Annotated in this window: 50 protein-coding genes (1 of these 50 running past the window's edge); 20 read left to right on the top strand and 30 right to left on the bottom strand. The window is 69.0% G+C overall.

What is annotated here, in order from left to right; genetic code table 11:
- Together ASC93_RS16125 and ASC93_RS16120 are read left to right on the top strand one after the other, a co-directional pair.
- Positions 1-83: the final stretch of a rhamnogalacturonan acetylesterase gene (locus tag ASC93_RS16125; protein ID WP_082548093.1), read on the top strand. It extends 2,017 nt beyond the left edge of the window; 83 of the gene's 2,100 nt are visible here — the last part of the coding sequence; its start codon lies off the left edge, out of view; its stop codon occupies positions 81-83.
- A gap of 16 nt (positions 84-99) precedes the next feature.
- Complete coding sequence (locus ASC93_RS16120; RefSeq protein ID WP_056444141.1) at positions 100-729, top strand: NF038129 family PEP-CTERM protein; 630 nt, start codon at positions 100-102, stop codon at positions 727-729.
- On the opposite strand, the gene ASC93_RS32845 is transcribed toward ASC93_RS16120, so the two are convergent.
- The 8 genes from ASC93_RS32845 to ASC93_RS16080 all read right to left on the bottom strand — a co-directional run bounded on the left by ASC93_RS32845 (position 723) and on the right by ASC93_RS16080 (position 11,344).
- A complete protein-coding gene (locus ASC93_RS32845) occupies positions 723-2,012 on the bottom strand; it encodes a glycoside hydrolase family 2 TIM barrel-domain containing protein (protein ID WP_368854538.1) in 1,290 nt (429 codons plus the stop codon). The two genes, ASC93_RS16120 and ASC93_RS32845, sit on opposite strands and share 7 nt — an antisense overlap.
- Before the next feature lie 48 nt (positions 2,013-2,060).
- On the bottom strand, positions 2,061-2,701 hold a 641-nt coding region (locus ASC93_RS32840), incomplete at its 3' end, for a sugar-binding domain-containing protein (protein ID WP_368854537.1).
- A 118-nt stretch (positions 2,702-2,819) separates the two neighbouring features.
- The gene (locus tag ASC93_RS16105; protein ID WP_056444132.1) at positions 2,820-4,604 is read right to left on the bottom strand and encodes an IlvD/Edd family dehydratase; all 1,785 of its coding nucleotides are present in this window, start codon (positions 4,602-4,604) and stop codon (positions 2,820-2,822) included.
- Between the two features lie 6 nt (positions 4,605-4,610).
- Positions 4,611-5,492: an SMP-30/gluconolactonase/LRE family protein gene (locus ASC93_RS16100; RefSeq protein WP_056444129.1), complete on the bottom strand. Its 882-nt coding sequence runs from the start codon at positions 5,490-5,492 to the stop codon at positions 4,611-4,613.
- Positions 5,489-6,277, bottom strand: coding sequence for an SDR family NAD(P)-dependent oxidoreductase (locus ASC93_RS16095; RefSeq protein ID WP_056444125.1), 789 nt, complete (start codon positions 6,275-6,277; stop codon positions 5,489-5,491). Before ASC93_RS16095 ends, ASC93_RS16100 begins: the two co-directional genes overlap by 4 nt.
- Positions 6,278-6,298: 21 nt before the next feature.
- Positions 6,299-7,483, bottom strand: a complete 1,185-nt coding sequence (locus ASC93_RS16090) for a fumarylacetoacetate hydrolase family protein (protein WP_056444122.1) — start codon at positions 7,481-7,483, stop codon at positions 6,299-6,301.
- A gap of 16 nt (positions 7,484-7,499) precedes the next feature.
- Positions 7,500-9,890, bottom strand: a complete 2,391-nt coding sequence (locus ASC93_RS16085; protein ID WP_056444119.1) for a glycoside hydrolase family 3 N-terminal domain-containing protein — start codon at positions 9,888-9,890, stop codon at positions 7,500-7,502.
- A 341-nt stretch (positions 9,891-10,231) separates the two neighbouring features.
- Positions 10,232-11,344 (bottom strand): LacI family DNA-binding transcriptional regulator, encoded by a 1,113-nt coding sequence (locus tag ASC93_RS16080; protein WP_056444116.1) that lies wholly within the window; start codon positions 11,342-11,344, stop codon positions 10,232-10,234.
- Between the two features lie 181 nt (positions 11,345-11,525).
- On the opposite strand from ASC93_RS16080, the gene ASC93_RS16075 reads away from it, so the two are divergent.
- The 4 genes from ASC93_RS16075 (at position 11,526) to ASC93_RS16060 (ending at position 17,718) form a co-directional block, all read left to right on the top strand.
- A complete protein-coding gene (locus ASC93_RS16075; protein WP_056444113.1) occupies positions 11,526-13,739 on the top strand; it encodes an alpha-glucuronidase family glycosyl hydrolase in 2,214 nt (737 codons plus the stop codon).
- A 52-nt stretch (positions 13,740-13,791) separates the two neighbouring features.
- On the top strand, positions 13,792-14,925 hold the full coding sequence (locus ASC93_RS16070) for an endo-1,4-beta-xylanase (protein WP_056444111.1): 1,134 nt from the start codon (positions 13,792-13,794) through the stop codon (positions 14,923-14,925).
- Between the two features lie 106 nt (positions 14,926-15,031).
- A complete protein-coding gene (locus ASC93_RS16065) occupies positions 15,032-16,393 on the top strand; it encodes a glycoside hydrolase family 27 protein (protein WP_056444108.1) in 1,362 nt (453 codons plus the stop codon).
- A gap of 134 nt (positions 16,394-16,527) precedes the next feature.
- On the top strand, positions 16,528-17,718 hold the full coding sequence (locus ASC93_RS16060) for a GGDEF domain-containing protein (protein ID WP_082548092.1): 1,191 nt from the start codon (positions 16,528-16,530) through the stop codon (positions 17,716-17,718).
- On the opposite strand, the gene ASC93_RS16055 is transcribed toward ASC93_RS16060, so the two are convergent.
- The 3 genes from ASC93_RS16055 to ASC93_RS16045 all read right to left on the bottom strand — a co-directional run bounded on the left by ASC93_RS16055 (position 17,705) and on the right by ASC93_RS16045 (position 20,342).
- Positions 17,705-18,430 (bottom strand): glycosyl hydrolase, encoded by a 726-nt coding sequence (locus ASC93_RS16055; RefSeq protein ID WP_056444105.1) that lies wholly within the window; start codon positions 18,428-18,430, stop codon positions 17,705-17,707. The two genes, ASC93_RS16060 and ASC93_RS16055, sit on opposite strands and share 14 nt — an antisense overlap.
- 219 nt (positions 18,431-18,649) lie before the next feature.
- Positions 18,650-19,048, bottom strand: coding sequence for an alternative ribosome rescue aminoacyl-tRNA hydrolase ArfB (gene arfB / locus ASC93_RS16050; protein WP_056444103.1), 399 nt, complete (start codon positions 19,046-19,048; stop codon positions 18,650-18,652).
- 16 nt (positions 19,049-19,064) lie between these two features.
- On the bottom strand, positions 19,065-20,342 hold the full coding sequence (locus tag ASC93_RS16045; RefSeq protein ID WP_162251903.1) for a cyanophycinase: 1,278 nt from the start codon (positions 20,340-20,342) through the stop codon (positions 19,065-19,067).
- A gap of 112 nt (positions 20,343-20,454) precedes the next feature.
- Between ASC93_RS16045 and ASC93_RS16040 the strand changes: the two genes are divergently transcribed.
- Positions 20,455-20,856 carry a hypothetical protein gene (locus tag ASC93_RS16040; RefSeq protein ID WP_056444097.1) on the top strand — a complete coding sequence of 134 codons (402 nt, stop codon included), beginning with the start codon at positions 20,455-20,457 and terminating at the stop codon, positions 20,854-20,856.
- Between the two features lie 9 nt (positions 20,857-20,865).
- On the opposite strand, the gene ASC93_RS16035 is transcribed toward ASC93_RS16040, so the two are convergent.
- Both ASC93_RS16035 and ASC93_RS16030 read right to left on the bottom strand, forming a co-directional pair.
- Positions 20,866-23,727: a glycosyl hydrolase 115 family protein gene (locus tag ASC93_RS16035; RefSeq protein ID WP_056444094.1), complete on the bottom strand. Its 2,862-nt coding sequence runs from the start codon at positions 23,725-23,727 to the stop codon at positions 20,866-20,868.
- Positions 23,728-23,761: 34 nt separating this feature from the next.
- Complete coding sequence (locus ASC93_RS16030; protein ID WP_056444091.1) at positions 23,762-25,036, bottom strand: SGNH/GDSL hydrolase family protein; 1,275 nt, start codon at positions 25,034-25,036, stop codon at positions 23,762-23,764.
- A gap of 113 nt (positions 25,037-25,149) precedes the next feature.
- On the opposite strand from ASC93_RS16030, the gene ASC93_RS16025 reads away from it, so the two are divergent.
- A complete protein-coding gene (locus ASC93_RS16025) occupies positions 25,150-26,517 on the top strand; it encodes an enolase C-terminal domain-like protein (protein ID WP_056444088.1) in 1,368 nt (455 codons plus the stop codon).
- Here ASC93_RS16025 and ASC93_RS16020 read toward each other — a convergent pair.
- Positions 26,514-27,422 (bottom strand): LysR family transcriptional regulator, encoded by a 909-nt coding sequence (locus tag ASC93_RS16020; protein ID WP_056444693.1) that lies wholly within the window; start codon positions 27,420-27,422, stop codon positions 26,514-26,516. The genes ASC93_RS16025 and ASC93_RS16020 overlap by 4 nt on opposite strands.
- A gap of 134 nt (positions 27,423-27,556) precedes the next feature.
- On the opposite strand from ASC93_RS16020, the gene ASC93_RS16015 reads away from it, so the two are divergent.
- The gene (locus tag ASC93_RS16015; RefSeq protein WP_082548090.1) at positions 27,557-28,936 is read left to right on the top strand and encodes an MFS transporter; all 1,380 of its coding nucleotides are present in this window, start codon (positions 27,557-27,559) and stop codon (positions 28,934-28,936) included.
- A gap of 1 nt (position 28,937) precedes the next feature.
- On the opposite strand, the gene ASC93_RS16010 is transcribed toward ASC93_RS16015, so the two are convergent.
- The 4 genes from ASC93_RS16010 to ASC93_RS15995 all read right to left on the bottom strand — a co-directional run bounded on the left by ASC93_RS16010 (position 28,938) and on the right by ASC93_RS15995 (position 35,200).
- Positions 28,938-31,334 (bottom strand): bifunctional diguanylate cyclase/phosphodiesterase, encoded by a 2,397-nt coding sequence (locus ASC93_RS16010; RefSeq protein ID WP_056444085.1) that lies wholly within the window; start codon positions 31,332-31,334, stop codon positions 28,938-28,940.
- 226 nt (positions 31,335-31,560) lie between these two features.
- Complete coding sequence (locus ASC93_RS16005; RefSeq protein WP_056444083.1) at positions 31,561-32,520, bottom strand: chemotaxis protein; 960 nt, start codon at positions 32,518-32,520, stop codon at positions 31,561-31,563.
- Between the two features lie 166 nt (positions 32,521-32,686).
- Positions 32,687-34,111: a DUF4214 domain-containing protein gene (locus tag ASC93_RS16000; RefSeq protein ID WP_056444080.1), complete on the bottom strand. Its 1,425-nt coding sequence runs from the start codon at positions 34,109-34,111 to the stop codon at positions 32,687-32,689.
- A 120-nt stretch (positions 34,112-34,231) separates the two neighbouring features.
- Positions 34,232-35,200 (bottom strand): MYG1 family protein, encoded by a 969-nt coding sequence (locus ASC93_RS15995; protein ID WP_056444078.1) that lies wholly within the window; start codon positions 35,198-35,200, stop codon positions 34,232-34,234.
- A 128-nt stretch (positions 35,201-35,328) separates the two neighbouring features.
- Here ASC93_RS15995 and ASC93_RS15990 point away from each other — a divergent pair, with 128 nt between their 5' ends.
- Entirely contained in the window at positions 35,329-36,561 is a 1,233-nt protein-coding gene (locus ASC93_RS15990) for a cyanophycinase (RefSeq protein WP_229412751.1), read from the top strand.
- A 3-nt stretch (positions 36,562-36,564) separates the two neighbouring features.
- On the opposite strand, the gene ASC93_RS15985 is transcribed toward ASC93_RS15990, so the two are convergent.
- Positions 36,565-37,050 carry a winged helix-turn-helix transcriptional regulator gene (locus ASC93_RS15985; RefSeq protein WP_056444075.1) on the bottom strand — a complete coding sequence of 162 codons (486 nt, stop codon included), beginning with the start codon at positions 37,048-37,050 and terminating at the stop codon, positions 36,565-36,567.
- A 107-nt stretch (positions 37,051-37,157) separates the two neighbouring features.
- On the opposite strand from ASC93_RS15985, the gene ASC93_RS15980 reads away from it, so the two are divergent.
- Positions 37,158-38,450, top strand: coding sequence for a D-amino acid dehydrogenase (locus ASC93_RS15980; RefSeq protein WP_056444073.1), 1,293 nt, complete (start codon positions 37,158-37,160; stop codon positions 38,448-38,450).
- Positions 38,447-39,580, top strand: coding sequence for an alanine racemase (alr, locus tag ASC93_RS15975; protein WP_056444070.1), 1,134 nt, complete (start codon positions 38,447-38,449; stop codon positions 39,578-39,580). Before ASC93_RS15980 ends, alr begins: the two co-directional genes overlap by 4 nt.
- Here the strand turns inward: alr and ASC93_RS15970 are convergent.
- Positions 39,562-39,966 carry an SgcJ/EcaC family oxidoreductase gene (locus tag ASC93_RS15970; protein ID WP_056444067.1) on the bottom strand — a complete coding sequence of 135 codons (405 nt, stop codon included), beginning with the start codon at positions 39,964-39,966 and terminating at the stop codon, positions 39,562-39,564. The two genes, alr and ASC93_RS15970, sit on opposite strands and share 19 nt — an antisense overlap.
- A gap of 259 nt (positions 39,967-40,225) precedes the next feature.
- Between ASC93_RS15970 and ASC93_RS15965 the strand changes: the two genes are divergently transcribed.
- The 5 genes from ASC93_RS15965 to ASC93_RS15950 all read left to right on the top strand — a co-directional run bounded on the left by ASC93_RS15965 (position 40,226) and on the right by ASC93_RS15950 (position 42,382).
- Complete coding sequence (locus ASC93_RS15965) at positions 40,226-40,615, top strand: GNAT family N-acetyltransferase (RefSeq protein WP_056444064.1); 390 nt, start codon at positions 40,226-40,228, stop codon at positions 40,613-40,615.
- A 122-nt stretch (positions 40,616-40,737) separates the two neighbouring features.
- A complete protein-coding gene (locus ASC93_RS15960; RefSeq protein ID WP_056444061.1) occupies positions 40,738-40,968 on the top strand; it encodes a hypothetical protein in 231 nt (76 codons plus the stop codon).
- A 92-nt stretch (positions 40,969-41,060) separates the two neighbouring features.
- Positions 41,061-41,195 carry a hypothetical protein gene (locus tag ASC93_RS32530; protein WP_267874946.1) on the top strand — a complete coding sequence of 45 codons (135 nt, stop codon included), beginning with the start codon at positions 41,061-41,063 and terminating at the stop codon, positions 41,193-41,195.
- Between the two features lie 9 nt (positions 41,196-41,204).
- A complete protein-coding gene (locus ASC93_RS15955; protein ID WP_056444057.1) occupies positions 41,205-41,825 on the top strand; it encodes a DUF6058 family natural product biosynthesis protein in 621 nt (206 codons plus the stop codon).
- Between the two features lie 92 nt (positions 41,826-41,917).
- Entirely contained in the window at positions 41,918-42,382 is a 465-nt protein-coding gene (locus ASC93_RS15950; RefSeq protein WP_056444054.1) for a carboxymuconolactone decarboxylase family protein, read from the top strand.
- Here the strand turns inward: ASC93_RS15950 and ASC93_RS15945 are convergent, their stop codons facing one another.
- From ASC93_RS15945 to ASC93_RS15930, 4 genes are all read right to left on the bottom strand, one after another.
- Complete coding sequence (locus ASC93_RS15945) at positions 42,383-42,748, bottom strand: VOC family protein (RefSeq protein WP_056444051.1); 366 nt, start codon at positions 42,746-42,748, stop codon at positions 42,383-42,385.
- A 91-nt stretch (positions 42,749-42,839) separates the two neighbouring features.
- Positions 42,840-45,275: a sialidase family protein gene (locus ASC93_RS15940; protein WP_082548089.1), complete on the bottom strand. Its 2,436-nt coding sequence runs from the start codon at positions 45,273-45,275 to the stop codon at positions 42,840-42,842.
- A 172-nt stretch (positions 45,276-45,447) separates the two neighbouring features.
- On the bottom strand, positions 45,448-46,209 hold the full coding sequence (locus tag ASC93_RS15935) for a DUF6597 domain-containing transcriptional factor (RefSeq protein ID WP_056444048.1): 762 nt from the start codon (positions 46,207-46,209) through the stop codon (positions 45,448-45,450).
- Positions 46,210-46,216: 7 nt separating this feature from the next.
- The gene (locus ASC93_RS15930) at positions 46,217-46,651 is read right to left on the bottom strand and encodes a hypothetical protein (RefSeq protein ID WP_056444045.1); all 435 of its coding nucleotides are present in this window, start codon (positions 46,649-46,651) and stop codon (positions 46,217-46,219) included.
- Positions 46,652-46,850: 199 nt separating this feature from the next.
- Here ASC93_RS15930 and ASC93_RS15925 point away from each other — a divergent pair, with 199 nt between their 5' ends.
- Positions 46,851-47,438 (top strand): hypothetical protein, encoded by a 588-nt coding sequence (locus ASC93_RS15925; protein WP_056444042.1) that lies wholly within the window; start codon positions 46,851-46,853, stop codon positions 47,436-47,438.
- A gap of 12 nt (positions 47,439-47,450) precedes the next feature.
- On the opposite strand, the gene ASC93_RS15920 is transcribed toward ASC93_RS15925, so the two are convergent.
- The 3 genes from ASC93_RS15920 to ASC93_RS15910 all read right to left on the bottom strand — a co-directional run bounded on the left by ASC93_RS15920 (position 47,451) and on the right by ASC93_RS15910 (position 50,401).
- Complete coding sequence (locus ASC93_RS15920) at positions 47,451-49,223, bottom strand: glycoside hydrolase family 16 protein (RefSeq protein WP_056444039.1); 1,773 nt, start codon at positions 49,221-49,223, stop codon at positions 47,451-47,453.
- 200 nt (positions 49,224-49,423) lie between these two features.
- Positions 49,424-49,795, bottom strand: coding sequence for a DUF4440 domain-containing protein (locus ASC93_RS15915; protein WP_229412750.1), 372 nt, complete (start codon positions 49,793-49,795; stop codon positions 49,424-49,426).
- 15 nt (positions 49,796-49,810) lie between these two features.
- On the bottom strand, positions 49,811-50,401 hold the full coding sequence (locus tag ASC93_RS15910; protein WP_056444036.1) for a protein-S-isoprenylcysteine O-methyltransferase: 591 nt from the start codon (positions 50,399-50,401) through the stop codon (positions 49,811-49,813).
- Between the two features lie 98 nt (positions 50,402-50,499).
- Here ASC93_RS15910 and ASC93_RS15905 point away from each other — a divergent pair, with 98 nt between their 5' ends.
- Positions 50,500-50,853 (top strand): translation initiation factor Sui1, encoded by a 354-nt coding sequence (locus tag ASC93_RS15905; RefSeq protein ID WP_056444032.1) that lies wholly within the window; start codon positions 50,500-50,502, stop codon positions 50,851-50,853.
- A gap of 61 nt (positions 50,854-50,914) precedes the next feature.
- Here the strand turns inward: ASC93_RS15905 and ASC93_RS15900 are convergent, their stop codons facing one another.
- The 3 genes from ASC93_RS15900 to ASC93_RS15890 form a co-directional block, all read right to left on the bottom strand.
- The gene (locus ASC93_RS15900) at positions 50,915-53,287 is read right to left on the bottom strand and encodes a DNA polymerase II (RefSeq protein ID WP_056444029.1); all 2,373 of its coding nucleotides are present in this window, start codon (positions 53,285-53,287) and stop codon (positions 50,915-50,917) included.
- A 4-nt stretch (positions 53,288-53,291) separates the two neighbouring features.
- Positions 53,292-54,101, bottom strand: coding sequence for a ferritin-like domain-containing protein (locus ASC93_RS15895; protein WP_056444025.1), 810 nt, complete (start codon positions 54,099-54,101; stop codon positions 53,292-53,294).
- Between the two features lie 65 nt (positions 54,102-54,166).
- Positions 54,167-54,733: a hypothetical protein gene (locus tag ASC93_RS15890; protein WP_056444021.1), complete on the bottom strand. Its 567-nt coding sequence runs from the start codon at positions 54,731-54,733 to the stop codon at positions 54,167-54,169.
- A gap of 250 nt (positions 54,734-54,983) precedes the next feature.
- On the opposite strand from ASC93_RS15890, the gene ASC93_RS15885 reads away from it, so the two are divergent.
- Positions 54,984-55,991 carry a glycosyl hydrolase 53 family protein gene (locus tag ASC93_RS15885; RefSeq protein ID WP_056444018.1) on the top strand — a complete coding sequence of 336 codons (1,008 nt, stop codon included), beginning with the start codon at positions 54,984-54,986 and terminating at the stop codon, positions 55,989-55,991.
- Positions 55,992-56,145: the final 154 nt, after the last annotated feature.

Here is a 56,145-nt window from a genome sequence, read left to right as displayed (position 1 = left end):
CGTTCACCGTGCCGCTCACCTACAGCAATCCCAACAAGATTGCGATCGGTTACACGAACACGATATTTGCCGGTACTTTTTGAGATCAGGATGCGGACCATGTTCAATTTGAAGACTCTCCTGGCGCAATGCTGCTGCGGGCTCGCCCTGCTCGCGAGCCATGCCGCCCACGCCGTTCCCACTTATCATGTCAGCATCGACACGGCCGGCCTGGCCGGCCACGGACTGATGGACTTCACCTTCCTCGCCAACGCCGGGGCGACGCCGGCAACCGCCGTGTTGAACAACTTCAGCGGCGCCTTCGGCGCGGCGTTCGACCGCACGCCCGGCGCCACCGGCGGCATTACGGACGGCATCGTCCTGGGCAACCAGAACGGCGGCGACTACCTGACCCAGTTCGTCGACCTGGGCGGCGTGTTCAGCTTCGACGTCCGCTTCGACGGCGATTTCGCCACCACCGAAAATATCGACGAATCGCAGTTCGACGCGACGCTCTACAACGACGACCTCACCGCCTACCTCGGCGGCACCGGCAGTTTCGCGGAATTCGTCCTCGTACCGCAGCTGGGCGGTATTCCGGGCACGGTCCTGGCGTCGTCCCCGACCGGACTGGCGAACGTCACCCAGGCTGCGCCAGTGCCCGAGCCGTCCTCACCGCTGCTGGCGCTGACCGCGCTCTGCATGCTGGGGTTCGTACGCGGCCGGCGTTCGTTCAACCGGCATCACTGAGAGCCCGGCGCCAGGTTCCACTCGACGTCGTCGGCCAGCGCGCCGGCCTGCGCCTCGATCCGGTTCGCACCCGGCGCCAGGCGCACCTGCCAGCGCGCGATGTGGCCGTCGACGGCCTTTTCGCCCAGGTCGACGCCGTTCACGCGCAGGCGCACGCCCGGCTGGTTGCTGTACACCTTGACCTCGACGTCGGCCACGGTGCGCCGCACCGCCCGGCGCGACGTGATGTACACCATCGGCTTCTTCGACCAGTTGGCCTGGTACCAGTAATACGCATCCTTCCTGACCTGGCGGTCCATGCTGACCAGGCCCTTGTCGTTGATGCCGGTCGCCGCGCCCTCGTTGCGGCCGCTGGACGCGAAATCGAAACCCGTCCACACGAAGGTCGCCCACAGCCACGGCGCCGCCTCGATCTGGCGCCACGCCGCTTCGTGGTACAGGGCCTGGTACTGCTCCGGATGCCAGCGGCTGTTGGCCACAGGACGGCGCGGCGGGTCTTCCTGCTGCTGCGCACTCGCACCGGCACCGTATTCGCTCAGCGCCTCGGGCGTGTGCGGGCGCAGTGCGTGATTGGACGCGAGGAACGGCGCGAGGTCGGCGAACTCCTTGTCGTACCAGCCGAAATACACATTCGACGCGATGGCATCCGTGTGCATCGCCTGCGGTCCGTCCAGCGGCGCGCAGCAGTTCGCGTACACGGTCGGCCGGCTCGGGTCCTCGTCGTGCACGAGCTTCTGCATCGCGTCGAGCAGGCGGCCGCTCACGTCGTCCACCTTGTAGATCTCGTTGCCGAGTCCCCAGACGAACACGGACGGATGATTGAAGTTCTGGCGCACGAGTTCGCGCGCCTGCTGGGCGGCGTTGGCGGCGAACGCCGCGCTTGCACCGACTTCCGACGTCAGCGGCAGCTCCGTCCACACCAGGATGCCGTTGCGGTCGGCCAGCGCGTAACTGTGCGCATTGTGCTGGTAGTGGGCGAAGCGCAGGCCCGTCACGCCGAGGTCTTCGAGGATGCGGTAGTCGGCATCGATGTCCGCGTCCGCCACTGCGGTGCCCTTGCCCGGCGCCCAGGTCAGGTGCACGTTGACGCCGTGGACGCGGTACGGACGACCGTTCAGCAACAGGCCGCGCTCCGGGTCGAGCCGCACGGTGCGCACGCCGACCTCGTCGTCCACGCGGTCGAGCGGCGCGCCGCCGGCCCGCGCCACGGTCACGTCGCTCGTGTACAGATACGGATCGTCGACGCCCTGCCACAGGTGCGGCGCGGCCAGCACGGCGTCCATGTCCGCCGGCGCGACGCCGTGCGCCGGCACGGCGACGGCCTGCCGCGNCGCAGGCGCGCCGTCACGACCACCCGCTCGGCCCGCGCGCGCTCGTTGGCCACGCGCGCGCGCCAGTGCAGGCGGGCCTGCTTGTCCGTCACGTCCGGCGTGCTGAAATAGACGCCCGGCCCGCCGGCATCCAGCATGTCGATGTGGACGTCGGACGTCGTCACGAGCCGCACGCTGCGATACAGCCCGCCGTACAGCGTGTAGTCGCCGCCGAGCGGCGCCACGTCCGGCTGGCGGGCGTTGTCGACCCGCACCGACAAGGCGTTGGCGCCCGGCTTCAGGTGCGCCGTGACGTCGAAGCGGAAGCGCGCGAACCCGCCTTCATGGCGGCCGATGTGCGCGCCGTTCAGCCAGACGTCGGTCGTCAGCGCGGCGCCGTCGAATTCGAGGTACACGCGCCCCGCCCTGGCGGCCGGTGCCACGATCGTGCGCCGATACCAGCCGGGCCCGCGGTACGGATGCGGCGTCGTGCCGTCGTCCGCGTTGAACGTGTGGGGCAGCGTTATCTTGGTCCAGCTGCCCGGCGCCGGCGCGACCGCGTCCGGCGCGTCGCCCTTGATAAATTCCCAGCCGTCGTCCAGCGCGACCGTGGCGCGCAGGGATGCGGCGGGGATCGGTGCCGCCGCGTGGGCGGCGGCCATCCAGGTGCTGGCCAGCGTCAGCGCGAGGAGCCGGCAGATGCGAATCGCGAAAGCGCGCATGCGAATATCCGATATAAAAAAAGGGCCCGCGAACGGGCCCTGGTGTTGAACAGGACGATCAGTGGTTATGCCGCGGCATGTCGTGCCCGACGCCGCGGTACGGCAGCGCGAGCTCCATGCAGGCGCCCGTGTGCAGCTGGCCGACGGTGGCGCGGTAGATCTGCTGCCACGGCGTCTGGTTCGGCGGGATCGCCGGCGGCGCGTCCTTGCGGCGCGCTTCCAGTTCGGCGTCGGCGATCAGCACGTCGCAGCGGCCCGTGTTCAGATCCACGCGCACGACGTCGCCCGTGCGCAGCAGCGCCAGGTTGCCGCCCGCCGCGCTTTCCGGCGACGCGTTCAGGATCGACGGGCTGTCCGACGTGCCGGACTGGCGGCCGTCGCCCAAGGTCGGCAGCGCCGTGATGCCCTTCTTGATCAGCGCATCGGGCGGCTGCATGTTGACGACTTCCGCCGAACCGGGCCAGCCCACCGGGCCGGAACCGCGGATCACGAGCATCGTGCGCTCGTCGATGTTCAGGGCCGGATCGTTGATGCGGTGGTGGTAATCGTCGGAACCGTCGAACACGACGACCTTGCATTCGAACGCGTTTTCCGAACCCGGTTCCGACAGGTAGCGCTGGCGGAACGATTCCGAGATCACGCTCGTCTTCATGATCGCGAAGTCGAACAGGTTGCCCTTGAGGACCATGAAGCCGGCCTTTTCCTTCAGCGGCGCGTCGAACGGGTAGATCATCTCGCGGTCGATGCTCTCGCGGCCGACGAGGTTCTCGGCCATCGTCCTGCCGGTGACGGTCGGGCGCTGCGAGCGCAGCATGCCCTTCTGCTCCAGCTCCCACATGATGGCGGGCGTGCCGCCGGCGCGGTGGTAACGCTCGCCGAGGTATTTGCCGGCCGGCTGCATGTTCAGCAGCAGCGGCACGTCGTAGCCGTATTCCATCCAGTCTTCGGTCGTGATCTCGACGCCGGCGTGGCGCGCCATCGCGACGATGTGCGGCTGGGCGTTGCTGGAACCGCCGATCGCGGCGTTGACGACGATGGCGTCGATGAACGCCTCGCGCGTGAGGATCTGCGACGGGCGCAGGTCTTCGAACGCCATGCCGACGATGCGCTTGCCCGTTTCGTATGCCATCTGGCCGCGCTCGCGGTACGGCGCCGGAATGGCCGAGCAGCCGGTCAGCGACATGCCCAGCGCTTCCGCGACGGCGTTCATCGTCGACGCCGTGCCCATCGTGTTGCAGTGGCCGGCGGATGGCGCCGACGCGGTCGCGATGTCGATGAATTTTTTCTCGTCGATCTCGCCCGCGGCCAGACGGCGGCGGCCCTTCCAGATCGCGGCGCCGGAGCCGACCAGTTCACCCTCGAACCAGCCGTCCAGCATCGGACCGCCGGACAGCACGATGGCGGGGATGTCGACGGTGGCGGCGGCCATCAGCTGGGCCGGCGTCGTCTTGTCGCAGCCGGTCGTCAGCACGACGGCGTCGATCGGGTAGCCGTGCAGGATCTCGACCAGGCCCAGGTACGCGAGGTTGCGGTCCAGCGCCGCGGTCGGGCGGCGGCAGTTCTCGAAGATCGGGTGCAGCGGGAATTCCATCGGGATGCCGCCGGCGTCGCGGATGCCGTCGCGCACGCGCTTGGCGAGGTCGAGGTGGATGCGGTTGCAGGGCGAGATGTCGCTGCCGCTCTGGGCGATGCCGATGATCGGCTTGCCGGAGCGGAGTTCCTCGGGCGTGATCCCGTAGTTCATGAAGCGCTCGAGGTACAGCGCCGTCATGTCGATGCGCTCCTCGTTGTCGAACCAGTCCTGCGACCGGAAGCGCTTCGGTTTGCTGTTCTGTTGTGTCATTCCGTATTACTCCTGCAGCGCCAGCACGTGGTGCGGCAATCCGGCCGTCTCGGCGCGGAAGGTGAACAGCGCGCCCGCGAGCGGCTGCTGGGCCAGTGCCTCGGCCGACAGGCCCTTGCGCGCCGACGTCGCGTACACGGTGCGCAGGTCGTCGCCGGCGAAGGCCAGCTTGGTGATGTTCGAGCACGGGAAGCGCACTTCCCCGACCTTGCGGCCGGCGGCGTCGCGGCGCTCGATGCGCCAGCCGCCGAACACCGCGATCCATACGTGGCCGTCGGCGTCGACCGCCATCCCGTCCGGATGGCCGCCGTCCGTGATGTCCGCGAACAGGCGCTTGTTCGACAGGCTGCCATCAAGCGCGAGATCGAAAGCATACACCCGTTTGTCCAGCGTGTCGGTGTGATACAGCGTGCGCCCGTCCGGGCTCACGGCCGGGCCGTTGGTGATGATGTAGCCGTCGTCCATGCGCACGACGTGCTTGCCGTCGAAGCGGTACAGCACGCCGGTCGGCTCGGCCTCGCCGTCGTCCATCGAACCGAACCACAGGCGCCCCTGCGCGTCCACGTGGCCGTCGTTGAAGCGGTTGCCGGGCACGTCGGCCTCGACCTTCGCGAACGGGACGAATTCGCCGCTCGTTTCGATGAAGCGGTACAGACCGTCCTCGAGCGAGACCACGAGGCCGCCGTCGTCGGCGCGCACGACGAAGCTCACCTGGCCGGGCGCCGCCCAGCTGCGGCGCGCGCTGCCGTCCGGCGCGCAGCAGTGCAGGCGGCGGCCCTTGATGTCGACGAACCAGACCAGCTGGTGGTCGGCATCCCACAGGACGCCCTCGCCCAGCGTGGCCTCGACTTCCCACAGCGGCGTGGGTACGGTGGCGATGCCGCTCATGCGCCGTACCAGCCCGCGTCGACGAAGTATTCGCGGCCGCTGATGTGGCGCGCGTTGTTCGATGCCAGGAACAGCGCCAGCGCGGCCACGTCTTCCATTTCCACGCGCTCGGGGATGCACTGGCCGGCCAGGATGCGGGCCTCTTCGTCCGGGTTGTGCCACAGCGCCTTCTGGCGCGGCGTCACGACGGCGCCCGGCACCACCGTGTTGGCGCGGATGCCGTGCGGGCCGAATTCGCGCGCCTGGCTGCGGGTCATGCCTTCGATGGCGGCCTTCGCCATCATGTACAGGCCCAGCTGGGTGTGCGGCAGGTGCCAGGAGATCGAACCGAAGTTCAGCAGCACGCCGTACTTGCGCTCCTTCATGCCCGGGATCACGGCCTGCGCGCAGAAGTACTGGTGGCGCAGGTTCACGTTCATGCGGCTTTCCCAGTACGCCGGCGTCACGTTCTCGATGTCGTGGCGGTCGTCGTTGGCGGCGTTGTTGAGCAGGATGTCGACGCCGCCCGCCTCTTTCTCGATGCGGGCGAAGGTGGCCTTCAGCTCGTCGATATTGGTCAGGTCGCACTTGATGAATCTGGGCGCGTGGCGCGAGTTCGCCAGCGCGGCTTCCAGCGTGCGCGACGCTTCCTCGGCGATGTCGAGGAAGTACACGCGGGCGCCCTGGCCGGCGAACGCCGTCGTCAGTTCGCTGCCGATGCCGCTGCCGCCGCCGGTGATCACGACCCGCTTGTCGGCGAGGTCCGGGTACGTCGCGTAGACGAATGCTTGGTTTTGTTCAGACATGTAGTTCTCGTTATATTCGGTTCAAAGCAGGCCGCGTTGGGCCAGGTTGGCGTACAGCGCGCGCACGCCGAAGGTCCACGGTGCGATCGCGTCGCTGCGGTGGACGGTGTTGACCAGGGTCCCCAGCGACGGCGTGGAGATGCTCACGCGGTCGCCCGGGTGGTGGGTGAAGCCGCCGCCTTGCGCATCGCGGTCCTTGATCGGCGAGAACATCGTGCCGAGGAAGAGCATGAAGCCGTCGGGGTACTGGTGGTGCTTGCCGCAGGTCTGGCTGACCAGGTCGAGCGGGTCGCGGCTGATCTCGCGCATGAAGCTGCGGCCTTCCAGCTCGAAGCCGTCGTCGACGCCCTCGATCAGCATGCGCACTTCCGCGCCGCGCAGCGTGTCGATATCGAAATCGCCGTCGAACAGGCGGATGAACGGCCCGATGGCGCAGGAACCGTTGTTGTCCTTCGCTTTACCGAGCAGCAGCGCGCTGCGGCCTTCGATGTCGCGCAGGTTGACGTCGTTGCCCAGCGTGGCGCCGACCACTTGCGCGCGGCTGTTCACGGCCAGGACGATTTCCGGTTCCGGGTTGTTCCAGTGCGAACTCGGATGCAGGCCGACGGCCGCGCCGTGGCCGACCGCCGACATCGGCTGCGACTTGGTGAACACTTCGGCGTCCGGGCCGATGCCCACTTCCATGTATTGCGACCACAGGCCGCGTTCCGACAGTTCGGCCTTCAGGCGCATCGCGGCCTCGCCGCCCGGTTCCAGCTCCGACAGGTTGGTGCCGATCGTTGCCTGCAGTTGCGCGCGCAGCGCATTGGCGCGGGCCGGGTCGCCCTTGGCCTGTTCCTCGATCACCCGCTCCAGCAGGCTGACGGCGAACGTCACGCCGCAGGCCTTGATCGCCTGCAGGTCGCACGGCGCCAGCAGGCGCACGGGTGCGCCGTCGTCGCCCTGCAGCGCGGCCGCGACCAGCGCGTTCACGTCGCCCAGGTCCTCGCCCTCCGCGCCGCGCACGATAGCGACGAGATCGTCGCGCTCGAGCAGTTCGGACACGGTCGGGACATGGCGGGTGATGTCGACCACGCGGCCCTTGCGCACGGCGACCACGGCGGGTCCCGCGGTGCCGTTGTCGTTCTGGGCGGCGCGCCAGACGCGGCCGACCATCAGGGCCTGGTCGAGGTCCTGGGGCAGCGGATTGGCTTGGATAGCTGTCATGTTGTTCTCTCTAGGTTTATGCCACCGTCAGCGTCGTTTTTTTCAGGTCGGCGCTGTTCGGTCCTGCGAAAATGGTGAACGTCCCCGGTTCCACGACGCGTTTCATGTCGGCGTTGTAGAACCACAGGTCGGAAGGCTTGATGTCGAACGTGACCGTGCGCTTTTCGCCCGGTTCGAGCGTCACGCGCTGGAAGCCCTTCAGTTCCAGCAGCGGGCGGGTGACCGAGCTGACGTCGTCGCGGATATACATCTGCACGACTTCGTCGCCGCGGACCGCGCCGGTGTTCTGCACGTCGACCTGCACGCGGGTGCTGCCGCTGGCCGCGATCCGCTCCTTCTCCAGGCGCGGCGCGGAAATCTCGAAGCGCGTGTACGACAGGCCGTAGCCGAACGGGTACAGCGGCGTCGTCACGTCGTCGATGTAGCCGCGGCGGCTGCTCGGCTTGCGGTTGTAGAACATGGGCAGCTGGCCGACGTCGCGCGCGATGGTCACGGGCAGCTTGCCGCCCGGGCTCACGCGGCCGAAGATCAGGTCGGCGACGGCATTGCCGGTCTCCTGTCCCATGTACCAGCATTCCAGCAGCGCGCCCGCGCGCTCGGCCAGCAGGTTCACGGACAGCGGACGGCCGTTCAGCAGCAGCACGACGGTCGGCTTGTTCAGCGCGAAGATGGCGCGCGCCAGGTCGTTCTGCTGGCCGATGAGGTCGAGCGTGGTGCGGTCGCCCAGGTGGTTGTCGGCCCAGGCCTCGCGCGCCGTCTGTTCGTTGTCGCCCAGGACCATGACGATGGTGTCGGCCGATTTCGCCGCTTCGACCGCCTCGGCGATCAGGCGCGCGTTGACTTCGGGCTTGGTCCACACGATCTCGTCCTGGCCCCACACGTGGCCTTCCGTCAGGCGCACGCCTTCGGCATACGCCAGCGGGAAGCCGTGGGCCTGCGCCTCTTTCTGCAACGCCTCGTAGACAGAGACGACGTGGCGCGGCTTGTCCGAATAGCCGCCGATCGGCGTGTCCTTCGCGTGCGTGCCGACCAGCAGCAGCCTGCCGACCTTCTGCGGCGCCAGCGGCAGCAGTCCCTGGTCGTTCTTCAGCAGCACGGCGGTGCGCTGGGCGGCCTTGCGCGCGAGCGCGATGGCTTCCGGCGTTGCCGTGCGGGCGTCGGCCTGGGCGGCGTCCGCGTACGGATTCTCGAACAGGCCGGCATCGAACTTCAGGCGCAGGATGCGGCGCACCACCGTGTCGATCTCGCGTTCCGTGATCTTGCCTTCCTTGACCAGTTGCGCCAGCGCCGCGTAGCCCGCGGGGTCCGGCGTCTCGATATCGACGCCCGCCTTGAACGCGCGCAGGCCCGCTTCCTGCACGGACGCGACCAGGTGGTGGCGGCTGCCCAGTTCGGCGATGGCCATGTAGTCGGACACGGTCAGGCCCTGGAAGCCCCATTCCTTGCGCAACACGTCCGTCAGCAGCCAGCGGTTGGCGTGCGACGGGATGCCGTCGATCTCGTTATACGACGGCATCACGGCCGCGATCTTCGTTTCCTTGATAATCTTTTCGAACGGCGGGAAGAAGTCCTCGCGCAGCGCGCGCTCGCCCACGTTGGCCGGGCCGATGTTGGTGCCGCTTTCCGGCTGGCCGTGACCCGTCATGTGCTTCAGCGTGGCGTAGACCTTGTCCTTGGCCAGCGGCAGCGTGTCGCCGGAGAAGCCCAGCACGGCGGCCTTGCCCATGGTGCCGCACACGTGCGGATCTTCGCCATAGGTCTCCTCGATGCGGCCCCAGCGCGGCTCGCGCGCCACGTCGACGACCGGGGCCAGCGCCAGGTTGGCGCCGCGCGCGCGCATTTCCTTCGCGGCGAACGAGAAGATCTGCTGCACCAGCTCCGGGTCGAACGTGGAGGCCAGGCCGATCGCCTGCGGGAAGCTGGTCGCCTCCGGCGCCACGTAGCCGTGCAGCGATTCCTCGTGCATGAAGGCGGGGATGCCCAGGCGCGTCTGTTCCAGCGCCCACTTCTGGACGGCGTTCACGTATTCCGCCGTTTCCTTCGGACCGCGGTTGCCGACGGCGCCGGAGTTGCCGGCGTTGTTGTCGGCGCCGACCTGGCGGTCGGACGGGCGCGCGAACATGCCCATGCCGTTCGGGTGCACGCGGCTCGCCTTCTCGTGCGAAAAACTCGTGTCCGGATTCTGCAGGTCCTTCTTGGTCAGCCACACGCACTGCATCTGCGCGATCTTTTCGTCGAGCGTCATGCGCCCCAGCAGATCCTCCACGCGCGCCGCGACGGGCGCGCCTGCCTGCTTGTACACCGCCGCGCCACCCTTCACGGCCTTCGCCGCCATCGCGCCCGGCACGACGGCCATGCCGGCCGCACCGCCCACGGTGGCCAGAAACTCCCTGCGTTTGATACCCATCGACTTGTGTCTCCTGCTTGTTTTTGTAGGTGCCGCCGTCGGCGCCGGCGGACTGGTTTGCCTGGCATGCGCTCAACATTCCAATAACAGAAATGTTACCGCAACCATTCCAGTCTAATCGGCAAATTTAGGCCTTGTCAATCAATTATTCGGAAGATGTCCGTCAGAGGCGACGTGACGGGTGCAATACAGGCGCCCGGGGACCCGCGCGATGGCAGAATCGGGTGGGAATGCGGCGAAACGGGATGTTAGCGTGAACAAGCGGCAACGCCCGAGCGGGCGCGGCGCATCATGCGGAATGGGTGAGGAAGGAGACGGGCCGGCGCCGCCGGCCCGGAAAATCAGCCGGCGCGCTTGCCGGCGGCCAGCGGCAGCAGCGCCGACGGGCGGGTGCGCGGCGCGGCGTCGGACTGGCGGCGCACCAGCTCGAAGTCCATGCGCACCTGTTCCGGCTCCGCGGCCTCGCCTTCGCGCAGCGCGCGCACGCGGCGCACGAGCGACTGCACGGCTTCGCGCGCCATGCCGGCGATGGGCTGGCGCACCGTCGTCAGCTCCGGCCAGATGGTGGTGGCCAGGGCCGTGTCGTCGAAGCCGGTGACGGTGAGGTCGCCCGGCACGTCGAGCCCCAGGCGGTGCGCGACGGCGACGGCGGCCGCCGCCATGTCGTCGTTGCTGGCGAAGATGGCGGTGGGGCGCTCTTCCAGCGCCAGCAGGTGTTCCGCGGCGTCGAGGCCGGAGCGGTAGGTGAACATGCCCTGCACGATGAGCTCTTCGGACGCGTCCGCGCCCTGCTCCGCGATCGCCGCGCGATAGCCTTCGAGGCGGCGCGCGCTGGCCGTCTGGTTCGGATGGCCGACGACGAAGCCGATGCGGTGGTGCCCCAGGTTGATCATGTGGCGCGTCATCGCGTGGGCCGCCTCGAAGTCGTCGATGCTGACGGCGCCGACGCGGCTGTCCGGCAGGCCGCAGGCCACCACGACGGCGGGGATGTTCGCGTCCGCGATGGCGGCAAGGACCTCTTCGCTGTCGCACAGGGGCGGCGGCAGGATGATGCCGTCCAGGCCATTCTCGACGAGGCGCCGGGTCTGCTCCGCCTCGTGCTCGCCGGCCTCGCATTTTTCGACGAACAGCTGGACGTTGTTCAGGCCGGACTGGCTCAGCAGGCCGACGAGGAACTCGCTCAGGTAGGCCGCGCTCGGGTTACTGTACAAGAAGCCGACGCGGATCGGCTTGGAACCGGCGAGATTGCGCGCTTCCTGGTTCGGCGTGTAGTTCAGCGCAGCCACGGCTTCCGCGACCTTGCGCCGCGTGCTTTCGCGCACGAGGCCCTTGCCGTTCATGACGCGCGACACCGTCATCGCGGACACGCCGGCGAGCTTGGCCACGTCGGCCATCGTCGGCTGACCCCGGCGTTCCGCCTCTTCCTGGACGGACTCTACTTTGGCTTTGGTCATGTTCTCCCGGTTCCCCATCCTTTTGTTTGCGCTATCTTAACACTTCACAGGCACGCAAGGATAGCTGTAAAGATAGACGTAAACACCCAGAAATCGATTTCCCATTTCGAAAGTTTGCGCTAACATTCCTGCGCCGGACGGGCCGCCGCATCCGGCAACCATAAATACAACGGAGACTACGATGCAGCATTTCCTGCGCCATGCCCGCGCATGGCTGACGGCGGCGCTCGCGCTGACCGCCCTCCTCGGGCTGTCCTGCGCCCACCTCGCCCATGCCGCCGACGAAGACGGCTACGACCTGTGGCTGCGTTACCGCCCCCTTCCCCCCGCCGCGCAGGCCGCGCTGGCGGCGTCCGCCACCGGCATCGTCGCGCCGGACGACGCCCCGACCGTCCACGCGGCGGCGAACGAACTGCGGCGCGGCCTGGCGGGCATGCTCGGGCGCGCGCAGGACGCGATACCGTCCGCCACGCAGCCGCGTGCCGGCGCCATCGTCCTCGCCCGCGCCGCCCTGCCGGCCGGCCTGCGCGAGGCGGATGCGGTGCGCCGCGAGCTCGCCACGCTCGGCGCCGAAGGCTATGTCGTGCGTCCGGCGCACATCGGAGGCGCCCCCGTCACCCTGGTCGCCGCCAACACGGACATCGGCCTCCTGTACGGCAGCTTCGCATGGCTGCGCCAGTTGCAGCTCGGCGTCGCACCGGCCCGTATCGCGCTCGTCGACAAGCCGGCGTTGCCGCTGCGTGTGCTGGACCACTGGGACAATCTGGACCGCACCGTCGAACGCGGCTACGCGGGCGAATCGATCTGGAACTGGTGGGAGCTCCCCAACATCGTCGACCCGCGCTACACCGACTACGCGCGCGCCAACGCGTCGCTGGGCATCAACGGCACGGTCCTGAACAACGTCAACGCGAAGGCGGAGGTATTGAGCCCCGCGTTCATCGCCAAGACGGCCGCCATCGCCGACGTGCTGCGGCCATACGGCATCCGCGTGTACCTGTCGGTGCGCTGGTCGACGCCGCTGGAACTCAAGGAGACGAAGACGGCCGACCCGCTCGATCCGGCGGTCGCCGCCTGGTGGGCGCGCAAGGCCGACGAGATCTACCGCAGCATTCCCGACTTCGGCGGTTTCCTCGTCAAGGCCAATTCGGAGGGCCAGCCCGGCCCGCAGGACTATGGCCGCAACCACGCGGACGGCGCCAACATGCTGGCGCGCGCCCTCGCGCCGCACAAGGGCATCGTCATGTGGCGCGCCTTCGTCTACAGCCCGCCGGCGCAACCGAACCAGGTCAGCGACCGCGCCGCGCAGGCCTACGACCAGTTCAAGCCGCTGGACGGGAAGTTCGACAGGAACGTGCTCGTGCAGGTGAAGAACGGCGCCATCGACTTCCAGCCGCGCGAACCGGCGCACCCGCTGTTCGGCGCCATGCCGGCCACGCCGCTGATGATGGAATTCCAGGTGACGAAGGAATACCTCGGCTTCGCCACGCACCTCGTCTATCTCGGCGCCCTGTTCCAGGAAACGCTGCGCTTCGACACCCGCGCCGGCAACAAGCCGATGACGGTCGCGCGCGTGCTGGAAGGCGCACAGGCCGGCCGCGTGGGCGGCATCGCCGGCGTCGCGAACATCGGCAGCAGCCGTAACTGGACGGGCTCCACGTTCGACCAGGCCAACTGGTACGCCTACGGCCGCCTCGCCTGGAACCCGGACCTCGACAGCCGCGCCATCGCGCGCGAATGGGCCGGCCAGACGTTCGCGCCGGACGCGCGCGTGGTCGATCCGGTCGTCGACATGATGATGCGGTCGCGCGAAGCGGCCGTCGACTACATGACGCCCCTCGGCCTGCACCACATGATGGGCACCGGCCACCACTACGGCCCCGCGCCGTGGGTCGACGACCTGGCGCGGGCGGACTGGAACCCCGTGTATTACCACCGTGCGGGCAAGGACGGCATCGGCTTCGACCGCACGGCCACGGGCAGCAATGCCGTGGCCCAGTATGCGCCGGAAGTCGCGCGCCGCTTCTCCGACCCGGCCACGACGCCGCCCGAACTGCTGCTGTGGTTCCACCACCTGCCGTGGGACTACCGCATGCCGTCCGGCCGCACCCTGTGGGACGAGCTGGTCGCGCACTACGACCACGGCGTGGCCGAGGTGGATGCGATGCAGGCCGAGTGGCAGCGCCTGCGCCCGTTCGTCGATGCGCGCCGCTTCGCCGACGTCGCCCAGCGCCTGGCCCAGCAGCGCCGCGAAGCGCAGTGGTGGCGCGACGCGTGCATCGCCTACTTCCAGCACCAGTCCGGCCTGCCGCTGCCGGCCGGCGTGCGCGCGCCGGCGCAATCGCTCGACTATTACCGCAAGCTCGAATTCCCGTTCGCGCCCGGCCACGGATAAACACGCAATTGCCACCGTCATACCACCACACAAAACAGAAGGACTACACAGAATGACATCGAGACGAGAGATCATCAAGGCGCTCGCCGGCGCCGCCCTGCTGCCGGCCGCGGCGCCCCTCGCGCGCGCGCAGGGGCCCGCGGGCGAGACGCTGAAGGACGCCGCCGCGCACAAGGGCATGCGCTTCGGCACCGCCATCAGCCACGGGCGCAACCAGTTCGGCGACCCGGCCTACCGCGCCCTCGTCGAACGCGAATGCAACCTGATCGTCCTGGAAAACGAGATGAAGTGGCAGGCCGTGGAGCCGGCGCCGGGCAAGCCGAACTTCGGCGCGGCCGACGACGTGATCGCGTGGGCGAAGGACAAGGGCATCGCCGTACGCGGCCACAACCTGTTCTGGCAGGCGGAAAAATGGCTGCCGGCGTGGGTCGCCAAGCAGAACTTCGGCGCCCAGCCGGGCAAGGCCGTCGAGCAGCTGATGCGCACGCATGTGAGCACCGTGTGCGGCCACTTCGGCAAGGCGATCAAGAGCTGGGACGTCGTCAACGAAGCCGTCGACCCGGCCGACGGCAAGCTGCGCCAGAACGCGCTCACGCGGCCGCTGGGCGCCGTCGAACAGATCGACCTCGCATTCCGCCTGGCGCGCGAATACGCGCCGCAGGCGCAGCTGGTCTACAACGACTACATGCGCGGCGACGCCGGCAGCGCGCGCCATCGCGCGGGCGTCCTGTCCCTGCTCGCCGAACTGAAAAAGCGCGGCACGCCGGTGGGCGCTCTGGGCTTGCAGAGCCACATCGGCTCGTGGGATGAAACGGACCGCGGCCGTGCGGACCTCGTGGAATGGCGCAAATTCCTCGACGAGGCGAGCGCGATGGGCTACGACCTCCTGATCACGGAGCTGGACGTGAACGACCGCCGCCTGCCGGGCGACATCGCCAAACGCGACGCCGGCGTGGCCGCCGCGACCCGGGACTACCTGGACGTGACGCTGTCCTACCCGCGCCTGCGCGACATCCTCGTGTGGGGCCTGGCCGACAACGTCAGCTGGCTCCAGACCTGGGACGAGGCGCCGCGCAAGGACAAGCTGCCGATGCGCCCGACGCCGTTCGACGACCACCTCAAGGCCAAGCCAATGCGCCAGGCCATCATCGACGCGATCAAGGCGGCGCCGGCGCGCCGGGCCTGAGCGGCGCGATATCGGTTTTGGGATCGGTCGGCACAAACAAGTGATTGGTGCGCCGGCCGATCCGTCCCTATACTCGCGCGAACCCTTTCAACCACCTGACCTGCCAATGGATTCCAACCGCCGCCGCCTGCTCTCCGCTTCCCTCGCCACCGCCGCCGTCGCGAGCCTGCCCTCCATCGGCGCCGCCGCGTCCAGGACCGCGCCATCCGGCGCGGGTCTCGCGCCCACGCCGCCCATGGGCTGGAACAGCTGGAACTCGTTCGCCACGACGATCACCGAAGCGCAGACGCTGGAAACCGCGGACATCATGGCCGCCAAGCTGCTGCCGTTCGGGTACAACGTGCTCACCGTGGACATCCAGTGGTACGAGCCGAACGCGACCAGCTATGAATACCGCAAGGATGCCGAGCTGACGATGGACCAGTACGGCCGGCTGCTGCCCGCGCCGAACCGGTTCCCGTCCGCCCGCGACGGTGCGGGCTTCAGGAAGCTCGCCGACCAGATCCACGCGCGCGGCATGAAGTTCGGCATCCACGTCATGCGCGGCATCCCGCGCCAGGCCGTGCGCCTGAACACGCCGATCCTCGGCACGAACCTGCACGCGCGCGACATCGCCGACACCGAATCGATCTGCGCGTGGAACGGCGACATGTACGGCGTCGACATGACGAAGCCGGGCGCGCAGGCCTATTACGACTCGGTGTTCAAGCAGTTCGCGGCGTGGGGCGTCGACTTCGTCAAGATGGACGACATGTCGCGCCCGTACGAAAAGAACTGGCGCGAGATCGAGGGCGCGCACAAGGCCATCGTGGCCAGCGGCCGCCCGATCGTCCTGTCGCTGTCGCCGGGCGAGACCGACCTGCGCTGGGCCAGCCACGTGCCGCACTACGCGCAGATGTGGCGCATCTCGGACGACTTCTGGGACGAGTGGCGCCTGCTCGCCGAACAGTTCCAGCGCCTGGAAAACTGGAACCCGACCATGCGCGAGAACGCGTGGCCCGACGCCGACATGCTGCCGCTCGGCCGTCTCGCGCTCGGCGCGCGCGACACCAAGTTCACGCCCGACGAGCAGCAGACCCTGATGACCCTGTGGAGCATCGCCCGCTCGCCGCTGATCATGGGCGGCGACCTGCGCCACCTGGACGCGAAGACGCTCGCGCTGCTGACGAACCCGGAGGTGCTGGCCGTGAACCAGCGCAGCCGCGAGAACCGTCCGCACCGCGCGGATGCCGGCACGCGCATCTGGAGCGCGCGGCCCGTGGACAAGCGCGGCCTGCAGTACCTGGCGCTGTTCAACACGGCCGATGCGCCGGCCGACATCGTGTTCGACCTGTCGCGCCTCGACCTGGGCGACCGCACCGTGGGCGTGCGCGATCTGTGGGCGCGGCGCGACATGGGCAAGGTCAAGGGCGCGATCCGCGCGACCTTGCCGCCGCACGGGTCGACGCTGCTGGGCATCACGGCTTGAGTGACAAAGGGTGGATATCCGCGCCGCATGAGCGTGGGAGAATAGCGACGGTATAAAAATTAGAACATGATGGCTGCGCGGGACACCGTCCCCTGATAAGATCACCCGGCCATCACCGTTCCGTCCGTCGACTCATGAGATTCCACCCGCTCACCGGCGAGTTCGCGCTGCCCGCGAACGAAGCCGCGTTCCTCGTCCACAAACTGCCGCAGACCCGCGCCCTGCTCGGGTTCACGCTCGTGTTCTGCACGGTATTCTACCTGGCGTTCGCCGTCTCGGACCTGACCGCGCTGGGCTACGGTCCGGGCTTCGTGCGGTTGTGCGCCGCGCGCGCGGTCGTCGCCGCGACGGCCGGCACCTGCGCGTGGCTCGCCTACCGCCGGCCGCTCTCCGTCGCCGCGACGCGCAGCGCGGCGTCCGCCGCGGAAGCCGTCGCGCTGGCGTGCTTCATGTTCATCGCGGTGCAGCGGCCCGGCGAATTCCACTGGCACGCGATGTCGCTGGCGATCATGCTGATCGTGATCTACCTGTACATCCCGAACAGTTTCGCGGGCGCCCTCGCGCTGACCTCGATCGCGACGGTCGCGTTTCTGGGCCTGGCCTTGAAATACGGGCGGCTGACGGCGGCCGACGTCGTCACGATGATCATGCTGCTGGTGCTGGCGAACGCCTTCGGCGCGCTCGCGGCGCGGCGCTTCAACCAGGTGTCGCGCGAGGAATACCAGGCGCGCGCGCAACTGCAGCATGCGGCCGCGCGCGACCACCTCACGGGCTGCTTCAACCGGCGCCACCTGCACGACAACCTGATGCGGCCCGGCCAGGTGCGCACGCCGCACGGCGGCGGCCTGGTGACGGTCGTCATGTGCGACATCGACAATTTCAAGCGCATCAACGACACCTACGGCCACGCCAGCGGCGATGCCGTGCTGCGCACGTTCGCCGAACTGCTGACGCAAATGACGCGCGACGGCGTGGACAGCGTCGTGCGCTACGGCGGCGAGGAATTCCTCGCCATCCTGCCCGACACGGATCTCGACGGCGGCATCGGCCTCGCCGAGCGCCTGCGCACGCGTTTCGCCGGCACGAGCGTCGCAACGGACGATGGCACGGCGCAGGTCCGTACGACCGCCAGCTTCGGCGTCGCCTGCGCCGACCTCACGGCCGGCGCAGGCGACAACGTCGTGCGCGACCTCATCGCCGCGGCCGACAAGCTGATGTACGACGCCAAGCGCGGTGGACGCGACCGCGTGCACGCGCGCTGCGTCTGCGACGGCGGCGCGGGCCGGGCCGCGCCGCTCCGCGCCGCATCCGTCAGTAGGCGGTGACGGAGAAATTCCGTGCGGCGTAATCCATGCCGCTCGACGACGACGTGATCTCGAAGCCGTACTGGACGTCGCCGACGGTGACGTTGCCCATCCAGCCGAGGTTCTGCAGATAGCGCATGATGGCCAGGACGTCGACGGTCGTGTTGTTGGTCTTCGACGTGCGCAGGAACGAGAACACCATGTTGCCGCCGTTATTGCCGCGATAGACGTTCCACGTGGCGCCGCCGACGTTCACGTTCGTGTACACCGGGATCGCACAACCTTGCGCCGTCCAGTTGTACGAGACCGGCTTGACGTTGCCGCAGCCGGCCGACGTGCCCGTGTAATTCAGCCACAGCATGATCTCGTTGGCGTGGTTCGAGTCCCAGATGTCGTACGTCGATTCCCATGCGCCGCCGGACGGCGTCGTGGCCGACACGACGGACGTCAGGCGCGACAGCGAACTCAATGACTTGCCGACGTAGTAGCCGATATGCGGATAGGACTTGATGCCGCCGGTGTTCGGCTGGTTCGACCACACGCCCCAGTCGGTGGGCGAGTTGGCCCACAGCGTCTGCGGACCGGCCCCCGCGCCCCACACGTCGTTGTTGAAGCTGTACGCGCCCATCGTGGTCGACCCGTACTGCGCGGAAGTCGCCCAGGTTGCCGCTTGCGCCGGGGCGGCCAGGATGGCTGCAAGTACTACTGCGGACATGCAAAATGTCTTCTTCATATAGTCTCCTTGATGTTCGCCCCGCATAGGGCGGACCGGGCGTGCCGGTATCCGCGGGCGGCGTCGGGGGCGTTGACGCCGCATTCTTATGATATCGATTTCATCGTAAGGACACTGATACGGGGAGTCAATCGAACTAACAGTTTTGTTAACCGCTATCATCGAGGCATGCCATCTTCGTATGGCAAATGCGGATTTCGATATGGCTGAATGAAACGGTTACTCGCGCACCTTGCCGCGCAGCGCCTTGACCTGGCCGCTGCGCGACTTGGCATCGAGCCTGCGCCGCTGCGAGCCGCGCGTGGGACGCGTGGGCTTGCGCACCGTCGGCACCTCGGCCGCCGCGTCGACCATGGCTTGCAGCCGCGCGAGCGCATCCTCGCGGTTGCGCTCCAGGCTGCGCGCGCGCTGCGCCTTGATGACGACGACGCCCTCGCGCGTGATGCGCGCGTCCGCCAGCGCGCGCAGGCGCTCTTTCACGAACGAAGGCAGCGACGACGCGCCGATGTCGAAGCGCGCCTGCACGGCGTTCGACACCTTGTTCACGTTCTGGCCGCCCGGGCCCTGGGCACGGATCGCGCTGAACTCGACGTCGTCCGGATCGATCACGATGGCCATGCCCGGGTCCCGCGCGTCAACGAACCTGCGTGCCCAGGACCGCGCCGTTCGCCGTACCGTAGACGTACGGGCCGTTCAGCGACGACCCGTCGCCGAAGGTCTGCGCGCTCTGCTGCGTCCAGTCGGACAGGTTGAACGCCGCCTGCACCTTGAAGCTGTACAGGGGCGCGGCCGGATACGGCGACGGCTGCGCGGGCTGGGCGCTCAGGCGGTACACCTGGATGCCGCTGTTGTCGTTCAAGGGCAGTCTGGCGGCGCATTGCGACGGCGCGCGGACGATCCTGGCGAAGTAGGCGGAGTTCTGCGGCGTGTACGGCGCGGTCGTGTTCTCCGCGTTGTACGGGTTGGCGACCAGCTGCGCCCTGGCGCTCCCGCGCGGGCCGGACACCAGCACGGCCGTCTCCTCGTCGATGCCGATGCCCAGCACCGAACCGGACGCCTCCAGCCCGCCGGGGCAACCGTTGCCGATGAGCGCGACGAAGCCGAACAGCCGGCCCAGGCGGTCGCGCGTGTTGAAATGGTCGTCCGTGATCGTCTTTTCCAGCGTCGGGATGGCGAGGAAGCTTCCGGTCTGGACGAACTTCTTCGACGACGTATTGAGGGGATCGATCGTCATGTATTTGTTGAACGGATCGGCCAGCGCCTGGTCCGACGTGACGCTGCCGTTCAACGCGGCGAACGCGTACTGTCCCAGCATCGCGTTGCCGGCGCTCGTGCCGCCGACCGGAATGCCGGCGTTCACCGCCTGCTGCAGTGCCGTGTCCAGCGCGGTGCCCTGCCAGTTGTTGTAGTAATCCGCCTGGTCGCCGCCGGCGATGAAGATCGCGCTGGCCCTGGCGATCACGCCCAGCACGAACGGGTCGGCGGCCGCCTTGCGGGTGGGGATCACGAGCGTCTCGACCGACGTCACGCCCAGGTCGATGCCGCCGACCGTTTCGTAATTCCTCGGCGTCGTCGTATCGACCTGCCCGATCCGGCTGTAGACGTACGGATTGTACGCATCGGTCCCCGTCGCGCGGATGATGACGAACCGGCCGCCCGTGGCGCGCGTGATGCCCGCCCGGGCGATCATCCAGCGGAACGCCTCGGCCACGTCATAGCCGCCGCCCATCAGCACGACGGACGGGGTGCAGGCCGTTCCCCAGCACGACGTCGGCTTCGCGCTCACGGGCGCGGACGGCGTGCCGAGATAGCTGTAGGTGTAGGTCGAGCCGGCGACGGCGGGCTGGATGGCGAGGAACGGCACAGCCGCGAGCAATACCTGGCCTGCCTTCGTTCTGAGATTGGATGTCATGCGGGCTCCGTGTGGTTGGCAGGCCCAGCATATTATCTTTTTCATACCGTTGGAACCAGCGTTTCGATGTATCGTCACGTCTGGCCCCATTTTTCACCGAAAGCACCACACGATGAGTTACGACCTGATGGTATTTGCCCCGGAAGCCGCGCCGGCCAAGCGCCCCGCCTTCCTCGACTGGTATGACGAACAGACGGAGTGGGACGACGATCTCGCCTACGACGACCCGGCCGTCGCCACACCGGCCCTGCAGGCGTTCTACGCCGACCTGGCCGCCGAATTCCCGCCGATCACGGACGACGGCACCGACGCCGACGGGGCAGCGGACTACACGATCGCCCCCGCCCTGATCTACATGAACTTCGTCGACTGGGACCGGGTCGACGCGGCCTGGGAGGCCGTGCATCGCCTCGCGGCGAAGCACGAACTGGGCTTCTTCGACGTCAGTTCCGACCTCGGCGAAGTGTGGCTGCCCGACCGCAAGGGCGGCCTGCGCATCGCGAGTTCCGATTAACCGCGCGGATCAATTCGCGCCGACGCGCGGGCTCTCCTGCGGTCCGAGATAGCTCGGCTTCAGGCCGCCCGCGTCGATCACGAGCCGCTGCAGCACGAGGCCGGGGTCGAGTGCCCAGAACTTCAGCGTGTGGCGGCCGGGCACCTTCACGTCGAGCGCCGTCGTGAACTGGGCGACGCCGTCCGACACGATCCTTTCCCAGTGCCGCTGCGATTCGTCGGCATGCACGTCGACGATCTGCGGCGCGTCGCCATCGATCGAGACGGCATACCGGAAGCCCGCGCCCGGCCGGAATTTGAGCGTGGGCGCCAGCGTCGCCTGCACGTTCACCTTGCCCCCTTCGAACAGGTACACGTCGTATTCCAGGTGCATGCCGTCGGCGAGCGTCGCGGCGGCTGCATCGACGGGAAGCGTCGTCATGCCGGACAGCGTGCGGCCCAGGCCCGGCACGCGCAGCCATTCGCGGCCGTTCGGCGCGAACGCGCGGCTGTAGTGCTCCGCCTCGATGGCGACCGTGCCGCCCGTCTCGACGAAACCGGCCACGTCGGCGCCGCGCTGGTCCGCATGGCGCAGCACGACGTCGACGCTCGCGCTCTGCCCGTCCGCGCCGCTCACGACCACGTGGCCGGCCGTTGCTCCCGCCGGCACCTGGTCCCAGCGCACGTCGACCGGGATCCGCTGCGTCCCGGCCGTCGTCCCGGCGGACTCGCCCAGCACGATCCAGGGCTGGTCCGCGCGGGCGCTCCAGGCCAGCGGCGCCGCGCCGCGGTCGAACACCTCGATGTAGCGCGCCGATTTGTCGAACGGCTCGAACGCCGGCAGGCGCAGGCCGGGGGCGGCCGGCCACGCGGCCTCGCTGCCCTCCGCCGCCACGCCCAGTGCCGCCGCGGCGGGCAGCGCAATCTCGCGCACGTCCGGCATGATGTTGGTCGCGGGGTCGCGCCAGCTGGTGTAGCCGATGTGCGTCTGCGCCATCATGTGGTTCCACTTGCCGCCGTTGATCTGGTGGTACTCGCGCGAGATCGCGGCGTCCCGCGCGAACAGGTCGCGGGCACGCGCCGCGAGGTCGTTCGTGTCGGCGCGGCCCTGGGCGGCGTGGATGCGGTTGGCCTGCACCGTCGCGTACAGTTCACCGAGCGTGCCGGCCGCGCGCACGGGATGTTCGACGAGCTGGAAGAAGGCGTCGCGCTGGGCCGGCGCCAGCTTCGCTTTCACTTTCTCCGCGCGTGCGGCCAGGTCGCGCCAGTCGGCGACGATGCGCTCGGACTCGCGGTAATTCGTCGCGCTGTACGTGCCCGGCTCCAGCTGCTCCGGTTTGCGGCGGCCGTTGTAGCGGGCGTACGTCGCGACGATGTCGGCGATTTCGGCGGCATCGTCGGCGCCGAATTCGCGCGTCGCCCACAACTTCAGGTACTCGGGCAGGCGCGCCGCCGGCCACGCGGCCGGGTTCCACGCGTAGGTGAGGAAGAATTCCGTCGGCACCTCCATCGGCTTGAGATCGCCCACGTTCACGACCCACAGGCGGTCCGCGCCGAGGCGCCAGGCCAGGTGCATCTGTTCCCAGACCTTGGGCAGCGGCGTCACGTTGATCCACTTGTACGAACGCGGGCCGCCGACGTAATCGAAGTGGTAATAGATGCCGGCGCCGCCGCTGCGCTTGCGCTCGTCGGGTGTGGGCAGGCGGCGGATATTGCCCCAGTTGTCGTCGCACCACAGCAGGGTGACGTCGTCCGGCACGCGCATGCCCTTCTCGTAGTACTCCTGCACTTCCTTGTACAGCGCCCACACCTGCGGCACCTGGGCCAGCGGCTTGCCCGTCGTCTTCGCGATCATGGCGCGCTGGTCGGCCACGATCTTTTCCAGCAGCGCGACGTTGGACTGTTCCGACATCGGCTCGTCGCCGTCGCCGCGCATGCCCAGCGTGATGACCTTCTCGAAGTCCTTCGAGCGGTCCAGGCCCTGCTGCCAGAATTCGCGCAGCACCTGCTCGTTGCGGCTGTAGTCCCACGGTCCCTTGCCGTACTTGGCCCATTCCGCGTGGGCGCGCATCAGCGGTTCGTGGTGCGACGTGCCCATCACGATGCCCATCTCGTCGGCCAGCGGGCCGTTTTCCGGATCGTCGTCGTAGAACGCATTGCCCCACATCGCGGGCCACAGGTAATTCCCGCGCATGCGCAGGATCAGCTCGAACAGCTTCCCGTAGAACTTGTGATTGAAGCCGCCGAACTTTTCCTTGGCCCAGCCGGACAGTGCCGGCGCCTCGTCGTTCAGGAAGATGCCGCGGTAGCGCACGACGGGGGCGTCGGCCACGCGCGTGCCGGCGGCCACGGCCAGCACGTCGTGATGCGGCGCCGGCACGTCGGCCCACCAGTTCCACGGCGAGACGCCGATCTGCTCGGACACCGTGTACAACCCGTAGATCGTGCCGCGCTTGTCGCTGCCTGCCACCACGAGGGCGCGGGCGACGCCCGGCAGCGGGTTGCGCACGGCCTGCACGAGATAACCTTCCCACTTGCCGCGCAGGCCCTTCGCATCGATCTTGCCTTCGCGCGCGAGGCGGTCGACCAGCGCGCTTTTACCCAGCGTACCCACGATGACGACGTCGCTGCCGCGCGCGACCGCGCCGCCCGCGTCCAGCAGCGCGGGACGGGTGCCCGACACGCGCGCGATGTCGCCCTGCAGATCGGCCGCCGCCCGGCGCACGCCGGCGAAATCGTTGCGGTCGACGACGATGCGCGCGGCCTGGCCGGCGCGCGCCAGCACGACGGCGTCCTTGCCCGCATCGAACGTCACGAAGGGGTGCTCGCCCAGCGCCCATGCCGGGTGCGCGGCCACGAGCGCCAGCACGGCGGCGGCGACGAGTGATTTCATAAGTCTCCTGATGTGATGGGTGTTCGTGCGGCGGTCAGCGCGCGCCGATGTGGCATGCCTTGAGCTGCTCCAGCGGCACGACGTCGGCCATCGCCTGGTAGCCCGCCGGCGCCGACGGATGCAGGCCGTCGTTGTCCAGCGCCTTGCGCAGATGGTCGGGGCGGGCCGGATCGCGCAGCGCCGCGTCGAAGTCGACGACGCCGTCGACGACGCCGGCGCTGCGGATCCAGCGGTTGTACGCGAGACGGTCCGCCTCGTTGTCCGGACCGTGCGCGTAATAGCCGCTGCCGCCGTACGGCGTGATCGTGGCGCCCAGCACGCACACGCCGCGCTCGTGGGCGCGCGCGACGATCTGGCGGTACGCCTGTTCGAGGTCGCCCACCAGGCGCGCCCGTTCGGCCGGGCTGTCTTCCTTGTTCCGGTGCTGCACCCCGAAGTCGTTCACGCCGATCATGACGATGGCGTGCGACACGCCCGGCCGCGCCAGCACGTCGCGTTCGAAGCGTGACACGAGATTCGGGCCCAGGCCGTCGCGCAGCATGCGCCCGCCGCCGATGCCCGCGTTGACGACGCCGACGTCCGTCATGCCGGCGGCGCGCAGGCGCGTGGCAAGGCCGTCGGTCCAGCGGGCATAGGTGTCGGGCTGGACGCCGTAGCCGTCCGTGATGGAGTCGCCGATCGCGACGACCGTGTGCGTGGCGGGGCCGGACAGCACCTCGACGCCCGCGATCTGGTACCAGCGCGTGAACGTGTCGGCATGCGGCCAGCTCGCGGCCTGCACCTGGTTGCCCGGTACGCGGAAGCTCGTCGCGCGCGCGCCGGGGTGGCCGGTCTGGCGCGCCGGCGCCTGGGCGAAGTGCAGCGAGATGGCGAGATCGGCGCCCGCCGCATGCGGCAGGTCCACCGGATCGCTCAGGTATTCGCCGCCGGCGGGAATCGTCACGCTCGCGCCGCCGCCGAAGCGCAGCGCGCGCAGGCTGGCCGCGTCGACGTCGGCGCGGCCGGGTGCCGTCGCCAGCGCGACGCTGCCGGCGTCGATCACGAGGGGCGCCGTGCCGAACGCGTTGCTCAGCTTGACGCGCAGTTGGCGGCCGCCCAGCGACACGCGCACGACCTGGCGCAGGCTCGCGTCCTGCCATTGCGCGGCGGGCAGCTCGTTCTGGCCCTCCGGCACCAGTTGCGCACTGCCCCAGGAAGCGACCCAATGCTCGCCGGCGGGTGGTTGGGAAGCCGTTCCGCCAGCGAGGGCGGCGCAGCCGGCGAGGGATACGGACAGGAGGCTGGCAGCCAGAATCGATTGACGCGACATCGTTATTCCTTCACACTGGGAAAAAATGGTTGCGCTACCATTCTAGTGTAGATAAATGTTACGAGCAACCGGATATATCGATCATTTATGCCGGTTATTACCAGGAGACCCCCATGACCCCGATCCAGCGCGCCGCCAGCCCGACCATCACCGCCATGCAGGTGATCCCCGTGGCCGGCCGCGACAGCATGCTGCTCAACCTGTGCGGCGCCCACGCACCCTACTTCACCCGCATCCTCGTCCTGCTCAAGGACAGCGCCGGCAACACCGGCATGGGCGAAGTGCCCGGATCGGACGGCATCCTCCGCGCGCTGGAAAAGCTCGTGCCGCTCGTCACGGGCACGGAAGTGGCGCGCTACAACCGCACCTTGAACACGCTGCGCGCCGCCATCTCGGGCGTCAGCCACCAGGTGACGTCGAGCGCCGAGGAAGCCGTCATGAAGCAGCCGCACGAGATCAACCTGCGGCTGGAAAACGTCGTCACGGCCGTGGAAGCGGCGCTGCTCGACCTGCTGGGCCAGCACCTGGGCGTGCCGCTGTGCGAACTGCTCGGCAACGGCCAGCAGCGCACCCACGTGACGATGCTGGCGTACCTGTTCTACATCGGCGACCGCGCGCGCACCGACCTGCCCTACGACGGCGGCGCCGCGCCGGACGGCTGGTATCGCATGCGCGACGAGGAAGCGTTGACGCCGGAGCAGATCGCCGACCTCGCCGCCGCCGCCGTCGACAAATACGGCTTCCGCGACTTCAAGCTCAAGGGCGGCGTGATGCGGCCGGAAGAGGAAGTGGCCGCCGTCGCGGCGATCAAGCGGCGCTTCCCGGACGCGCGCGCGACGCTGGACCCGAACGGCGCGTGGTCGCTGGCGGAGGCCGTCGCCGCCTGCAAGGGCCAGGGCCACGTGCTGGCGTATGCGGAAGATCCGTGCGGGCCGGAGAACGGCTACTCTGGCCGCGAGATCATGGCCGAGTTCAAGCGCGCCACCGGCATCCGCACGGCGACCAACATGGTGGCCACGGACTGGCGCCAGATGGCCCATTCGCACCTGCTGGGCGCCGTCGACATCCCGCTCGCCGACCCGCACTTCTGGACCATGCAGGGCTCCGTGCGCCTCGCGCAGCTGTGCCACGACTGGGGCCTGACGTGGGGCTCGCACTCGAACAACCACTTCGACGTCTCGCTGGCCATGTTCACGCACTGCGCCGCGGCCGCGCCGGGCGCCATCACGGCCATCGACACGCACTGGATCTGGCAGGAGGGCCGCGAACGGCTCACCACGGAGCCGCTGCGGATCGTCGGCGGGCAGGTCGCCGTGCCGGACGCGCCGGGCCTCGGCGTCGCGCCCGACATGGCGCGCATCGAGGAAGCGCACGCGCTGTACAAGAAGGTCGCCGGCGGTGCCCGCGACGACGCGATGGCGATGCGCTACCTCGTGCCCGGCTGGACGTACGATCCCAGGAAGCCCAGCTTCGCGCGCTAGGACGCGCCGGCCGGCCCGCCGGCACAGAGCTCGTAGACCCAGCGCCGCAGCCAGCGGTGCGCCGGGTCGGCTTCCATGCGCGGGTGCCACATCATCGATACGGTCAGCGCCGGCGTCGCCACCGGCAGGTCGAACGTGTGCATGCCGTCGCGCAGCCGGGCCGTGTGGCGCTCGGGGACGTTGGCGACGAGGTCGGACGCGCGCGCCAGCGCGAGCGCCGTCGCGAACGAGCCGACCATCACGGCCACCGGCCGCTCCAGCCCGAGCGGCGCCAGCGCCGCATCGATGGCGCCGCGCTCGCGCCCGCGGCGCGACACCGAGACGTGCCGGCAGGCCGCGTACCGCGCCGGCGTCAGCGCGCCGCCTGCCAGCGGATGGCCGCCCCGCACGGCGCCCACGAAGCGGTCGCGGAACAGCGCGCGCGTGCGGATCTCCGGTCCTGTTTCTTCCCCGATCACGCCGATTTCCAGGTCGATGAGACCCTCGCGCAGCGGCGTGCTGTCCTTGTTCACCTTTTGCAGGAAGCACAGGCGCACGCCGGGCGCGTCGCGGTCCAGCCGCGCCAGCAGCGCCGGTCCGTAGTTTTCCACGAAACCGTCGGTGACGCGCAGCGCGAACACGCGCACGATCGTGGCCGGATCGACGTCGTCGAAGGGCCGCAACATGTGGCCGGCTTCCTGCACCAGCCGGCCGGCCTGTTCGCGCAATGCGAGCGCGCGCGGCGTGAGCACGAGGCCGCGGCCCGCGCGCACGAGCAGCGGATCGCCGGTCGCCGCGCGCAGCCGGGCCAGTGCGCGGCTCATCGCCGACGGACTCAGTTTGAGGCGCCGCGCGGCGCCGGCCACGCTGCCCTCGGACAGCAGCACGTCGAGGGTCAGGAGCAGGTTCAGGTCGGGCATCGTCATCCGCGCACGATAGCACAGCCGCCGCGCCGCGGCGGCGACATGGCGCCGCACGCACGGTGTCATTGCGTCGGGCGCGCCTTCCGCCCGCGCGCCGCGTGGCCTACGCTGGAGGCCATCGCACACCAGGAGCCTTCATGCCCACCTCGACCACCCTTTCCCTGCCCGTCCGGACACGCACACCGCTGCCCGGCCTCGCGCTGTGCGTGCTGCTGGCGTCGTTCGGCGCGAGCAGCGCCAACGTCGCCCTGCCCGCCCTGCAGCGCGCGTTCGGCACCGGCTTCGCGGCCGTGCAATGGATCGTGCTCGCCTACCTGCTGGCGGCAACGGCCGCCGCCGTCGGCGCGGGCCGCCTCGGCGACATGATCGGCCGGCGCCGCGTGCTGCTCGGCGGGATCGCGCTGTTCGCGGCGGCATCCGGCCTGTGCGCGCTGGCGCCCACGCTGCCGCTGCTCGTGGCCGCACGCGCGCTGCAGGGCCTGGGCGCCGCCGTGATGCTGGCCCTCGGCATGGCGCTGGCCGCCGCCAGCCTCCCGCAAGGCCGCACGGGCAGCGCGATGGGCCTGCTGGGCAGCATGTCGGCCGTCGGCACTGCGCTCGGGCCGGCATTGGGCGGGCTGCTGCTGGCCGGTCCCGGCTGGCGCGCCGTCTTCGGCGCGACGCTGGCGCCGGCCGTGCTGGCCCTTGCGCTGGTGCGGCGGCTGCCGGACGACGCGCCGGGCCGCGCGTCCGCGCCGCGGCCCCCGTTCGACCTGGCCGGCCTGCTGCTGCTCGTCGCGGCGCTGCTCGCGTTCGCGCTCGCGGCCACCGGCGCCGGCACGCTGTCGCGCGGCTGGCTGTTCGGCGCCGCCGCGCTGGGCGCCGGGCTGTTCGTCCGGACCGAGGCGCGCGCCGCGGCGCCCCTCGTGCCGCTGGCGCTGCTGCGCGACCGCGTGCTGGCGTCGGGTTTCGCCATGAGCGCGCTGGCGATGGCATTGATGATGACGACGATGCTCGTCGGCCCGTTCTATCTCGGGCACGCGCTCGGGCTGGCGCCGGGCGGGGTCGGGCTCACGCTGGCGGCCGGTCCGTTCGTCGCGGCGCTGGCGGGCGTGCCGGCCGGGCGCCTCGTGGACCGGCGCGGCGCGCGCGCGGTGTGCGTGGCGGGGCTCGCGGCGATGGCGCTGGGATCGGGCCTGCTGGCGCTGGCGCCGCTCGCGGCCGGCGTCGCCGGCTGGATCGCGCCGCTGGCCGTGCTGACGGCCGGCTATGCGCTGTTCCAGGCGGCGAACAACACGACCGTGATGGAAGCCGCCGGCGGCTCCCGGCGCGGCGTGGCGGCGGGACTGCTGAACCTCGCGCGCCAACTGGGTCTGATCGCCGGGTCGGCCCTGCTGGGCGCCGCGTTCGCGGCCCGTCCGCGCGGGACGGCGCTGGAAGTCGCGGCCGCGGCCCACGCGACGTTCGCGCTGGCCACGCTGCTGCCGCTGCTGGCGCTGACCACGGCCCGGCCGGGCCGGCGGACGCGCGCGGAATGACTCAGGCGGCCATGCTGCCGGGGACTTCGCACTGCAGGAATTTGTCGAATTCCGGCAGGGCCATCGGGCGCGCGAACAGATAGCCCTGCGCTTCGTCGCAGCGGCAGTCGCGCAGGGTCTCCATCACCTCTTCCGTCTCGATGCCTTCCGCGACCACCTTCAGGCCGAGCGCATGGGCCATGTGGACGAGGGCCGCGACGATTTCGTCGCCGTTGGCGTCCTGCGACTGCTCCAGGAAGAACGAGCGGTCCAGCTTGAGCACGTCGACGGGGAAACGCTTCAGGTACGACAGGCTCGAATAGCCGGTGCCGAAATCGTCGAGCGCCAGCGTCAGGCCGAGCCCCTTGAGGCGCCGCAGCACGTCGACGGATTGTTCGGTGTCCTCGATCAGCGCGCTTTCCGTCAGCTCCAGCTCCAGCGCGCGCGCCGGGAAACCGGATTCGCGCAACGCCTGCTCGACCTCGGCCACCAGGCTCGCCGTGCGCAGCTGGCGGGCCGACACGTTCACGGACACGTGGAGCTGCGTCCCGTATTTGTCGCCCAGGCGCTTGCCCACGCGGCAGGCTTCGACCAGCACCCATTTGCCGATCGCCTCGATGTGGCCGCGCTCTTCCGCGATCGGGATGAATTCGAGGGGCGACACCTGGCCGAGCTCCGGATGCTTCCAGCGCAGCAGCACTTCCACGCCGCGCAGGCGCAGGGTGCGCACGTCGATGCGGGGCTGGTAATGAAGTTCGAACTGGCCCAGTTCCAGCGCGCGCCGCAGCGCGGCCTCGATCTGCAGGCGGCGCCGCGCCTCCACGCTCATCTCGCGCTCGAAGAACTGGTACGAGCTCTCGCCCAGCGCCTTCGCCTTGTACATCGCCGTGTCCGCGTTCTGGAACAGCAGTTCGGGCGTCGGCGCATCCTGGCCCGACAGGCTGATGCCGATGGACGCGCCCACGCACATCTCCAGGCCGTCGATGTAGAACGGGACGGTCAGCGTCTTGAGCAGCCGCTGGGCGATGCCGGCGGCGGCCTCGCGGCCGGCGCAGTGGGCGGCCACGACGAATTCGTCGCCGCCCAGCCGCGCCACGACGTCGCCCGGCCGCATGCACGATTGCAGCCGCTGGCCCACCTGCTGCAGCAGCACGTCGCCGGCCGCGTGGCCCAGCGAATCGTTGACTTCCTTGAAGCGGTTCAGGTCGATGAACATCACGGTCGTCGCCGCCTGGCTGCGCGCCTGCCCCAGCATCGCCTTCAGGTGGCCGTTGAGCCAGGCGCGGTTCGGGAGGCCCGTGAGGTCGTCGCGCGTGGCCAGCTGCTCGAGGCGCTCTTCGGCGCGCTTGCGGTCCGAGATGTCGTGGAAGAACACGGACAGGCCGTCCTCGCGCGCATAGACGCGCAGGCTGAGCCACACGCCGGCGGGGTCGTAGAACGCTTCGAACGACGTGTTCTCGCGCCGCTCCATCGCGCGCCGGTAGGTGCTGGCGATCCCGGTGCCGGCCAGTCCTTCGGCCAGGTCCCACAACACGCGGCCCGTCGACGTGCCGGGCGTGACGCCCGCGAACACCTCGGCCAGCGTGTTCGCGTACGTGATCTCCCAGTTCCGGTTGACGGAGAAAAAACCGTCCTCGATGCTTTCCAGGACCGTGCGCACATGCGCATGCGCGTGCTCGACCCGGTGCAGCATCTCCCGTTCGCGCGTGATGTCGCGCGAGACCAGCACGGCGCCGAACACGGCGCCGGTCGCGGGGTCCGTGACCTTGCGCACCTTCGTGCCGAGCGAGACATAGTGGCCGTCCCGGTGCTGCTTGCGGACCTCGATGACGTCGTCGATGTCGCCGCCGGCAAGGATGCGCGCGAGCGCCGCGGTGGCCGCGCCCCGGTCGTCGGGATGCAGGAAGCACGTCACCAGCTCCCCCACCATCTCGGCCGCCTCGCGTCCGATCACGGTCTCGTACGACGGCGATACGTAGATGTAGCGGCCGTCGACGCCGCAATGCGCGATCAGGTCCATGCTGTGGTCCACGATCAGCCGGTGTTCCGCCTCGCTCCTGAGCGCGCGGTCGAGCGTCGCTTTCTGTTCCGTGACGTCGGCGAAGGCGCCGCTGAAACCCGCGCAACGTCCGTCGGCGGCGACGCGCGGCAGGCCGGACACGACGACCCGGCGCGCGCGCCCGTCCCCGCACCGGACCTGGACTTCGTGATCGAACGGCGCATGCCGCGCCAGCGCATCCGCGACGGCGCGCGCGGCCTCGTCCCCGGCCGCGTCGCCGCAGCCGCGCAGCCAGTCCAGCAGGCTCGCCGCGGCGGCGAACGGGGGCAGCACGTCCGGCCGGTGGTCGACGACCGACGTGCAGTTGCCGTGGAGATCCGTTGTCCAGATGCTCGCGATGAACGATGTGGGCTGTGCCATGGGATTCGAAAAAGGTGGGAACCGGAGGTTTTAGCCACCATTATGCGGCAGGGATGTTGCCGCATGAAAACTCTCACCGAGAATCTGTGGAAGCTGTTGCCCGGCTACAACTCAACAGGCAAGGCACGCGGACGCCCGCCGGCGCGACGGCGCGGGCCGGTCGGAGGGAGGCGTCGCGGAGAGGCGCGGCCCGGCCACCGGGGCCGGCACCGCGTGGCGGACGGGATTACTGGCGCAGCAGCGTGCGCAGCGTGCGCGACAAGTCCTCGGCCGAGAACTTGGCGACGTAGGCGTCGGCGCGCACGTTCTTGACGTGTTCCTCGTTCGTCGTGCCGGACAGCGACGAGTGGATCACGACCGGCATGTTGCCGAAGCGCGCGTTGGACTTGATGTTGCGGGTCAGCGTGAAGCCGTCCATCTCCGGCATCTCGAGGTCGGTCAGCACGAGCGCGACCTTGTCGTGGACCGTCTTGCCTTCGGCCTCGGCGGCGGCGGCGATGTGGTTCAGCTGGTCCCAGCATTCCTTGCCGCTCTTGGTCATCACGAACGGCAGGCCCATCGCGTCGAGGCCCTGCTCGATCAGCGCGCGCGCGACGACGGAGTCGTCGGCCGCCAGGATCACGGCACCCGGCTTGAGCTTCATCTTGGCGCCGACCGCCTGTTCGATGTTCTCGCCCTCCGACTCCGGATTCAGGTTGCGCAGGATCGTCTCGACGTCCAGCACCTGGGCGAGGCGGGCCGGCTGACCGTCGAACGCTTCGAGGCGCGCGATGCTCGTGACCATGCCGCTGCCGGCGCTCTTCTCGGCCGACATCACCTGGGTCCAGTCGAGGCGCACGATCTCTTCCACGCTTTCCACGGCGAACGCCTGCGTGGTGCGCGCGAATTCCGTCACCAGCATGATGTTCAGGCCGGTCTTGGGCGTGACGCCGGCGATGCCGGGCAGGTCGAGGACCTGGATGATCTGGCCGCGCAGGTTGACCACGCCGAGCACGTGGTCGGGTGCGCCGGCCACCTTGGTGATCGTCGGCATGGCGACGATTTCCCGGATTTTAAAGACGTTGATGCCGAACAGCTCGCTGTGCTCGCCGCTGGCGTCGCCGCCGAGACGGAAGAGCAAAAGCTCGAATTTGTTCGTGCCCGTAAGGTTGCTGCGCTCGTCGACTTCCTGCTGAACCGATTTCATGTCCCGTCCTAAAAAGGTTGATTCTTTTGGGAAATTTTAGACGTGAACCGGCCGGCGGTGTAAAGACCAGCTTGAATCTTGGTAACTTTCTGGCGATTCCGTTCCAAAAAACCACACCCATTTGACGAAATCGTAACGGGCGGGCGCGGCGGCGCCGGCTTTCCGCTCAATGCCCCGTGTAAGGCAGATAACTGATTCCGTTTTCGAGGGTGCCGACGAGCGCCGCCACGTTTTCCGGGCTTTCGCTGAACTTGACGAGCACCTCGGCGACGGTGGCCAGGTGCTGGTCCAGCGCGTTCGTCCAGAACGCCTGCCCCGTCGCGTCGGGCGCGCGGTGCAGGATGTTGGCGTAGAACTGGTTGACCAGCGCCCCGTTGCCGCTCAGGGACGCGTACCTGGCCTTGAACTCGTCGGATGCGACGAACGCGTTCGCCACGTCCGTCAGGCCGACGCCCATGTCAAGCCGGCTGATCCAGAAGCCGATGCCGAAGTCGTCGGGCGTCCGGTCGAACGCGGCCTGGTACAGCCGGTACGCCTCGCCGGCGGCGCCGTCCACGTCGAACGCCGTCCCCGTCGTGCCGAGCACGACCCGCTCGACGTTCACGAGGCTGGCCCCGTACCCGCCTTCGTCCCACACGTTGGTCGTGCCCACGCCCGGGCCGGGCGTATGCAGCATGTACAGGCCGGCGCCGATGAACGTATCGACGCCGCTGCCGCCGTCGACGGTGCCGAGCGTGCCGCCACTCTCGAGGATGGTGTCGTTGCCGGCGCCCAGGTCGATGGTGTCGCCCGCGTTCAACGCGACGGTATCGGCCGCGGCGCCGCCGAACACGAGCCGGTGATCCTCGACGTAGCCGCGGTTGTCCGCGTATTCGACGCGCGCGCGCAGCAGTTCCGACGCCGCGGCGCCCACGGCGAAATCGGGGCCGGTGGCGCCGGGCAGCGCGGTCCAGGTCTTGCCGTCCGTGCTGCTCTCCCAGCTGTAATACACGGTGCCCAGTCCGTCCGCATCGGTCGCGGCGGCGTGCAGGGTCTGGCCCGGCGCATACGTGCCGGAAATCGCGACGCTGCCCCAGTGATTGTTGTAGATGTTCAGGACGTCGTCGCTCGCCACGGATTCCGCGTGGCCGCGGCCATCCACGTAGCTGGCGACGACCGTGACCTTCTTCCCGACCTGGTCGGGCGTCATGGTGAAGTCCGTGCCGGTGGCACCCGCGATCGCCTGGCCGTCGACTTTCCACTGCCAGCTGACCGTTCCGACGCCGTCCGCGTCGTCCAGGCCGTTGAAGACATGCACCAGGTTCGGATCGGTCTCGGCAGGCACGACCCAGACGACGCCGGTCGGCCGGTCGTTGACGTCGAGCACGGACAGGCTGTTGCTGCCGTCGACCTGATGCGCCGCGCCGGCCGGGTCGGTGTACAGCAGCTTGACGGACATCGCCTTGCCGACCTGCTGCTCGGCCGGGTAGAACGTGGCGCCGTCCGTCGTGGCGACGACCTGGCCGTCGGCCAGCCATTGATAGCGGACCGTCCGCACATCCTCCCCGTCCGTCGTCAGGCTGGCGGTCAACGCCGAGTTCTCGAAAACCATGCCGGCAGGAATGCCGCCTAATGTCACCTTGATCAATGGAACCTCCCGATATGCGTGTTGCGCGACGACGCGAATACCGGCATTGTTACATCGGGCGCCACCGAAAAGTTGCACACATTGTCACACCGCGGACCCGACGGCGCTGCCCGCATCGACCTCGCGCAGCGCCTGCCGGGCCATCTCGAGGATGCCGTCGAACGATTTGGCCGCCGCGATGAAGCGCCCGTTGTGGCAGAAGCCCGCGTCCGGCACGCCCGTGACGGCCGCCAGGTCGGCGTCGCGCAGGCCGGCCCAGGCCGCCGGCAGGTCGGCGCGCGCGTCGAAGCTCTCGGCGCTGACGGGCACCGTGTGGATCATGTGGCGCTGCTCGGCCAGGTTGTAGCTGATGACGAACAGGACCTTCGGCATCTCCTTGCGCACGACGGCCGTCCACGGCAGCGCCGCATTCCTGAGGAACAGCACGCGGCCGCCCTCCAGCACCTCGGCATGGCGCACCTGCTCGACCGCGAGCACCGCGCCCACGCGGTATTTGACGGCATTGATCATCAGGTCCGTCAGCAGGCCCAGCACGCGGCGGAACTGCGCGTCGCGGTACGCTTCCGCCGCGGCGCCATAGCCGAGGCGCTGCTCGTCCATCCAGTTCGGATTGAAGCCGGACACGATGGCCGACAAGCCGTAGCTGCCGGGCGCGTTGCGGGCCGCGCCGACGTCGGACAGGTCGAGGTATTGCACGACGTCGGCGTCGATCGCGTACGCCATCTGCTGGGCGGCCTCGTCCGACAGTCTGTGGCCCGCGTGGCGCTCGGCCAGCAGGGCGACGCAGCGTGCGCCGTGTTCGCGCCACACGAGGCCGGCGCTGGCATACGGCACGCCGCTGACGCGGGCGCCGTCGAAGCCTTTCTGGTGGTGGTCGAAACGGCCCGCGGCCGGGTCCCACACGCCGCCCACGTCGATCGCGACGTCGGCCTTGGCGATGATGGCCGGGTCGCGCGTGCGCACGAGTTCAGCCTCGGGGTACAACAACATCAGGACGGCCACCGCCCACGCATCGTCCGCGTGGAATTTGCCGCCATGGGTCACGATCAACATGCTTGCTCCAGTGTGAATGCCCGGCACCGCGCCGTCGTGCACACGCCCGGCATGCGCACCGCATGCCAGATGATACCGGCTTTGGCCGCAAGGCCGGGCACGGGTATGATGACAGCAAAGGAGGCGCCATGCCGATCCGCTTACCCGTCCTGCCCCTCGCCTTCATGCTGGCGTTCGGCCTGGCGCCCGCCGCCGCGCGCGCGGACGCGCAGGCGGGCGCCGGCGCGGCGAAGGGCTCGCTCGTGATCGCCGGCGGCGCCCTGCGCGCCGACAACGCCCCGGTCTGGAAAAAGATCGTCGAGCTGGCCGGCGGCCCCGGCGCGCGCATCGCCGTGTTTCCGACGGCGTCCGCGAATCCGGAGCGCTCCGGCCGCGCCACGGCCGCGATCCTGGCGGACTACGGCGCCCGGGCCTTCGTCGTGCCGGTGTCCGCGCACCTGGCCGGCACCGACGTGCGGCGCGCCGCCGACGATCCGCAACTGGCGGCCAGCGTGCGTGCGGCCGGCGGCGCGTTCTTCGTCGGGGGCGACCAGGGCCGCATCACGGCCGCGCTGCGCCACGCCGACGGCACCGACAGCGCCTTGCTGGACGCGCTGTGGGACATGTACCGGCGCGGCGGCGTCATCGCCGGCACGAGCGCCGGCGCGGCCATCATGAGCAAGACGATGTTCTACGAAGGCCGCGCGCCCCTGCCCACGCTGCGCGACGGCGTCACGGACGGCCGCGACATCGCGCCGGGCCTCGGCTTCATCGGCGACGACGTGTTCGTCGACCAGCACCTGCTCATCCGCGGCCGCTTCGCGCGCATGCTGCCCGCGATGCTGGCCAAGCACTACCGCCTTGGCCTGGGCATCGACGAGAACACGGCGGCCGTCGTCGCGCCGGACCGGTCGATCGCGGTCATCGGCTACAAGGGCGCGCTGCTGCTCGACCTCGGCCAGGCCAGCGTCGACCCGGCGCACGCCGGCTTCAACGTGGCCGGCGCCCGCATCAGCTACCTCGACAGCGGCGACCGCTACGACCCGGCCAGCGGCCGCTTCACGCCCGGCCCGGACAAGGAGCACGTCGACGCCGCCGACCCGTCGTACCGCGGCCCGCTGTTCGCCCCGGACATCCTCGGCAACACGGCGGTCGTCGACCTCCTGATGAAGCTGTGCGACAGCGACCAGGTGCGGGCCACCGGCATCGCGTTCGGCGACCCGGCGGGCGCCGCGCCCGAGCGCGGTTTCGAATTCACCTTCACGCGCACGCCGGAGAGCGAAGGCTGGGAGTCGAACCGGGCCGACACCTATTCCGTGTACCGCGTGCGCATGGACGTGCGGCCGGTGCGGCTGGCGTTGCCGCTGTACCGCGTCGAATGACGCTCAGCGCGCGATCGACACGGCCAGCGTTTCCTTGACCTCTTCCATCACGACATAACTCTTCGACTGGCCGCCGTCCGCCACGTGCAGGATCTCGCCCAGCAGCCTGCGGTATTCCGTCATCTCCGGAATGCGCGCCTTGATCAGGTAATCGAAATCGCCCGACACGAGGTGGCACTCCATCACCTCGGGCAGCGCCAGCATCGCGCGCCGGAAGCGCTCGAACGCCTGCTCCGATTTCTGGCGCAGCGTGATCTCCACGAACACGAGGATCTGCAGCCCGAGCAGGCGCGGCGCCACGCGCGCGTGGTAGCCGGCGATGACGCCGTCGCGCTCCATCCGCTTGACCCGTTCGATGCAGGGCGTCAGCGACAGGCCGACGCGCTCGGCCAGGTCCTTCATCACGATGCGGCCGTCGTCCTGCAGGATGGACAGGATGTGCAGGTCGATGCGGTCCAGCACACGGTTCGAGTCTTTTTGCACGCGCATGATTTTTCACTAAAAAGTAAATCGCAAACCGAAACTATTATGGCATTCCCACAACTAAAATGAAAACATATTCTAATTCCTAAACAACCAGAGACACAGGGAAAGCTATGCGCGTCATCGTACTCGGCAGCGGCGTGGTCGGCGTGACCACCGCTTACTATCTGGCCAAGGCCGGCATTGAAGTCACCGTCATCGACCGCCAGCCGGGGCCGGCCCTCGAGACCAGTTTCGCCAACGCCGGCCAGATCTCGCCGGGCTATGCGTCGCCCTGGGCCGCGCCGGGCATTCCGCTGAAAGCCTTCAAATGGCTGTTCCAGCGCCACGCGCCGCTGGCCATCCAGCCCGACGGCTCCCTCTTCCAGCTGCAATGGATGTGGGAGATGTTCAGGAATTGCGACGCCGGCCGCTACGCCGTCAACAAGGAACGTATGGTACGCCTCGCGGAGTACAGCCGCGATTGCATCCGTGCGCTGCGCGCCGAGACGGGCATTGCGTACGAAGGCCGCCAGCAAGGCACCCTGCAGCTGTTCCGCACGCAGGCGCAGTTCGACGGCGCCGCCAAGGACATCGAGGTGCTGAAGGAGGCCGGCGTGCCGTTCGAGGCGCTGACCCGCGACCAGCTGGCCAATGCCGAGCCGGCGCTGGGCCACGTGCGCGACAAACTGGTCGGCGGCCTGCGCCTGCCGAACGACGAAACGGGCGACTGCCAGCTGTTCACGACGCGCCTGGCGCAGATGGCGCGCGACCTCGGCGTGCGCTTCCAGTTCGACACGGCGATCGAACGCCTCGACATCGCGCACGGCCAGGTCGTCGGCGTGCAGACGGACAAGGGCCGCGTGACCGCCGACCGCTACGTGCTGGCGCTGGGCAGCTATTCGCGCCTGCTGCTGCAGGGCCGGTTCCGCGTGCCGGTCTACCCGCTCAAGGGTTATTCGATCACCGTGCCGATCGTCGACGCGGCCAGGGCGCCCGTGTCCACGATCCTCGACGAGACCTATAAAATCGCCGTCACCCGCTTCGACGACCGCATCCGCGTGGGCGGCATGGCGGAGATCGCGGGCTACAGCCGGGCCCTGAATCCGCGCCGCCGCGCGACGCTGGAGATGGTAGTGAACGACTTGTTCCCGGGCGGCGGCGACGTGTCGCGCGCCAAGTTCTGGACGGGCCTGCGTCCGATGACGCCGGACAGCACGCCGATCGTCGGCGCCACGCCGCTGTCGAACCTGTTCCTGAACACGGGCCATGGCACGCTGGGCTGGACGATGGCATGCGGCTCGGCCAGCGTCATCGCGGACCTGGTCAGCGGCAGGGTCCCCGCGATCCACGCCGACGACCTGGCCGTGTTCCGCTACGCCGGCACGCGCACGGCCGCCATGCGCCCGGCGCTGGCCAAGGCATGAACGCGGCCGCACACCCCGCCCACGTGGCCCGGGCTGCGCGGGCCGGCGCCGTGCTGACGGTCGACCTGGATGCCGTCGCGGCCAATTATCGCTTGCTGGTGGAACGCGCCGGCGGCGCCGTCGTCGCCGGCGTGATGAAGGCCGATGCCTATGGCCTCGGCATGGCGCACGTGGCGCCGGCCCTCGTGCGCGCGGGCTGCCGCGTGTTCTTCACGGCGCACGTCGAGGAAGGCATGCGGCTGCGCGCCATCGTCCCGGCAGGCAGCGCCATCTACGTGCTGCACGGGCCGCCGCCAGGCACCGCGGCCGACTTCATCGAACACGGTTTGATCCCGGTGCTGAACGACCCCGTCCAGGTGCGCGCGTGGAGCGCCGCGTGCACGCGCGCGGGGCGGCGCCTCGCCGCGGCGGTGCAGGTCGACAGCGGCATGTCGCGCATGGGGCTGTCTCCCGCCGACCTGGAGGCGCTGGGCGACCCGCGCGACTGGCTGGCCGCATTCGAGCCGGTCCTGCTGATGAGCCACCTGGCCTGCGCGGACATGCCCGACCATCCGCTGAACGCGCGCCAGCGCGCGCGCTTCGACGCCATCCGCGCGCGGTTCCCGGCCATGCCGGCGAGCCTCGCAAATTCGTCGGCCATCTTCCTCGGGCCGGACTTTCGCCATGACCTCGTGCGTCCCGGCGCCGCGCTGTACGGCATCAATCCGCAACCGGGCGCGCCGAATCCGTTGCGCCAGGCGGTGTCGCTGGATGCCTGCATCGTGCAGGTGCGGACGATCGGGGCCGGCGACGCCGTCGGCTACGGCGCCCGCTACGTGGCGGACGGCACGCGCCGCATCGCCACCATCGCCGTCGGCTACGCGGACGGCTGGCTGCGCGCGCTGTCCGGCCGCGGCTGCGCCTGGATCGACGGCGTGCGCGTGCCCATCGCCGGCACGGTGTCGATGGACAGCATCACGCTGGACGTCACCGGCATCCCCGAGGCGCGCCTGCAGCCGGGGATGACGGTCGAACTGCTCGGCGCGCACCAGCACGTGGACGCGGTCGCGGCCGACGCCGGGACGATCGGGTACGAGGTGCTGACGCGCCTGGGCAGCCGCTTCGAACGGCGCTATTCGCCGGTGCGCTGATCCAGGATGTCCGTGCCGTAGGAATTGTCGACCGTGCACACCCAGCGCGCGCCGGCATCCCTGCGGAACACATAGGTGGCGCGCCGCCTGGCGCCCACCTTTTCCCCCGCATCCAGATAATCGAGCGTCGACTCCATGATGACGAGGGCGGTATCGCCGCCTTCGATCACGTCGATGCGCCCCTGCCCGACCACGAGGCTGTGCCGGACGTGCTCGGCGATCTTCACGAACGCCGCGCGGATCTTGTCCTTGCCCGTGACGTGCAGGCCGGGCTTGACGACGAGCGTCGCGTCGTCGGCGTAAAAATCCATCAGCGCGTCGAAATCCTCCGCCGTGATGGCGGCATCGGCGGCGCGGATGACCTGTTCGAGGGGATGGGAAGCCATGGTGTCTCCTTGTGGACGGGCCGTGGAGACTGGCTTGCTGCAGACCCGCCTCCAGGCGGGTTGCAGTAACAAGCGCTAACCCACCATCCGGTTGATGGTGGTAATAATCGCTTGACGGGTAACAGGGGCGCGGTTCATGCCACGATATTAACAACGGCGTGCGGCGATTGCAACGGCAGGCCGGGCGCACGGCGAATCCGTCTTGCAACGTGATCGATGCACGGCCTACACTGCACCTTTGCGCACCTTATTCGATCCCATGGAAATTCGCCGTGTCCTGCCGTCGGAACTTGCGGCGGCATTCAGCCTGCTGGTCGACAACGGCTGGGCGCACCGCATTGCGGGTCTCGCCGAATTCGTCGCGCTCGTCGAGGCCTCGCCCGTCGCGGAGGTCGCCGTCATCGACGGCCAGGTCGTCGGGTTCGTCCGCGCCATTACGGACGGTTTGTCGAACGGTTACCTGTCGATGGTCGTCGTGGCGCCGGCCCACCGTGGACGACGCATCGGCACGGCACTGGTCGCTCATGTGACCGGCGCCGACCCGCGCATCACCTGGGTGCTTCGGGCCGGGCGCGACGGCGCGCCAGCGTTTTTCGCCAGGCTCGGTTTCACGGTGTCGTCGATCGCCATGGAGCGTTTGCGCGCCTAGCCCGGCGGGCGCGCACTGCCACATGCAAATCGACGAAATATCCTTACATATTTCGGACAGGATCCGGTTTATATTGTCGTGCACGCAAATTAAATGTTCCAACAATAAAGGAGTCACCAAGCATGATGAAGCATTTCTTGATCGCCGCGGGCGCGGCGTGTCTCCTCAGCGCCTGTGCCCGGGATCCGGCCGCCGACGGGCAAAAGCTCTCGCGCGAGGACCGTGAATCCCCGACCGGGAGCATGCTGCCGCGGCGCCATGCGTCGAACAATGCCCAAGTGATCAACAAGGACCAGATCGATACCAACCAGATCCTGAACCCGGGGGCGGTCCAGCCGCACATCAAACCCTGAACGGCGTCCATACACGACACGGGGCCGGGCGGTTATCCCCGGCCCTTGTCTTGTCATGTTTCACGAAGCAGTTCGAAAGAGTCGGGGTCCGCATGATTGCATGGCGTTTCCCATCATCGGCAACCCTGCTGGCTGCCGCCAGCGCCGGCGCCCAGGTGCCGGCCGGCACGTCCGACCGCGACGACGGTTCGGCGGCGGCCGAAGCATCGCGGCGCGCCGGCGGGTAGCATGCGGGCATGGAACTCATCGCCTACCTGCACACCCACTTCCTCACCCGCGCGCAGTTGCTCGCGGCCTGCGCCGCCGAAGGCGCGCGGCTCGATGCCTTCACCGCCGCCGGGACCATGCCCGCGCCGTCGTACCGGCTGAAGGTCCGGATCGATTGCACATCGTACTTCGGCGCGCACGCCGCGGATCATGCGACCGACTGGTATGCGCGCGGCTATGTGGACTGGCTATGCATGCTGCTGGACGGCACCGCGGATCCATACGCACTGTTCGCCGCGCGCTACCGGGCGGCCCTGGACGCCCAGCCGTTGTACCGGACAATGCCCGCAGCCGCACTGGCGGCGGAGCCGCACCTGCGCAGCGAGTGGGCCCATTTCATCGCGGGCACGTACGGGCTGTGCACGCGCTCCGGCCTGCCCGAGGACGTCGCGGCGAAGGAACTGGCGATCCACGTCATCCGCGCATCGACCGACGGCGACCGGCCGCTGGACGGCGCCGAACTGGAACGGCTGGCGGCGGCCGTCGACCTGCTCGACCGCGCCAGCAGCCCGTTCGCGCCGCACGAACGGACGCGCAGTTCGCGCGCCCGCTACGTCGACGCGCTGCGCCTGCGTCACGGATTCGAATGAATTCGCGCGGACCCGTCACAAACGCGCGCGCCGTTCCGTCTAATGCATAGAGGGCCACATTTCGCACCCTCGTTCAAACGAAAGGAACCATCATGTCGCACGCTGCCCGCCTCAATCTGTTCGCCCTGCCCACGCCGGGCCTGAAGGCCATGATCAACCTGTCCCAGGCCGTCAAGCAGGGCGCGCTGGGACCGCGCCTCGTCGAACTCGTCAACCTGCGCGTGTCGCAGCAGAACGGCTGCGGCCTCTGCGTGGACATGCACTGGCGCGACCTCGTCAAGCAGGGCGCCGACCCGCGCCACCTGAACAGCGTGGCCGCCTGGCGCGAATCGCCGTTCTTCAGCGAGCGCGAACGCGCGGCGCTGGCCTGGGCCGACGCCGTCAACGCCCTGCCCCACCGCGACGACACCGACGCCGCGTGGCCGGCCCTGCGCGAGCATTTCACCGAGAACGAGATCGCGGAACTGGGCTATACGATCGCCGTCATCCGCGGCTGGAACGCCATCAACCTGTCGGTGCGCACCCAGATCCCGGTCGAACCGCCGGCCGGCATGTGATCAGCGTACGGTCGCGACGTCGAACAGCGGATTCTCGATGAGGCCGAGGACGTTGCCGAACGGGTCCTTCAATTCCGCCACCTTGATGCCCTCGCCCACTTCCTGGATGGCCGCGTGGACGGTGGCGCCCAGGCCGACGATGCGCTCGACCTCGGCCGCGATGTCGTCCACGCCCCAGAAGGTCGTGGAGCCGGCCGTGCCCGGCGTACCGTCGGGCACGAGGCCCAGTTCGAAGCCGCCGACGGCGAAACCGGCGTAGAACGGCTGGTCGAAATATGGCTGGACGCCGAACACGGCGGCGAACCAGGTCTTGGCGCCGCCGAGGTCGGCCACGGGGTAGGTCACGGTACGCAGTCCCTTGATCATGGAAGTCTCCTGTCGAAAACCGACATGATGCCTGTTCCGCGCGGCCGTGGATTGGAAAAATGGAAGATGCGTTCCTTCACATCGGCCGGCCTCAGTTGCTGTAGAGCAGACCGCGGCCCGTTCCGGTGACGTAGATGCGGCCGTAGGTGTTCCAGTCGCCGGCCATCACGCCGATGCCGCCGAACTGGTGCGCGTCGTCGTTGAAGCGCGTCCAGGTTGCGCCGGCGTCGTCGGAGCGGTACACGCCCCACACGCCGTTCATCGTGCCCACCACGTACACCGCTGCCGTGTACCTCGCGCCGGATCTTGCCTTGCCCAGGGCGATCACGCTGGCGCCCTGCGCGCCGGCGCCGGTCGCAAAGCCGCTCAGCTTCGTCCAGGTCGCCCCCGAATCCACCGAGTGGTAGACGGTGTTGCCGTCGGCCAGCCAGACGTCGCCCTCGGCGTTCGGATTGACCGCCATCGAGGTGGCCCACCAGGCGTTGGGCGCCAGGTTCGCCGTCGTCGCGCCCTGGCTCGCCGTGAAGGTGTGTCCGCCATCGGTCGAGACGTAGACCTTGCCCGCCGTGCCCCACGATGCGCCGCCCGAATCGTACGCATAGACCTTGTTCGGGTTCTTGCGGTCGGCCGCCAGGCGATAGGCGCGATCCCAGCCGGAGGCGACGCTGGGCAGCGACGGCAGGTTGGTCGGGACCCAGCTCGCGCCATTGTTCGTGGTGTAGGACGGCACCGAGTTGGCCGGCGCCCAGACGGCATTGTTGCGAGCCGTGACCACGAGGTTCCCGGTGCCGCCCCGGTTCGACTGGGCGCCGGCCGGCAGGGCCGCGAAGTTCGACCACGTGTTGCCGCCGTCGCCGGACCAGAAGCCGAAGGCGGTGGAGGACCCGTTCAAGACGCCCGTACCCGCGATGTAGAGCGGGTCGGCCCACGCCACGTCGGCCGAATTGCCGTTGCTCCATTGGGTGGTGGGGCCCTTGGCCGGCTTCGCCGCGAGGTCCGTCTGGACCCATGTGCCGATGTCGCCGGCGCTGTTGACGAACTTGTACGATGCGCCGGCCGGCGGCGTGACGACGGCCTGGGTGGCGGTCTCCTCGAGGCCTGCGACCGCGTCGCTCCAGCTTGGCGTGGCCGACGAGGCATTCCCCGTTTCCGTGACGCCGCCGCCGGTGATGTGGGAGATGTGGTCGCGGTTGGCCGGATCGATCTCGATGTCGTCCACCCAGCCCCCGCCGGTGCCGGCCGGCGTGTGCGGCATGCCGGCCTCGATTTCGCGCCAGGTGCTGCCGCCGTCGTCCGACAATTGGACGACCTGGCCGAAGCCCCAGGTGTTGGAGACGCCCAGCGCGATGCGGGTCGTGGCGCCGCTGCCGTAGACCGACAGGCCGCCGTAGCCCGCGGAATCGTTGCTCGCGAGCAGGGTCCAGTGGATGCCGTCGAACTTGTACAGTTTGGCGGGACCGGCGACCGAGGGGCCGGCGCCCTGGCTGAACGGCACGTACAGCATGCCGTCGGCGGCGCGCACCATGTGCGGGATGTGGTAGCCGGAGACCGGGATCGCGACCGGCTTCCACGACGTGCCGCCGTCGGTGGACTTGTACAGGTTCGAGGCCAGCCCCGCCGCCGCGACGTAGTCGGGCGCGATGGCCGCGTAGATGGCCTGCGTGGCCGTGCCGCCGCCCTTGGTGCCCGTGTCGAAGACGATCGTCTCGACGCCCATCGCGGTGCCGCCCGCGGCATTGATCTGGTCCTGCGTCATCGTCACGGACGACAGCGACGTGACCTGGGCCCAGGTGCGGCCCGCGTCGGTGCTCTTCCACAGGCCGGCCGTGCGCGAGCCGTAGAACAGTGTCGACGGCTTGTTGGGGTCGACCATCAGGCGTTCGCCGAGGGCCCGGCCGGGATTGTTGCCGCCCAGCGCGAACGGCAGATCGTAATGGGTCCAGGTGGTGCCGCGGTCGCTGGAGACGTAGATGCGGCCGTTGCCTTCGAACGTGTACATGCCGGTGGCCATGTAGACGAGCTGGTCGTTGTTCGGATCGAGGGCGATGCTTTCGACGCCGTGGAACCGGCTCTCGACCCCGCTGAAGCCCACGCCGTCGGTGATGGGCGTCCACGACATCGTGGCCTGGTTCCAGCGATACGCGCCGCCGATGTCGGTGCGGGCATACAGGACGTTCGCGGACGTCGGATGATAGACCAGGCCGGTGACATAGCCCCCGCCGCCCCACTTCACGCTCGTCCAGGTGGCCGCCGCGGCGCTCGTCCCGCCCTGCGCGGCCGTGCCGGCCGGGTCGGTCGCGGTGCCGGTGCTGCCCGTGCTGCCGGTGCTGCCCGTGGTGTCCGTGCCGCCTGTCGTGCCCGTGCTGGCTGTGCCGGCCGTCGCGCCGCTGCCGCCCGCGTTGGCCGCGGGGCCTGTGCCGGCCGTCGCAGCCGCGCTTCCCGTGCCGTCTGAGCCGCCGCCGCAACCTGCGGCAATGGTCATCGAGAAAATCGCGACGACGACGACACGTTTCCTGTAATTGTTCATGATGTCACTTCCCAGAGGAAAAGTAATCGGCCGTCGGGGAATCCGGCTTTGGCGCGATGACGGCATCCAGTCGTCGCGGGCATTGTGCGAGACGCGGCATGCGTCCGCAATTATCAAGACCGCCAGAACGCTGAATGAAATTTCACAGGACGCCGGCGCGCCCCGCGGGCGATCAGCGTGCCGGCCTCACGAACGATTGCGGCGTCGCGCCGGCGAACTGGCGGAACGCGTGGATGAGGTGGGACTGGTCGTAGTAGCCGCAATCGCCGGCCAGCCGCGCCCAGTCGACGGCGGCCGGCTGGCCGCGCACCGCGGCGTGCGCCGCGCGGAAGCGGCACACCATCGCGAACGTCTTGGCGCTCAAGCCCACGCGTTCGCGGAACAGCAGCGCCAGGTGCTGGCGCGTGACGCCGAGGCTGGACGCCAGCGCGTCGACGCGGACGGCGCCGCGCGTCGCTTCCATGCGCGCGACGGCCGCCCGCGCCAGCGTGTCCGCGCGCACGGGCGCGCGCATGCGGACGCGCGCGAGCAGTGCCCGTTCGATGATGGCGAGCCGCTCGGCCGCCGTCCGCTCGCGCTCCCACAGCAGCGCCGCCAGCGCCTCCGCCTGCGCGCGCGGCCACAGGTCGGCCAGCGCCGGATGGCCGTCCTGCAGCTCGCACAGGGGCAGGTCGAAGAAGGCGCGCGCGGCGCCGGGCAGGAAGCGCACCGCGACCGTCAGCAGCGGCGCGGCCATCTCGACGTGGTGGGGGCGCGACATCATGCCCGCCACCTTGCCCAGCGGCGCGCCGTCCTGCCACAGGATGTCGATGCAATTGTCGGGCAGGACGCGCGTGCGCACGGGCGCGCCGTCCGGAACAGCGTGGCTCGTCCACAGGCAGGCCACGTGGCCGGCGAGCGCGGGATGCGGGGGGAATTCGCGGTACAGGTGCATGGGGGCGTCAGTCGCGACCGCGCCGCGCGCCCGCGCAGCCCAGCGCGAAGCCGATGCCGGCCAGGCCCCAGGCGATCGCGGCGACCACCTCGAATGTGTTGCGCAGCGCGGGATGCAGCACGGCCAGCGGCGGCAGGAGCAACGCGCGTACCAGGCAGATCGCGGCCATCACCGCCAGCCCGGTGCGCAGCAGGGGCGGCCGGCGCACCATGTCCAGCGCCGCGCACGCGTACCAGGCGCAGGTCGCCATCAGGCCGGCGATGGCGACCGCGCCCACCGGCGCGGGCCAGGTGCCGGCCCGCGCCGACGCCACGACGGCCGGCGGCGCGCCGAAATACGCGTACCAGGACGGGCCGGCCGGAATGGCCGCCACGTGGATGAGCGCCCCGACGGTCGCGATGGCGGCGGCCAGGAGGATCCACGGCCTGGAGGATGCGGTCATGCTGTCTCCCGATGTCGAAACCGCCATGATGTCACGGCCGCCACCGGCAAAGTGCGCGCATTGTCACGCCCGCCCTATCAGAATCGACGGGCCCGCCGTGCTGGCGCCGCCGGGCCCGCCGCCTATACTGGGTAGATTCGTCCGTTGCCGATGCGCCGGCCGTACCGCGGCGCTTGTCCTTTCCCACAGGAGACACAGCATGCACGCCACCCACCCGACCCGCCGTCCCACCTGGCCGGCGATCGCACTCGCCCTCGCCATCGTGGCACCCGCCGCGGCCGCGCCCGACACCGACTCGGACGCCGCCTCGGCCCTGAGCGACACCAACAGCCGCGCCATGCGCGGGCGCGAGATCGTGCCGCCCGGCGTGATCCTGAACCTCAAGGGCAAGCAGCGCAACCTCGTGTGGCAGGGCAGCTACATCGTCAACACGTCGGGCTGCATCGACTGCCACACGCATCCGAGCTATTCGCCCGGCGGCGATCCGTTCCAGGGCCAGCCCGAGCGCGTCAACGCGGAACAGTACATGTCGGGCGGGCGCCAGTTCGGTCCCTTCACGGCGCCGAACCTCACGCCCGACAACGCGGGCCGCCCGGCCGGCCTCACGCGCGACGAATTCGTGCGGACGCTGCGCACCGGCCACAATCCGCACGACCCGGCCGGCCAGATCCTGCAAGTGATGCCGTGGCCGGCCGTCGGCAAGCTGACGACGCGCGACCTGTACGCCGTCTACGAATACCTGCGCGCGATCCCGTCACTGCCGGACAACCCGAATCCGGGGCCGTGACGGGGCCGGCGGTCACTGCATCGTGCAGGTCTGCAGGGCCGTATCGACTGCGTAGTTGCGTGCCGTGTCCCAGTACGTGAAGCTGTAGCGCACCACGTCGCCGATCTTCAGCCCGCCCGCGCTGTACGTATTGGTCGTGCCGTCGAGCCGCATGCGCACGTTCTGCTGGGTGCCGTTGTTCACGGTGTAGTGGACGTCGGCCCAGCTGCCCGTCGTCGTCGTGAACTGCAGCGTGGTCGCCGATGTCTGCGTCGCGTAGGTCGGTCCGGACGGCGGCGGCGGCGGCGCCGTCGTGCCCGAATCCCACACGATGTCGTCGATGGCGAACTGGAAGGTCGATGCCGGCAGCTTGTTCGCGTCGCTCGAGATCATGAAGACGTCGAGCAGCGACTGCAGCGCCACCTTGGGCCCGATCAGCGTCGACACGGGAATGCTCCCCTGCGCCCAGTCGCCGTTGCGCACGAGGCCATATTGCGTCGTGTTCGCCGGGAAGTTCACCCAGTTCTGGTTCGTGTAGGTGTCGCCCACGCCGATGTTGAACGAGACGTTGGCCGGGATCTTGATGCGGAACTTCATGGTCCCGTTGCGGTAGTTCGTCAGGTCGTGCGCCTGGCGCGCCTGCACGCCGCCGCCGAACCACTGGCCGGGCGCCGTGTAATTCCAGGCGATGACGTTGGCGCCCTCGTACGGCGGCGTGTTGCCGGCGCCGGACGAGGCGCTGTTCCACAGGAAGATGTCGGAACTCGTGCCGGCCACCAGCTTGCCGTTCACGGCCGTCGTGTCGGTGAACACGCCGAACTTGCCCGCCACCTCGGGGACGGTCTGGTTGCCCAGCTTGACGGTGCCCTTGCCGTCCAGTTGATAGACGCGGACGTAGTCGACGTACATCGTGCCCGGCAGCGGCGCCGTCACCTGGCCCGGCGTGGCCGCGTCGGTGAAATTGCCGCCGACGGCGAGGTTCAGCAGCAGGTAGAAGGGCGCCTGTAGCGCCGTCGAATTCACCGGCAGCGGCGCGTCGTACATATCGTGCTCGACGCCGTTGTCGACCGTCGTGAAGCGCATCTGGCTCTCCGTCCAGTACAGGCGGTAGGTGACGAAGCGGTTCGCCAGCGACGTCGCCGGCACGTACCAGTTCTTCGTCTGCCAGGCGGTCGAGGCGGCGCAGCTCTCGTTGCCGGGCACGCAGGCGGCCTGCTGCCACGTGATCACGTTCGAGCCGACGAAGTTGTTGGCCGACGGCGACCCGGCCGCCGTGCGCGCCGACGCCTTGTGGCCCATCTCCATGATGTCGATCTCGCCGTTGCGCGGCCACGTCTGCGGGCTCGTGCCCAGCATCCACCCGGCCGGCCACAGCCCGGTCGCGACGTTCGGGGTGCTCATGCGGATCTCGATCATCCCGTACTGCACCTGCACCTTGCCGTGGCTGTCGATCTTCCCGGACGTGAAGACGTTGCTGCCCACCGTCTGGTTCTGCGCGCGGATCGCGAGCGCGCGCGTGCCCGGTTCGAACGGCACGTCGGCGATCGAGACGTTGTTCGGGCTGTAGTACTCCAGTTCCGCATTGCCGTAGCCGCACAGGTTGATCTGGCAGCCGTTGCCGTCGGTGGCGGTCCAGCGCGACGCGTCCAGGCTCGGGCCGTTGAATTCTTCCGACCACAGCAACTGGCCGATGGCCGGGCTGGTGACGCTCGCCGATGCGTGCATGCCGCACGCGAGCAGCAGCCCGGCCGTCGCCGCGTGGAAAGCTTTCCATTTCAAGTGATATTTCTGGTTTTCGTTATTCACTTCGACTCCTCTGTTTCACTGCGAAGAATTGTGGACGCCCTTGCCAGACGCACCACGCCGGGCCGGCTCGGTCGCCGGTCTTGTTGGGATTCTTGTGGAGACTGGAGTTGGAAACGTTTCCAACGCGGAAACGAAAATATAGTCCTGTTTTGTCGAGGCGTCAAACCATATCGTGCGGGCGACGGCCGACGCCCGCCTGCTCAGGTGACGATCGTCCCCTGGTGGTAGATCGCCTGCCATTGCCCGTCGCTGCGGCGCCATACGGTCAACCTGCGCGTGACGCGGCCCGGCTGGTGCAGCGTGTAGGTGAGCAGATAGTGATCGGCGCCGGCCGGTGCGACATGAAAATCCTCGGCGCGCCAGTCTTCCGGCTCCGGCCCGGCGGCGCGCTCGCGCAGGACGCCGAGCACATACTCCCTGCCATAACGCCGTCCCGATGCGCCGACTTCCCAGAACGTGGGCGCGGCGATACATTCCGCATCGTGTCCGGTGTGGAACAACGGTTCGAGCAGGCGCAATTCGGCGAGGACATGCGTCAATCCGTGCGGCGTGGCGGGTGTGGCATCCATCATGAATCGCCCGGGACGCTAGCGCCGCAACGACGGAAACAAACGATTCGTGCGCAATTTATAGTCCGCGTACGCGTTTCCAAAATGGGCCAGCATCATGTCTTCTTCACGATCGATCCTGGAAAAATACAGGATCCCGAACGCGATCAGGAAGGCCGGACCCACGACAAAATTCCCGATCAACAGCAGTTGCGCGGCCGCGATGGCATAGACGGCCGTGTACATCGGATGCCGGATCTTGCTGTAGATGCCGTGTGAAATGAGGTGATGCGCTTCCTTGACCTCGAGCGTCGGCGAAAACTGGCGACCGAGATCGCGGTGCGATTTCCAGAACAGGAAAATGCCGACCACTGCGAGCGCACTGCCCACGAGGCCGGGACCTGTTGCGACTTCGTAGTCGGCGAAATCGAACAGGCGGGTAAAGAGGTATAACAACGGCATGGTCGTCGAGCCGGTCAACACCAGGATCAGGCAAAATTTGCCGAATGCGCCTTCGCGCGATTCGACGGCCTTGATCTTCTTGTTCCGGTATTCCAGCGGCGCGCGGATGATGAAACACAGCGCGAACATTGCGATGAAAACGGCGTCGAAGATCCCGGCATGATGCATGGCAGCTCCCTTGTTGTACGGACTGCGCAGGATAGTAGCATCCGGACCGCCTTGCGGATAAACTCGTGCGCGTCAAATGTCATCGATACCCGAACAGCATGAAGCATACAAACAGCGGCCTCGTATATTCCACCGACGGCGGACGCATGTGCCCCGATTGCCGCCGCCCCGTCGCGGCGTGTGCCTGCAAGGCCACGGTCGTGCCGACCGGCGACGGCGTCGCGCGCGTGTCGCGCCAGACCAGGGGCCGCGGCGGCAAGACCGTCACGCTCGTCAAGGGACTCGCGCTCGACGGCGCCGCGCTGATGGCCTTGGGCAAGCAGTTGCGCACGGCATGCGGTTGCGGCGGGACCGTGAAGGACGGCGCGATCGAGGTCCAGGGCGACCACTGCGACCTCATCATGGAAGTGCTCGGAAAACACGGACTTCATGCGAAGCGCGTCGGCGGGTAAGCCGGCTCGAAGCGAAGGTGCCCGTCCGGTTCGGGGCCGGACCATTCGTCGGCCCAACTGATCAGAACAACGCCCCCTGCGGGCTGGTCAGCCGCGCGAAGCTGTCGTCCAAAAACGGCAGGATGCCGTCCGCGACGGGTTCCAGCTGCTTCGTCAGATAGTGTTCGTAGTCGATGGGCGTACGGCGGGTGTCCAGCGTGTCCAGCGGTTCCGGGCCCGCCGTCGTCATCACGTAGCGGATCCAGCCGCCGTTGCGGTAAGGCGCGGGCCGGCCCTGGCGCACGTGGAACTCGTCGGCCGCGCGCGCCGCGCGCACGTGCGGCGGCACGTTGCGCTCGTACTCGACCAGCGGCCGGCGCAGGCGCTTGCGGTACACGAGCTGCTCGTCGAGCTCCCCCCGCAACGTGCGCGCCACATAGTCGCGCACATACTCCTCGTACGGTTCGCCGCGGAACACGCGGCCGTAGAGCTCCTGCTGGAACGCCTGCGCCAGCGGCGTCCAGTCCGTGCGCACCGTCTCCAGGCCCTTGAAGATCACTTCCTCGCTGCCGTCCGCCCGGCGCACGAGGCCCGCGTAGCGCTTCTTGCTGCCCTCCTCCGACCCGCGCACGGTCGGCATCAGGAAGCGCCGGAAGTGGGTCTCGTATTCCAGCTCCAGTGCGCACTCCAGTTGCAGTCCGGCGCGCAGATGGTCGCGCCACCAGCCGTTCACGTGCTCGACGAGCGCGCGCCCGATGCGCTCGGCTTCAGGCCCGTCGTGCGCGCGCCCGAGCCACACGAACGTCGAATCCGTGTCCCCGTAGATCACCTGGTAGCCCTGCGCCTCGATCAGCTCGCGCGTGCGGTGCATGATCTCGTGGCCGCGCATCGTGATCGACGACGCGAGGCGCGGATCGAAGAAGCGGCATCCCGTCGTGCCCAGCACCCCGTACATCGAATTCATGATGATCTTGAGGGCCTGCGACAGCGGCGCGTTGCGTTCGCGCTTGGCGGCGTCGCGGCCCTGCCACACGCGCGTGACGATGCCGGGCAGGCAGTGCCGCGTGCGCGAAAAGCGCGCGCCGCGAAAGCCCGGCACCGTGTCGCTTTCCGGCTCCTCGAGGCCGGCGACGAGGCCCACCGGATCGATCAGGAAGGTGCGGATGATCGACGGGTACAGGCTCTTGTAGTCCAGCACGAGCACCGAGTCGTACAGGCCGGAGCGCGAATCCATCACGAACCCGCCGGGGCTGTCCGCGCCCGGCACGTCGCCGATGTTCGGCGCCACGCGCCCGAGGCGGTGCATCAGCGGCATGTACGCGTGCTCGAACGCGGCGACGGAACCGCCGCTGCGATCCGCCGCGAGGCCGGTCACGCTGGCGCGCTCCAGCAGGAAGGTCATCAGCCCGGACTTGGCGAAGATGCGCGTGACGAGCACGCAGTCCTGCAGGTTGTAGCGGGCCAGGGCCGGCTTGTCCTCGGCGAACATGCGGTCGATTTCCGCCATGCGGTCGTACGGGTTGTCGATCGCCTTGCCTTCGCCCAGCAGGCTTTGCGCCACGTGCTCCAGCGAGAACGACGGGAAGCTCCACGTGGCCGAACGCAGCGCCTCGATGCCGTCGATGACGAGGCGCCCGGCGATCGCGGCGAACCAGTGTTCCTGGCGCCCGCCGTGCTCGCGCCATTCGATCGCGCTGCCGTCGCGGCCCAGGCGCAGCGGGCGCTGCATCTGCTGCGCGTGCTGTTGCAGGATGCGCAGGTCGAACTGCACGAGGTTCCAGCCGATGATGGCATCCGGGTCGTGGCGGCGGACCCAGTCTTCCAGCCGGTCGAGCAGGTCGCGCCGCGTCGCGCACACCTCGTAGTCGAAGTCGAGGCTGGACGCGTCGCCGTTCGCGGGGCCCAGCATGTACACCTGGCGCTGGCCGCAGCCTTCCAGCGCGATCGAGCGCAGTTCGCCCTGCATCGTCGTCTCGATGTCGAGCGAGACCGTCGACAGCGCCGGCCGGTAGTCGTCCACGGGTTTCAGATGGGCGTCGACGAGGAGCCGCGGATCGGCGGCATCCAGCGTGCCCGCGTACGCGACGGGGGCCGTGATGAAGCGCTCCATCAGGTAGCGCTCGGGCGGGCGGACGTCCGCTTCGTAGACGTCGACGCCATGCTCGCGCAGCCGTTTTTCCAGGCGCAGCAGGTGGCGGTACTGGGTGCAGTACAGGCCCAGCACGGGACGGTGGCGGAAGTCGCACAGCGCCAGTTCGCGCAGTTCGGCGCCCCGTTCGCGCTGCAGCAGCAGGCGCGCGGTGTCGCCCTGCTCCACCGGGATGAACGCGACGGCCGGCTGCGGCGCGAGGCGCACGCGGCGCGGCCCGTCCGGCGTCGCGAGCCAGAACTCGACCTCGACGCCGGCGTCCGTGTCGCGCCAGTGGCGCGTCAGCAGGAAGCCCTGCGCGTCCATGACGTCAGGCACCCGCGAAACGGGCGAGTTCCGCTTCGGTAAAGCCGGCCTGGCGGCGCGCGTCGACGTTGAACGGGCCCTTGAGCACGGGCGCCCTGTACTGCAACGTCAGCGCGTCGTACGTGGCCACCGGCTCCAGGCCGCGCAGCGCGCACAGGTAAACATACCAGCGGTTGCCGATCTCCACGTGGCCCACTTCGTCGCGCAGCAGCACGTCGAGGATGCGCGCGGCCGCCTCGTCGCCGGCCTGCGCCAGCTTGGCGCGCAGCGGCGGGATGGCGTCCAGGCCGCGCGCTTCCATCGTGCGCGGCACGAGGGCCATGCGCGCGAGGATGTCCCCGCTCGTCTTCTCGACCATCTCCCACAGGCTGTCGTGGCCGGGAAAGTCGCCGTAGGCCCAGCCGAGCGTGCGCAGGTGCGCCGCCAGCAGGGTGAAATGATGGGCCTCCTCGGACGCCACGCGCAGCCAGTCGCCATAGTAATCGTCCGGCATGCCGGGGAAGCGCCAGACGGCGTCCAGCGCGAGGTTCACGGCATTGAATTCGATGTGGGCGAGCGCGTGGACGAGCATCGCGCGGCCTTCCGGCGTGACCATGGAGCGGCGGCCGACGAGGCGCGGCGGCACCAGCTCCGGCCGCGCAGGGCGGCCCGGGATGGCGGCGGCGTCCGCGTCGAGGACCGCGGCCGCGTCCAGCGTGCAGGCGCCGGCGCGGCAGCCTTCCGCAAGCTGCGCCACGCCCTTCGTCTTGGCGACCGGATCGGTCTCGATCAACAACTCGAGCGCGCGTACGCGCAGCGCCAAAGTGAGCGCCATCGTGGTCCCCTGCGACAAAAGCCGGCAGTTTACCACCCGGCGCCCGCCGGGGCGAGGACGGCCCCCTACTGCTGCTGCACGGCCGGCGAATTGCCCTGCGGCGGCTGCGCCGGTGCCTGCATGTCCTGCTCGTCCATGCGCGGCGGCGGCAGGCCGCTCGTCTGGCCGCTGCTCGGCGGGACCGCGTCGTCCTTGCCGCTCACGCTCCCCGCACCCGAGCCGGTGGCGCCCGTGCTCGAGCTGCCGTAGGCGGTGGCGCCCGGCTCGGCGGTCGTCGCGGGCGTGGCCGGCGCCGTGGACACGACGCGCTCCGTCACCTCACCCCTGGGTGCCGCGGCCAGCAGTTGCGGTGCGTGCGCCATGTCGTGCTGGTAGACCTGGCGTGCTTCCTTCAGGCAGCTGGCGCGGCTGCCCGACGACTTGTGTCTGCACGCCGACTGCTGCTCCGCGTACGCGGCGTTGATCTCCTTCTTCAGCGTGGCCATGCGCTGGGCCTTCGTCTTGTCGCCGCTGGTCCAGCGCGCCGGGTCTTTCGCGGCCTTGGGGTGACTGTCGGCCAGTGCGGGCACGCTGGCCGCGCACAGCGCGCATGCGATCCACGCGCCCCGCAGGATACTTGATGCTTTGCTCATCTCGACCTCCTGATACCGTAGAAAAAGCGACGCCGGACGGCGTCAACCGAAACACGGGTTCAGTATAGTGCCAGCCGGCGGATGACCTGCGTTCCTTTCCTCTTGTCAAATAAACAGCTGAAGTTTCAACCGAAACAACGCCGCCATACGAATATTTCATAGGAGACGCGAAAAATGAATGGGGTCGGCGGCGCGATTCCTGCCTAGAATCCGGGGCTTAGTGGCTTGACAATAACAATCCCGGAGACCGATGAAGCATTTTCTTTCCGCCCTGGCGGCCGGCCTGGCGCTGGGTTCCGCCCCGGCGCACGCGGACCCGCACCCGACGTTCGCCAAGGGCGCCGACGTCGGCTGGGTCAGCGAAATGGAAGCGTCGGGACGCGTCTTCCGCAACCGTGACGGCAAGGCCGAAGACCTGTACGCGATCCTCAAGGAACAAGGGATGGACGCCATCCGCCTGCGCGTGTGGGTGAATCCGCAGGACGGCTGGAACGGCGTCGCCGACGTCGTGGCGAAGGCGAAGCGCGCGCAGGCCGCCGGCATGCGCATCATGATCGATTTCCATTACAGCGATTCCTGGGCCGACCCGCAACAGCAGACGAAGCCCAGGGCCTGGGCCGGCTACACCGCGCCGCAGCTGGCCGCCGCCGTCGCGGCGCACACGCGGGCCACCCTCGGCGCGCTGCGCGACGCCGGCGTCGCGCCCACGTGGGTCCAGGTCGGCAACGAGACGCGCACCGGCATGCTGTGGCCCGAGGGCGACGCGACGCGGCACATGGACAACTATGCGCGCTTCGTCGACAGCGGCTACGGCGCCGTCAAGCAGGTGTTCCCGGACGCGATCGTGATCGTCCACGTGGACAACTGCCACGACAACGCCACGTTCCGCTGGAACTTCGACGGCCTCAGGGCGCACGGCGCGCGCTTCGACATGATCGGCGCGTCCTCGTACCCGACGACGGCGAAGAACCTGACGTGGCAACAGGCGACGACCGCGTGCCTGGCCAACCTGAACGACATGGTCCACCGCTACGGCAAGCCCGTGATCCTGTCCGAGGTCGGCGTGCCGTGGGACCACCCGGACGGCAAGGCCGTCATCGCCGACCTGATCGCCAAGGCCCGCGCCGTCGATGGCGGCGGCGCGGGCGGCGTGTTTTATTGGGAGCCCGAGGCTTACGACTGGAAGGGCTATCCGATGGGCGCCTTCGACCGCGGCGGCAAGCCGACCGCGATCATGGACGCCTTCCTGGAGCGCTGATCCCCGGCGCGCCATTTACGTTTCTCCGTTTGACGAGACAAACTCTATGAATCTGATTTCCCGCCTCGACTTAATTGTCTTCCTGTTCTACTTCATGGTCGTCGCCGGCTACGGCCTGTGGGTCTACCGCCGCAAGAAGAGCGCGAACACGTCC

The organism is Massilia sp. Root335 (assembly GCF_001425685.1).
GTDB classification, from domain to species: domain Bacteria; phylum Pseudomonadota; class Gammaproteobacteria; order Burkholderiales; family Burkholderiaceae_D; genus Telluria; species Telluria luteola.
This window is presented reverse-complemented; position numbering and strand designations above follow the sequence as displayed.

What these genes read in the sequence shown, in the direction of transcription:
- ASC93_RS15900 (WP_056444029.1), bottom strand. Translation starts at nt 53,287, where the DNA reads ATGGACGCGCAGGGCTTCCTGCTGACGCGCCACTGGCGCGACACGGAC.
- ASC93_RS15925 (WP_056444042.1), top strand. Translation starts at nt 46,851, where the DNA reads ATGCACGCCACCCACCCGACCCGCCGTCCCACCTGGCCGGCGATCGCA.
- ASC93_RS15905 (WP_056444032.1), top strand. Translation starts at nt 50,500, where the DNA reads ATGAAGCATACAAACAGCGGCCTCGTATATTCCACCGACGGCGGACGC.
- ASC93_RS15935 (WP_056444048.1), bottom strand. Translation starts at nt 46,209, where the DNA reads ATGCACCTGTACCGCGAATTCCCCCCGCATCCCGCGCTCGCCGGCCAC.
- ASC93_RS16055 (WP_056444105.1), bottom strand. Translation starts at nt 18,430, where the DNA reads ATGAAGAAGACATTTTGCATGTCCGCAGTAGTACTTGCAGCCATCCTG.
- ASC93_RS16120 (WP_056444141.1), top strand. Translation starts at nt 100, where the DNA reads ATGTTCAATTTGAAGACTCTCCTGGCGCAATGCTGCTGCGGGCTCGCC.
- ASC93_RS16025 (WP_056444088.1), top strand. Translation starts at nt 25,150, where the DNA reads ATGACCCCGATCCAGCGCGCCGCCAGCCCGACCATCACCGCCATGCAG.
- ASC93_RS15940 (WP_082548089.1), bottom strand. Translation starts at nt 45,275, where the DNA reads ATGAACAATTACAGGAAACGTGTCGTCGTCGTCGCGATTTTCTCGATG.
- ASC93_RS16030 (WP_056444091.1), bottom strand. Translation starts at nt 25,036, where the DNA reads ATGTCGCGTCAATCGATTCTGGCTGCCAGCCTCCTGTCCGTATCCCTC.
- ASC93_RS16100 (WP_056444129.1), bottom strand. Translation starts at nt 5,492, where the DNA reads ATGAGCGGCATCGCCACCGTACCCACGCCGCTGTGGGAAGTCGAGGCC.
- ASC93_RS16105 (WP_056444132.1), bottom strand. Translation starts at nt 4,604, where the DNA reads ATGACACAACAGAACAGCAAACCGAAGCGCTTCCGGTCGCAGGACTGG.
- ASC93_RS15990 (WP_229412751.1), top strand. Translation starts at nt 35,329, where the DNA reads ATGCCGATCCGCTTACCCGTCCTGCCCCTCGCCTTCATGCTGGCGTTC.
- ASC93_RS16085 (WP_056444119.1), bottom strand. Translation starts at nt 9,890, where the DNA reads ATGGGTATCAAACGCAGGGAGTTTCTGGCCACCGTGGGCGGTGCGGCC.
- ASC93_RS16075 (WP_056444113.1), top strand. Translation starts at nt 11,526, where the DNA reads ATGCAGCATTTCCTGCGCCATGCCCGCGCATGGCTGACGGCGGCGCTC.
- ASC93_RS15985 (WP_056444075.1), bottom strand. Translation starts at nt 37,050, where the DNA reads ATGCGCGTGCAAAAAGACTCGAACCGTGTGCTGGACCGCATCGACCTG.
- ASC93_RS16090 (WP_056444122.1), bottom strand. Translation starts at nt 7,483, where the DNA reads ATGACAGCTATCCAAGCCAATCCGCTGCCCCAGGACCTCGACCAGGCC.
- ASC93_RS32845 (WP_368854538.1), bottom strand. Translation starts at nt 2,012, where the DNA reads ATGGACGCCGTGCTGGCCGCGCCGCACCTGTGGCAGGGCGTCGACGAT.
- ASC93_RS15965 (WP_056444064.1), top strand. Translation starts at nt 40,226, where the DNA reads ATGGAAATTCGCCGTGTCCTGCCGTCGGAACTTGCGGCGGCATTCAGC.
- ASC93_RS15885 (WP_056444018.1), top strand. Translation starts at nt 54,984, where the DNA reads ATGAAGCATTTTCTTTCCGCCCTGGCGGCCGGCCTGGCGCTGGGTTCC.
- ASC93_RS15915 (WP_229412750.1), bottom strand. Translation starts at nt 49,795, where the DNA reads ATGATGGATGCCACACCCGCCACGCCGCACGGATTGACGCATGTCCTC.
- ASC93_RS16035 (WP_056444094.1), bottom strand. Translation starts at nt 23,727, where the DNA reads ATGAAATCACTCGTCGCCGCCGCCGTGCTGGCGCTCGTGGCCGCGCAC.
- ASC93_RS16065 (WP_056444108.1), top strand. Translation starts at nt 15,032, where the DNA reads ATGGATTCCAACCGCCGCCGCCTGCTCTCCGCTTCCCTCGCCACCGCC.
- ASC93_RS15960 (WP_056444061.1), top strand. Translation starts at nt 40,738, where the DNA reads ATGATGAAGCATTTCTTGATCGCCGCGGGCGCGGCGTGTCTCCTCAGC.
- ASC93_RS15955 (WP_056444057.1), top strand. Translation starts at nt 41,205, where the DNA reads ATGGAACTCATCGCCTACCTGCACACCCACTTCCTCACCCGCGCGCAG.
- ASC93_RS32530 (WP_267874946.1), top strand. Translation starts at nt 41,061, where the DNA reads ATGATTGCATGGCGTTTCCCATCATCGGCAACCCTGCTGGCTGCCGCC.
- ASC93_RS16040 (WP_056444097.1), top strand. Translation starts at nt 20,455, where the DNA reads ATGAGTTACGACCTGATGGTATTTGCCCCGGAAGCCGCGCCGGCCAAG.
- ASC93_RS15945 (WP_056444051.1), bottom strand. Translation starts at nt 42,748, where the DNA reads ATGATCAAGGGACTGCGTACCGTGACCTACCCCGTGGCCGACCTCGGC.
- ASC93_RS16020 (WP_056444693.1), bottom strand. Translation starts at nt 27,422, where the DNA reads ATGACGATGCCCGACCTGAACCTGCTCCTGACCCTCGACGTGCTGCTG.
- ASC93_RS15890 (WP_056444021.1), bottom strand. Translation starts at nt 54,733, where the DNA reads ATGAGCAAAGCATCAAGTATCCTGCGGGGCGCGTGGATCGCATGCGCG.
- ASC93_RS15910 (WP_056444036.1), bottom strand. Translation starts at nt 50,401, where the DNA reads ATGCATCATGCCGGGATCTTCGACGCCGTTTTCATCGCAATGTTCGCG.
- ASC93_RS16015 (WP_082548090.1), top strand. Translation starts at nt 27,557, where the DNA reads ATGCCCACCTCGACCACCCTTTCCCTGCCCGTCCGGACACGCACACCG.
- ASC93_RS16060 (WP_082548092.1), top strand. Translation starts at nt 16,528, where the DNA reads ATGAGATTCCACCCGCTCACCGGCGAGTTCGCGCTGCCCGCGAACGAA.
- ASC93_RS15950 (WP_056444054.1), top strand. Translation starts at nt 41,918, where the DNA reads ATGTCGCACGCTGCCCGCCTCAATCTGTTCGCCCTGCCCACGCCGGGC.
- ASC93_RS16045 (WP_162251903.1), bottom strand. Translation starts at nt 20,342, where the DNA reads ATGACATCCAATCTCAGAACGAAGGCAGGCCAGGTATTGCTCGCGGCT.
- ASC93_RS16070 (WP_056444111.1), top strand. Translation starts at nt 13,792, where the DNA reads ATGACATCGAGACGAGAGATCATCAAGGCGCTCGCCGGCGCCGCCCTG.
- ASC93_RS16080 (WP_056444116.1), bottom strand. Translation starts at nt 11,344, where the DNA reads ATGACCAAAGCCAAAGTAGAGTCCGTCCAGGAAGAGGCGGAACGCCGG.
- ASC93_RS16005 (WP_056444083.1), bottom strand. Translation starts at nt 32,520, where the DNA reads ATGAAATCGGTTCAGCAGGAAGTCGACGAGCGCAGCAACCTTACGGGC.
- ASC93_RS16000 (WP_056444080.1), bottom strand. Translation starts at nt 34,111, where the DNA reads ATGGTTTTCGAGAACTCGGCGTTGACCGCCAGCCTGACGACGGACGGG.
- ASC93_RS15980 (WP_056444073.1), top strand. Translation starts at nt 37,158, where the DNA reads ATGCGCGTCATCGTACTCGGCAGCGGCGTGGTCGGCGTGACCACCGCT.
- alr (WP_056444070.1), top strand. Translation starts at nt 38,447, where the DNA reads ATGAACGCGGCCGCACACCCCGCCCACGTGGCCCGGGCTGCGCGGGCC.
- ASC93_RS15895 (WP_056444025.1), bottom strand. Translation starts at nt 54,101, where the DNA reads ATGGCGCTCACTTTGGCGCTGCGCGTACGCGCGCTCGAGTTGTTGATC.
- ASC93_RS15995 (WP_056444078.1), bottom strand. Translation starts at nt 35,200, where the DNA reads ATGTTGATCGTGACCCATGGCGGCAAATTCCACGCGGACGATGCGTGG.
- ASC93_RS15970 (WP_056444067.1), bottom strand. Translation starts at nt 39,966, where the DNA reads ATGGCTTCCCATCCCCTCGAACAGGTCATCCGCGCCGCCGATGCCGCC.
- ASC93_RS15930 (WP_056444045.1), bottom strand. Translation starts at nt 46,651, where the DNA reads ATGACCGCATCCTCCAGGCCGTGGATCCTCCTGGCCGCCGCCATCGCG.
- ASC93_RS16010 (WP_056444085.1), bottom strand. Translation starts at nt 31,334, where the DNA reads ATGGCACAGCCCACATCGTTCATCGCGAGCATCTGGACAACGGATCTC.
- arfB (WP_056444103.1), bottom strand. Translation starts at nt 19,048, where the DNA reads ATGGCCATCGTGATCGATCCGGACGACGTCGAGTTCAGCGCGATCCGT.
- ASC93_RS16095 (WP_056444125.1), bottom strand. Translation starts at nt 6,277, where the DNA reads ATGTCTGAACAAAACCAAGCATTCGTCTACGCGACGTACCCGGACCTC.